This window comes from Herbaspirillum frisingense GSF30 (genome assembly GCF_000300975.2).
GTDB classification, from domain to species: Bacteria; Pseudomonadota; Gammaproteobacteria; order Burkholderiales; family Burkholderiaceae_D; genus Herbaspirillum; species Herbaspirillum frisingense.
This window is the reverse complement of sequence record NZ_AEEC02000011.1, coordinates 57,672-114,801: the sequence shown is the minus strand read 5'-3', so window position 1 is coordinate 114,801 and position 57,130 is coordinate 57,672. Positions and strand designations below refer to the sequence as shown.

Here is a 57,130-nt window from a genome sequence, read left to right as displayed (position 1 = left end):
GCACCGGCCGCTCGGCCGCGCTCTACATGGAAAGCTACGGCCCGCCGCAGGTGCGGGCGCTGACCTGCGCAAGTCGCGCTTTCTTCGACCATCCGCCCGAGGGCTTTGCCGAACATCCCTTGCTCACGCCGCGTGGTGCGCTGTTCTATGCCGGTGCGGCCCTGCAGGCCGAGCTGGATGAGCACGAAGCGCTGGTGCGCTCGGTATCGGACAAGGTACAGCGTCTGGATCGCGAGCAGACCCTGGCGATGGTGCCAGTGCTGCGCGGGGAAGACCTGATCGGCGCGGTCTATGAGGAAGACGCGAGCGACATCGACGTGCATGCCCTGCACCAGGGTTTCCTGCGTGGTGCGCGCGCGGCCGGCGCCAGGCTGCTGTGCCATGCCGAGGTGCAGGCCATTGTGCGCGACGAGACTGCACAGGAGTGGCAGGTCGGCACCTCCCAGGGGCCGTTGCGCGCCGGGGTGGTCATCAATGCCGCCGGTGCCTGGGCCGACCAGATCGGCAGCCTGGCCGGAGCCGCCGGCATCGGTCTGCAACCCTGCCGTCGTTCTGCCTTTACTTTTGCGGCGCCACCTGACAGCGCCCACTGGCCGATGTTCATGCCGGTGGACCACGCGTTCTACATCAAGCCCGACGCCGGCCTGCTGCTGGGGTCCCCGGCCAATGCCGATCCGGTGCCACCGCAGGACGTGCAGGCCGAAGAACTGGATATCGCCATTGCCATCGACCATATCCAGAACGGCACCACCCTGGAAATCCGCCGGCCTGCGCATGTCTGGGCCGGTCTGCGTTCCTTTGTGGCTGATGGCAGCTTCGTCGGTGGCTACGATGCACAACTGCCGGGCTTCTTCTGGGCGGCCGGGCAGGGCGGCTATGGCATCCAGTCCGCCCCTGCGGCTGGCGAGGCCTATGCGGCACTGGTGCGCGGCCAGTCGATACCGGAGCATATCGCCCGCTTCGGCGTGCAGGCCGACGCCTTGAGTCCGGCCCGGATCGGCTGAGACCGCGGCCTTTGCTGATGCCTGTGCCGGTCGCCTTGCCATCGACGTCAGGCGTCAGGCCGAGGCATCCCCGGACCGCTCGTCCTGCCTGTCCTTGCCACTGACCACCGTGTGAGGCGGCTGGTAATCCGCAACGCGGTCGCGTCCGTCGTCCTTGGCCCGATACAGCGCGCGGTCGGCGCCGGCGAAGATGTCCTCGATGCGGGTCTCCGGACGCGGCACGCAGGTGTACACACCCGCACTGATGGTGACCACGCCATGGGCGTTGCCTTCATGCGGGATCGCCAGCGCCCTGACAGCGTCCACCACCTTCTGCGCAATCCGGTGCGCTCCGGCAAGGTCGGTATCGGGCAGCAGGATGGCAAATTCCTCTCCCCCATAACGGGCCGCCAGGTCGCCTTGCCGGCGCTGCGCAGTCTGCAGTGTGCGTGCGATGTCCTGCAGGCAGTAGTCGCCCTGGATGTGGCCATAGAGGTCGTTGTACTTCTTGAAGTAATCCACATCCAGCATCACCAGTGACAGCGCGCTCTTGCTGCGGCTGGCATTGCGCATCACCAGTTGCAGCTGTTCATCCAGGTAGCGCCGGTTGGGAATGCCGGTCATGCCATCCAGCATGGCCTGGGCGCGCAGGTTTTCGGTGAGCAGCTTGAGGGACAGGTTCTTCTTTTCGATTTCGTCCTCGGCGCGATCGCGCATGCGGACCACGCGCAGCAGGTAGGCGGTCAGCAGACCGATGATCAGGGCAGCGGCGACGATCACCAGCAGTTGTGAAGCCTGGGCGGCGTGCCAGTCGGCCAGCATCTCGTCGTGGGCCAGGGCGGCGCTGACGAAGAGCGGATAGTCCGGCACCCCCGTGACATAGTGCAGCCGTCGTATGCCGTCCTGCATCGAATTGATGTCGGCCCAGCCGGAGGAGCGTTGGCGTACGTGATCCCGGTAGAGCGGCAGCTCGACCATGTTCTTGCCGAGGAACTGTTCGCCATAGGGACGGCGCAGCAGCATCACGCCGTCGCGGCTACCCAGCAGCAGCGAGCCTTGCGCCCCGATATTCACCTCGTCGAAGAGACGCTGGAAATGCTCCAGACTGACGCCCAGCCGGAATTCTCCGGCAGGCTTGCCCTGACGCATGCGCGTGCGGGCCAGCGGGATCACCCAGTGACCGGTGACGCGGCTGATCATCGGCGCGCCGATCTTCAATCCGCCTTCCGAGATCGATGCCGGCCCGTCGGGACTGGCTGAGAGGGCTGTGGCGGACATATTGTCGCCAGCCGGCCAGCGTTGCAGGATGCGGCCCTGCTCGTCGATGACCAGCAGGGTGTCCATCTCGGGAAAGAGCCGGCTCTGTCGATTGAGCAATTCCTCCACCAGCTTGCGCATGTCACGCCGATCCAGCGGATTGTTGTTGTCCAGTGCGGCGATTTCCTGCAGCAGCAGGTCGGCGGCGCGAACACTGAGATTGACCTGGGTGGCAAGACCGGTGGCGATATTCATGGTGGCCGTCTGCCCCGACTTGAGCGCCGCCTGGCGTCCGGCCAGGCTGCCGTTGAGCAAGGCATAGCCGAACATGGCACTGCCCAGGATGGCCAGCACGATGGACGTGATCCTGACCTTGTTGTTGAGACGTTTGAGGGGCATGGCGTTTCTCCGCGGTGACAACGGGTCAATCATGTCAACTTGAAATCAAATTAATCAAATTAACCAATTGTATTTTAGCGCATCCGTGCTTTTATTTCCTTTGTTGCAATGCTTTGTGCGCGGGAAAGACGGGCGCATTTGATGTGCATTAAATGCTTTGTTGTTTTGTTGGCGCGAATGCTTATCGCTTAGATAGCGGGTTTGCGGCTTGTTGTGGCGGGTTTTGGCGAGAAAAGATCGTCGTTCCTCGCAGCATCGATGTCATCTTTTCATGACATGAGAGTCGCGCGAGATCAAAAACCAACGCTCTTGCTGTATTTATCGAATTTATTAAATAAATCGTTTATAGTTGGGAAATTCCGGATCCGAGAGGGAGCCCGGATAAGCGGATTCAGGGTGGTTTGGGAGCTGAAGTATTCATACAAGGGGGAGTCAACATGAAAATCACGGATATCAGGATCAGCGTTCGGCTCGGCGCCTGCTTTGCGGCGCTGATCGTGGTGATGTGTGTCATCGCCGGGGTGGGCATCAAGAACCTGTGGACGGTGAGTGCCGCCACGGCGGAGATCGTCAACGACCGCTACGTCAAGGTCGCCATCGGCGCCCAGATGAGCGACAAGATCAATACCGCCGCACGCAGCCTGCGCAATGCCATCCTGGCGCGCAACCCGGAGGAGGCCAGGAAATACCTCGACCGCGTCGACACCAATACGGCTGAAGTCGGCCAGCACATGGCGCAGATGGACAAGCTGATCAACACGCCGCGTGGGCGCGAATTGATGGATGCGCTCAAGCAGTCGCGCGACGATTACACGCGCGAGCGCAAGAAGGTCGTCGAGCTGATCCTGCAACAGAAGAGGGATGAGGCTACCACCCAGCTGTTCGATCAGACCATTCCGGTGCAGGACAAGTATTTCGCTGCGCTCAAGGCCATGACGGTATTCCAGGCCGGGCTCATGGACAAGAGCGTGGAGCGTGCCAATGCCGCCTCCGCCATGGCGGTCAACATCATGCTGCTGCTGTCGGTGGCCGCCGTCATCCTGTCGGTGCTGTGTGCGGTGCTGATCACGCGTTCCATCACGCGGCCGCTCAATCAGGCTGTGGAAGTGGCCACCGCCGTGGCGGCCGGCGACCTGACGGTGCAGATCCATGCCACCTCCCGCGATGAGACCGGGGCGCTGCTGGCGTCACTGAAGGCCATGAATGACAACCTGCATCGCATCGTCACCGAAGTGCGGCAGGGTAGCGACACCATCAATACCGCTTCGGCCGAGATTGCCACTGGCAACTTCGATCTGTCCTCGCGCACTGAGCAGCAGGCCGGCGCACTGGAGGAGACGGCCTCGGCCATGGAGGAACTGACTTCCACCGTCAGGCAGAACGCCGACAATGCGCGCCAGGCCAATACGCTGGCGGAGAGCGCGTCGGCCGTGGCGATCCAGGGCGGCAGTGTGGTGGGCGAAGTGGTGCAGACCATGGGCGAGATCAACGATGCCTCGCGCAAGATCGTGGACATCATCAGCGTGATCGATGGCATTGCATTCCAGACCAATATCCTGGCCTTGAATGCGGCAGTGGAAGCGGCGCGGGCCGGTGAGCAGGGGCGCGGTTTTGCGGTGGTGGCTTCGGAAGTGCGCACGCTGGCCCAGCGCAGCGCGGCAGCGGCCAAGGAGATCAAGGGCCTCATCGACGCATCGGTGGAGCGCGTTGAGAGCGGCAGTCGCCTTGTGGAGCAGGCCGGTTCGACCATGAGCGAGGTGGTGGCCAGCGTCAAGCGGGTGACCGACGTGGTGGCCGAAATCACCGCCGCCAGCGGTGAGCAGAGCGATGGCATCGAACAGATCAATCAGGCCATCGTCCAGATGGATGAAACGACCCAGCAGAACGCGGCCCTGGTGGAGCAGGCGGCTGCGGCCGCGCAATCGCTGCAGGAGCAGTCCGGTCGTCTGTGCGAGACCGTCAGCATCTTCCGGCTGAGCAGCGGCGAAGTGGCACGCAGTCCAGCCGCTGGTGCGGTCAATGTGGCGCCGACGCGCAGCGTGGATATCTCGCCGCGTGCGCCGGCCTTGCCGCGCAAACCGCAGGCCAGGAGCAATCCGGCCGTGGCCAAGGCCTTGCCGGCGACGCCGGCACCGGCCAAGGGGGCGGCGGTTGCTGCAGCCGAAGGGGATTGGGAGCAGTTCTGATTTCCGAGCGCTTGGCTCCTTGCAGTTCCAACAGCGCGCCCATCGGGCGCGCTTTTTTTGCCGGGGCCAGTTCCTACGGCAGGGTGATGCCCTTCACCTGGGTCAGGCGTTGCAGGGCCTCTTCCAGTGGCAGACGGGCGCGTCCGGCCGCAATGCAGAGCGACCGGTGCAGCGCTGCTTCTTCGTCCGATTCATCTTCGCACTGGCGGCTGTAGCGCTCGAAACCGGCCAGAGCGGTCAACAGCTCGGCCAGGTGGCGCGGGCATTCGCACTGCATGCGGTCGGATGCTTCGGAGATATGGGCCAGGTCGCTCTCGCTGAAACGCGGTGGCGGTACGCTGGCTTCATCCTCGGGTGAGGTGGCCGTGGCCGGCAGTTCGATGCGCTGGATATGGTTGCCCAGCCAGTCGGCGTCAAGGCCATCCATGGGTTTGCGCAGCAGTCGATGACCGGCCTGTTCCAGGCGCGCCACCACCTCCGCCGAGCCGAAACGGTACAGGATCAGTACCGGTACCTGGGCCAGGGCGTGCCGCAGATCGTTCAGTCGCAGGTCCAGGTCGCTCTCCAGCACCGCGCTCTCCAGCACCAGCATGTCGCTCTCCCCGCCGCGCAGGTCCAGTTGATCCAGCGACTCGACGGCGACGGTGATCCTGAAATGCTGTCGCACCAGTGCCTCTCTGCCAGCCTTGGTGGAAATCCAGGGACCGACCACGGCCAGTCGCTTCGATGCCGGCATTGCTGCGCCCAGGTCGCTGGCGTGTGTCTCCCTGCCCGGCAAGCTCTGGGTCAGCGACTCCAGCTCCTGTGGTGACAGGGCGGCCAGTTTGCCGATCCGGTGCCCGGCGTCGACCAGCCGCTTGATCCAGCCCAGTCGTTGCAGGTCGTCCTGCGAATAGAGGCGCTGACCACCGCCGCTGTGCTGTGAGGAAGTAATGCCGTAGCGATGCTCCCAGGCGCGCAGGGTCTCCACTGACATGCCCAGTTGCCGCGCCACGGCACCGGGCCGTAGCAGGGGGAGATCGGTCAGGTCGTCGGGTTGAGGGGTGACATGATCCATTGTGTTTTTGGCAATCAAAAATAATTTGAAGAAACAGGGATATTTTTCCGGGTTATCCGTTCAAATCCGTTGCATTTTGAATTTATGTGCAAATGCACCGAAAAGATGCGTGTTTGTTTTGGTGATTTTTATCAGTATGTCACGCATTTGCAGGATTGTGAACGTGAAAAATAAAAAAGCAAGCGGCGCCGGCCTTCTGCAGGGCGCCGTCTCTTCAGGAACCTTGTCTGTCTCAACGGAAAAATGAACATGAAACTCTCTGACCTGAAAATCGGCACGCGCCTGTATATCGGTTTTGGCATGGTGGCCGCCATCCTGGTGATCCTGGTCAGTGTGGCCTACGCCAACTTCGCCCGCCTGGGGACGGCCAATGAATGGAACGTGCATACCTACGATGTGCGCGACCAGGTACAAGGCATGATGGAAAGCCTGATCAACATCGAGACCGGCCAGCGTGGCTTTTCCCTGACCGGTAACGACGCTTCGCTGGAGCCCTACCAGCTCGGCAACGCCAGTTTCAAGCAGTATCTGGCCAAGGCCCGTGAGCTGACCGCCGACAATGCGGCCCAGCAGCAGCGTCTGCAGCAGATCAGTGAGGCCGAAGGGCGCTGGCTGGCGTCGGCCATCGACCCGGCCATCGCACTGCGGCGCGCGGTGCGTGACGGCCGTGAACAGATGGCCGCCGTGGTGAACTTTGAGCAGGCCGGCAAAGGCAAGACCGAGATGGATCGCATGCGCACCCTGCTGGGCGAGATGGACCGTTCCGAATCGTCCCTGCTGAGTGCCCGTGCCGAGGAAGCCGCCAGCCTGAAGTCGGTGACCGGCAACACCCTCATCGGTGGCGGTGTCATTTCGGTGGTGCTGGCGATGCTGCTGGCCTGGTGGTTGTCCAACAACATCACCCGCCCGCTGGCCACGGCGGTGCGCCTGGCACGTCAGGTGGCCGGTGGCGATCTGACGGCGCGTATCCAGGTGAGCTCGCGGGATGAAACCGGCGAACTGCTGGCCGCCCTCAAGGAGATGAACGCCAGTCTGGTGGGCATCGTCTCCGGCGTGCGCCGGGGGACCGACATGATCGCCACTGCATCCTCGCAGATCGCCAGTGGCAACCTGGACCTGTCCTCGCGCACCGAGCAGCAGGCCAGCTCGCTGGAGGAGACCGCTTCCTCGATGGAAGAGCTGACCTCCACGGTGCAGCAGAACACGGCCAATGCCCGCGAGGCCAACCGCATGGCACAGGCCGCCTCGGATATCGCCAGCAGCGGCGGTGGCGTGGTCAACCGGGTGGTGGAGACGATGGAAGACATCAATGCCTCCTCGCGCAAGATTGTCGACATCATCAGCGTGATCGACGGGATCGCCTTCCAGACCAATATCCTGGCGTTGAATGCGGCCGTGGAAGCGGCGCGGGCCGGCGAGCAGGGGCGCGGCTTTGCCGTGGTGGCCACCGAGGTGCGCAGCCTGGCGCAGCGTTCGGCCGCAGCGGCCAAGGAGATCAAGGCCCTCATCAGTGATTCGGTAGCCAAGGTCGAATCGGGCAGCGTACTGGTCAACGAGGCCGGTGACACCATGCGCGAGATCGTCCAGAGCGTCCAGCGGGTGAGCAACATGATCAGCGAGATCAGTGCCGCCGGTGAGGAGCAACGCTCCGGCATCGAGCAGGTCAGCCAGGCGGTGGGCCAGATGGACCAGGTGACGCAGCAGAATGCTGCGCTGGTGGAAGAAGCGGCGGCAGCCTCGCAATCGCTGCAACAGCAGGCCCAGGAGCTGGCCCAGGCGGTGAGTGTGTTCCGTATCGATGCCGCCCAGGTGCAGGAAGAGGCAGCGCCGTTGCTGGCCAAGGATACGCTGGCGGCCCCGCGCAGCGTGGGCAGCACTGCAGCGCGCACTGCCAGCCACACTGTGCCGCGCACCCCGCGTGAACCGCGCCTGAGCACACCGCTGCCCGCCCGCCAGCTGGCTGGCGGCACCGATGAATGGGTCACCTTCTAAGCCTGCGATGCATGCCGATATCCTGAGACTGGACGGCGCACTGTGCGTGCCGTCCGAAAAAGAACAGCGGCGCCTGGCCGTGCTGGACAGCTACTGCCTGCTCGACAGCCAGCCCGATGCACTGTGCGACCTGGTCACCGACCTGGCCGCCAGGCTGTTCCAGACCGAGATCTCACTGGTCTCGCTGGTGGCGGAGAACCGTCAGTGGTTCAAGTCCCGGCACGGGCTGCAGGCGCAGTCCACGCCGCGTTCGCAATCCTTCTGCAGCCACGTCATCGAGCAGGACCAGGTGATGGTGGTACTGGATGCCTGCCATGACCCACGCTTTGCAGACAATCCGCTGGTCACCGGCGAGCCGGGCATCCGCTTCTATGCGGGCGCTTCGCTGCGGACCAGGGACGGCCTGTACCTGGGAACCCTGTGCGTGATCGGCAAGTCGCCGCGCCAGCAGTTCAGCGACGAGGAAGCGGCCACCCTGCAGCGACTGGCGGCCATCGTGATGGCGCGGCTTGAAATCCTGCGCGACGCCAGCTATGTCGACAGCCTGACATCGCTGCCCAATCGCAGCCGCCTGGTAGGCGACCTGCAGACCTTGCGCAGCGTCGACGGCCCGCTCGACAAGCTCACGGCGGTGGCGGTGGAGGTGTGCGAGCACGTCTATCTGGCCGACATGATCAAGGCGCTCGGTTGGGATTACGTGGAAGGCTTCCTGATCGAAGCCAAGGAACGCCTGCGCCAGGCGCTGGGGGGCATCGCGCTCTATCGCATCGGCACCACCAGCTTTGCCTATCTGGAGCGGCGTGACGTCTGGCAGGCCCAGGCCGAGCAGATCAAGGAAGCCTTCGCCGCGACCGTGGCGCATCAGGGGATTCCGCATCATCTGGACATCTCGGTGGGGATCGTGCCGATGTCGCAGTGCGCGGACGACAATGAACTGGTACCGTCGCTGCTGACCGCCATCGACGTGGCGCGGGAATGCGGCAGCCTGCAGTGTCACTACGAACAGCCGCTGGGGCGCATGCAGAAGCATTCCTTCGAATTGCTGTCGGCCATCCCGGGGGCGCTGTTGGCCACCGATGAACTGTGGCTGGAGTTCCAGCCCAAGGTGGCGCTGATGTCAGGCCAGTGCGCCGGGGTGGAGGCGCTGCTGCGCTGGCGCCATCCGGTGCATGGGCCGATCTCGCCGGGCCTGTTCATCCCGCTGGCGGAAAAGACTGCCCTGATCCGCCAGGTCACGCTGTGGGTCCTGCAGCGCGGCATTGAGCAGGCTGCTGCCTGGATGCGCCAGGGCCGCGCCATTGCAGTGGCCATCAACGTGTCGGCACGCGACTTCGACAACGACGATCTGGTACATGCGCTGGCCACGCAATTGCAGCGGCACCGTCTGCCGGCCGGGCTGATCGAGATCGAGTTCACGGAGAGCGCGATGAGCAAGAATCCGGAAAAGCTCTACGGCAAGATCCAGGAAATCAAGCGGCTGGGGGTGAAGGTCGCCATCGACGATTTCGGCGCCGGCTTCAGCAACCTGAGCTATCTCAAGAACATCCCCGCCGACTATCTCAAGATCGACCAGTCCTTCATCCGCACCATGGAGAGCAACTACTCCGACCAGCAGATCGTGCCGTCGATGATCCATCTGGGCCAGAAGCTGGGATTTGCGGTCGTGGCCGAAGGCCTGGAGACGGAGAAATGCCGGCGCATCCTGCAGCACCTGGGCTGCGAATATGGGCAGGGGTACGGTATCGCCCGTCCCATGGCGGCCGCCGATACCTGGGACTGGATCGCGGCCCGGGGTTGAAGCAAACAGCTGGTCTCTTACGGCCGCGCTTGCGATGAGGATTGGTGAGGAGTATATTGCCGGGCAGAAATATAACGATGGAGACCATCCACATGCCCCGTCCTGCCCCCCTCCTGCTACTTCTCCTGAGTGCCTCGGTATTGACGCTGGGGGCCTGCAGCCGCTCGCCCAAGGAACAACTGGCCTATGAACACGCCGAGCAGCAGTATCAGATCAATGTGCGCAATGCCGAACAGGCGCGTAGCGGCGACCGGCCTGCCATGCCGGTGGAGGCCGGCAGCGCGGGTGGCGGCGAATGAGCGGCCCTGCGTAAGCGCATCCGGCGAGGACTCAAGACACATCCTCATTCCCCGGCCCGCACTGCTTCGAGCGCTGTATTGACCAGGGCTTCCACGGCGAACAGGTCACCCTCACGCAGCAATTGACCCACCCTGGACTGGAACCCGGCACACTGTGGATGCTGCTGCAGTAGCGCATCGCCCCAGTCCAGCAAATCCGAGACCGCACCACTGTCGATCAACACACGTGCCTGCTGCAGGCTTTCCTGCGGCGGCAGTGGGTCCTGTCCGGCAGTGTCCCCGGTCGTCTCGCTGGTTGCTGCAACGGCTGCGACGGTCCCGACCGCTGCAACCGTTCCTGCCAGCGCCGAGCCCAGCTGCGGCAGCGGCAGGCCCAGCAGGCGTGCCAGGGTTTCCTGCAATTCCATGAAGTTGACCGGCTTGAGCAGGCAGGCATCGAATGCCAGGTCATCGGGGCGGTCTGTTGGCGGCCGCAGGGTTGCCGACAGCAACAGCACCGGCACGCCCGGCAGATGCTGGCGGGTGGCCCGCAGGACCTCGCCTCCTTTTGCAGCGGGTAGCAGGTAGTCGGTCAGCACCAGCGCCGGGGCGGGTTTGTCGGTCTGCATGATGCGTGCGACGGCGCTTTCGCCGTCTGCATACAGTTCCACCTCGAAGGCCAGCATTTCCAGTTGCTCTACCAGCAGGTCGGCGATGTCGGGACTGTCCTCCACCACCAGCAGCCGGCGACCAGTTCCATCGATGAGGGGATGCGTGTTGCTGTCTTCGCGGCAGTCGTCACGGGCAATGTCCTGTTCGTCCGCCAGGGCGACCGGCAACTGCAAGGTCAGGACAGTGCCTTGACCGGGCTGGCTTTGCAGGGCGATCTGCCCGTCCATCTGCTGTATCCACTGACGTACCAGGGCCAGCCCCATGCCGAGGCCGGGTTGCGAGCGGTCGGCTCCGGCCCGTTCGAAAGGCTCGAACACGCTTGCGTGGTAGTGTAGGGGAATGCCGCTCCCTGTATCGCTGACCCGCATTTCCATCACGCCCGTTCCGGAGCGCACGGCCGCCGCCTGCCAGCCGACTTCCAGCCTGATACTGCCCTCGCGGGTGTACTTGGCGGCATTGTCGAGCAAGTTGCCCAGGAGGCGGCGCAGCCGGGGGGCGTCGATCCTGAGCACCGGTGGCAGCGCCGGTGAGACGTCAAGGCTGAAAGCATTGTGCTGCCGTCGGGCCAGGGCCGCGCCTTCCTGGCCGATGGTCTGCAGCAACCCATGCACGTACAGGGGCCTGGGTTGCGACAGGTCCATGCGGTCGCCGTGGGCGTAGTCGATGAGGTCATTGATCATGGAGAGCATGTGGCGAGCGCTGCGCACGATGATGCGTCCATACCGCCCTTGTTCGCCGCCGGCGGCCTGCAGCATGTCGGCAAAGCCGAGGATGGAGGTCAGCGGGGTGCGCAGATCATGGCTGATGCTGGTGAAGAAGCCATTCTTGGAATGACGGGCATGATCGGCGACCTCCAGGGCCGCGCGCAGTTCACTGGTGCGATGGTTGACCGCCTGTTCCAGCTTGAACTGTTCGCGCATGCGCAGGGAGAGCACCGACCACTGCATCTGCTCGAACTTGTGATGCAGTTGCAGCGCACGCCCGACCACCATCGTAGAGGCCACGCCGAGCAGGCCGAGCTGGAACAGGGTGGAGAACTGCCAGTCCGGCAGGATGCCGTGTACAATCAGGCCGTTGAGCTCCAGCATCTTCAGCCACATCGCCGACCAGGCCAGGCCAAAGGAGATGGCCAGCAAGCGCGCATTGTCCAGCCCGTGGCGCCAGCCATGCAGCATCGATGCGGCCCACATCAGATAGCAGGTGGCGGCGATGGCATTGGCCACTGGAGCAGTGGCGCGGAAGTCGCCTGCTGCGATCCATATGGTCACCACGATGAGCGCCGCGCTCATGACGTCGTAGATCCGCTTCCAGCGCCGTTCCCAGCGCGGCAGCTGATCCAGACTGACCAGCAGATAGCTCATCCTGAGATGCAGCAGGGTGGTCAGGCAGCCCAGCGTGATGGGGACGCGTACCAGCCACATGCCACCCCTGGGGAGCAGGTAGAGGTAGAGATAGCCCTGGAAGCTGAGGATGAAGAGCAGCGCCGAGCAGATCCACACCGCCATCAGCACGGAACCGCGATCGCGCCATTCCACGCCCTGGATCAACGCGTACGTCACCAGCACCAGGGCGATGCCGATGACGAAGGCCTGGATGGCCAGCTCGCGACCTTCTTCCTCCCGGAACACGGCGGGATCCCACAGCGCCACACCCAGTTCGATCACGGAGCTGCCGGCCACCCGCAGCACCATCGTGCGTTGCTCGCCCGGTGCCAGCGTCAGCGCAAACAGGGCCGTGCGGCCCTGCACCTCGCGTTGCGCAGAGGCGTACTTCGTGCCGGCGACCTGTGGCGGCTGCCAGCGTAGTCCGGCCCCGGGGACGCCCGCCGTGAGCGGTTCCGAGAGATGCAGTTGCACATCCTGCAGGCGCGCCGATCCCATGGCCAGCCAGCGCGTGACGGGGACGGGACTGTCGTTGCGCAGTTGCCCACGCAACCAGAAGGCCCCTTCGCGATAGCCCTCCTGCAGGACAGAGACGTTGATGTTCTCCCACTCCGGACTTTGCATGGCGGAGGACAACTGCTCCGTGGCCCCTTCATCCCGCAGCAATTGCAGATACTGGGTGACGGACTCCCCGTACTGCCACCGGGACAGATCGATGGCCTGTGCCGAGCAGGCCGCTGTGGGCCACACCAACGCAGCCCACAGGACAGGCAACAAGCACCAGCGTGACGCCCACATCATCGCAGTGGCTAGCGGCGGAACTGGCTGGGTGGCATGCCGAAGCGATCCCGGAATGCCGTGGAGAAGTTGGCGGTGTTGCTGTAGCCGATCGCCAGCGCAATGGCACCGATGTCCAGCGTACTTTCGGAGAGCAGTCGCCTGGCCTCCTTCATGCGCTCTTCGCGCAGGTAGTCGAAGACCGTCACGCCGCAGCAATGCTTGAAGGCGACGGAGAGGCGACGCGCATTGCTCCCCACAGCGGCGGCCAGGACATGCAGACCCATCGGCTGGTCGAGTTTTTCCAGTATCAATCGGCGCGCCGCCTCGAACAGCACGACGTCGAAAGTGCTGTTGTTGACGGAAGTCCCCACCGTTGCCGGCGAGACGTCTGCGGCGCTGCTGCCGGCCATGTTTGGCAGGGGCGCCAGCTCCTCGTGCACCGGTGAGCGCAGATGTACGCACAGACGCAGTCGCACTTCCTCGAAATCGAATGGTTTGGTCACGTAATCCACCGCACCTGCCCGTAGACCCGAGATCTTTTCTTCACTGGCATCGGCTGCCGAAAGGAAGATCAGCGGGATATTGCGAGTGACCGCATTGGCCTTGAGCAGGCGGCAGCTCGTGAGCCCATCATAGACCGGCATGCGAATGTCCATCAGGATCAGGTCAGGCCGCACAGTCTGCGCCTTGTGGTAGCCGTCCTGCCCGTCCCGTGCGACATACAGTCGCGCCCCGTAGCGCAGCAGGAAACCGGAGAGCAGCATGCGGTCCTCCTCGGCGTCATCGACAAGCAGGATGCGCTGTCCGGCCAACAGGCCGGTGTGTGCGGTATGTGTGGTACGTGTGTTCAGATTGGTTCTGTGGCTCATGTTCACCTCGTGACGAAAGTTCGGAAGTTACGGCGGGAAGTTACCCCGAAATGGAGGCGAAGCGACGCAAAAATGCCGTTTGGGAACATATTTTTCCCGCCATCAAAACATTGGGATTGGCTGGCAAAAATGTGACGATCTCAGTCCGGATTTTTTTCGGTCGGCCGGTGCCGCGATCACGTTGCAGGGTGCGATGGCGCCTTAGCATATTGCGCCAATAACTTCCATGATCGGCCCGCTAGAATCGTTGGAAAAAGCTCAGTAGAAAATATTTTTCCTTCGTGAACAATCATCCGTGCAGATCGCAAAAGTGGATGCGTGAAAATCCAGGTTTCCTTCGATAAATTCCTTAAACGCCAAATCCGTCGCCTTGATCTGAAGGGGCAAGGGAGCGTTGGCAGATCCGGTCCGCTCGGATTTCCTTGGTTTTATTTCCGATCGGGTCGTTCAAGGATGCGTTTGAGTAAGAAGGAGAAGCCGCAATGGCCAATATTTTATTGATCGAAGAAATTCTGACGTCCGGGCAGCGCCAAGGCAGTCACGCCGTGCGCAAGCTGATGGAGCAACAGGGACACAAGGTGCTGAGCGTGATGGCCGATGGCGAAAAGCTGTTGATGCCGACGCAGGATTGCGACATCGCCGTCGTTGACGTCGGACAGGCCAGCGGGACCGGCTACACGGTGACCGAACAACTCCGCGCCGCGCATGGCAGTATGGGCATCCTGCTGCTGGCGGGGCAGGAAGAGACCGCAGCCCAGCGGGTGGTCGGGCTGCAACGTGGCGCAGACTTCTGCGAAGCCAGACCGGAGCAGACGGATCTGCTCAATGCCTATATCGATGTGCTGCTGCGTCGGGTCGCGTCAGAAGTCTGGCGGCTCGATACCAAGGCACGCACCTTGCGGGCACCCCGACATGATGCTGTGGAGATCAACGTGCGCGAGGTCGCATTGCTGCGCGCGCTGGCCGATAGCGCACGCAATGCCGTGGACCGCCCGACCATCGCCCACGCCTTTGGTGCCGACTGGATCAGCTTTGACGAGCGCGTGCTGGAAAAGACCGTCAGCCGGCTTCGCCGCAAATGGCGTGAGAGAACCCTGGGCGACTTGCCCCTGCGCACTCTGCATGGCGTGGGTTATTGCTTCACCGAAGCGCTACAGGTGCATTGAGAGGACAGCTGGCCGGGCTTCTAGCGCGGCCGCTGTGACTGCGGTCGGTTCAGTTCTTGCGCGCGACCCAGTAGGTCGCGCCGGCATCGCCGTAACGTTCGCTATGAGGCGTGCCGGGCAGCACCTGGAAGCGGTCGCCCGCGACCAGGCGGCGCTCTGCTGCGCCATCAAGCGTCAGAAACATCTCGCCTTGGACGACCAGGGCGTTGGCTTCGAAGGGGTGGGTGTGGGTTTCGAGGACGGTGCCTCCGTCCCAATGTCGTTCCACGACTTCGTCATAGCCTCGTGCCAGCATGGTGTCGCGAAACTGGTCGAGTGTGATGTCAAGGATGGGGGTGTCAAGGGTGGCGGTTGGCTGGTTCATGGTGGTTTCCGGATGGCTGGCGACGGTTGAAGGAACGGCGTGTCGTCACACTATAGCGCTGCCCGGAAAGCCTTGCTGGGCGTGGCCCGGGTGTCAGCCATCCGTCAGAAACCCGTCAGAGATTCGTCAGGATGACGACGGGACGCCTCATGAAAGACGTCACCCAGGCCCGCCGCTGCACTCAGTCCAGTTTGGCCTGGCGCTGGTTGCCGGCCACCACGAACTTGCCGGCGCCGAGGTGGTGCAGGGTATGCAGATCGGCATTGGCGTCAGTGAAGGACCAATGACCGTTCTCGAAGATGCGGGCATCGGCCGCCGCAGCGACCACTTCGCCAAAGAAGGTGTCATAGGCCTGCTCGGTATGGCTCTCCTTGATCCAGCGACACTCCAGCCACGCAGCGCAGCCTTGTTCCAGCACTGGCATGCCCAGGACCGGGCCGGTGCCAGCCTCGATATGGTGGCGTTTGAATTTGTCGATATCGCGACCGCTTTCGCTGCCCACGGCATAGGTCAGGTCCATCTGCGCGGCACCGGGGACGATGATGCCGAAGCTGCCCGATTGCATGATCAGCTCGCGGGTATGGGTGCTCTTGTCGATCACCACCGCGATGCGCGGCGGCGTGAACTCCACCGGCATGGACCAGGCGGCGGCCATGATGTTGCGCTGCCCGCCATGGGCGGCCGTAATGAGTACCGTGGGGCCGTGGTTGACCAGGCGACTGGCGTGTTCCAGGGCGACGGGGCGGAAATGACTGGGATGGGACAAGATCGACTCCTTGGGCAATGGGGAAGACAGGCGGCAAGGATGACACAGAATGCGTGGGCAGGTGGCTTGCGCGGCTGGCCTGACCGCTGATGCAAAAACGGGAGCCTTAGCCCCCGTTTCAGTCATGTCCTGCAGGCGAGCTTGTCGCTCACTTGCCCCAGTTCAGCACCACCGGGTCCAGGCGACGGGCCACGCGCAGCAGGCCTTCGCGCACCTTGGGGTGCATCGGTGCCTGCGGATGGCGCAGCATGTCGGACTTGATCACGCCGCCTTCGAGCATCAGTGCCTTGCAGGCGGCCAGGCCGCACTGGCGGTTTTCATAGTTGATCAGCGGCAGCCAGTGCATGTAGAGCTCGGCGGCCTTTTCGGTGTCGCCGGCCATGTAGGCGTCGACGATCTTGCGGATACCATCCGGGTAGCCGCCGCCGGTCATGGCGCCGGTGGCACCGGCGTCGAGGTCGGGGATCAGGGTGATGGCTTCTTCGCCGTCCCACGGGCCGACTACGGCGTCACCGCCCAGTTCGATCAGATCGCGCAGCTTGGAGGCGGCGCCGGCGGTTTCGATCTTGAAATAGGAGACGTTTTCGATCTCCTTGGCCATGCGTGCCAGGAAGGGCGCCGACAGCGGGGTGCCGGCCACCGGTGCGTCCTGGATCATGATGGGGATGTCGATGGCTTCGGACACGCGTGCATAGAACTCGTAGATCTGCTTTTCGGACACGCGGAAGGTGGCGCCGTGGTAGGGCGGCATCACCATCACCATGGCGGCGCCCGCATCCTGCGCGGCGCGGCTGCGCTCGGCGCAGATCTGGCTGCCGAAGTGGGTGGTGGTGACGATCACCGGCACGCGTCCGGCGACGTGTTCCAGCACGGTGTTCTGCACCTGCACGCGCTCTTCGTCGGAGAGCACGAACTGTTCCGAAAAGTTGGCCAGGATGCACAGGCCGTTGGAGCCGGCATCGATCATGAAGTCGATGGCGCGCTTCTGGCCTTCCAGGTCGAGCTGGCCGTGTTCGTCGAAGATGGTGGGGGCGACCGGGAATACGCCGCGGTAGATGGGGGTGCTCATGGAGTCTCCGTCATGGTTGTCGTGGGCCATCGGTGGATGGCGGCTTGCAATGGCGATCAATATACGTGCGCCCACCGGGGCTGTATAGTGAAGACTTTCCATCATGTGATCGCTTTTTGGAATCACCCATGAAACCCACACCCAGCCTGCAAAGTCTCCAGAGTCTGCTGTCCCGCCTGCGCATGAAGCAGCTGCAGCTGCTGATCGCCCTGGACGAGCACAAATCCCTGCACAAGGCCGCCAGTGCCCTGGCCATGACGCAATCCGCTGCCAGCAAGTCGCTGGCCGAGCTGGAATCGATGCTGGATGCGCAATTGTTTGAACGCACCAAGTCCGGGCTGATCCCCAACCAGTTCGGCCATTGCGTGATCCGCTATGCACGCCTGATGGCTACCGACCTGGGCTCCTTGTGCGAGGAAATGGCGCAATTGCGCTCCGGGCGCGGTGGCCGGTTGGCCATCGGGGCGGTCATGGGGGCGGTACCGGAGATGGTGGTGCCGGCGGTGGATGCGCTGCAACGGCGCCATCCCGAGCTCAGCATCGAGATCGTGGAAGATACCAGCGTGCAGTTGCTGGGCTTGCTGGACGAGGGGCATCTCGACCTGCTGGTGGCGCGCGCCAGCGTGTCGGACCATCCTGGCAAGTATCACTACCAGGCCCTGTCGGAGGAACCGCTGTCGGTGGTGGTATCGGCCGAGCACCCGCGCCCGCGTAGTCGGCAGCTGCAACTGGCGGCGCTGGCCGGCTATCGCTGGGTGACCTATCCCAGCCACATGCCGCTGCACGCGGTGCTGGAGCGCGAGATGGACCTGGCCGGGGTGACCATGCCGGGCAATGCCATTTCCACGGCATCGACCTTCGTGACCGTGGCGCTGCTGCAGCAGGGGACGGACATGGTGTCCATCCTGCCCACAGCGGTGGCGGAGATGTTCGTCCGGCGCGGGATGCTGCGCATCCTGCCGGTGAAGCTGCGCTCGATGTCGCAGACCATCGGCATCGTCACGCGCAAAGGGGGCCAGTTGTCGGGCGCGGGGGAGGCGCTGGTGCGGCTGTTGAGGGAGCGCTCGGCGCTCTGACCTCCATCGACCCTGCTCGCCATGGCAGGGGCTCTTCTTCCAGGTGGGGCTCCTCCCGCCTGATCTTTCCCGCTTGCATTATTTCCGGCATGAAGCGCGGGAGGCGCCTTGTCGCCCATGCAGCCCATGCAGCCTTTCCTACGCTCGCATGCGAGACATTCATCTCATCCATGCAAAAAATTTGAGCATCTTTGCAACTGGCGTAATGGTATAGTGATCATACCAGTTGGTGCGACCCGTCTTTTTCGTCTGCCGCCGCCGCTGGCGATATCAAGAAAACATCAAAGAAACAAAACAAGCAAAGGCAGCCAGGCGACCGCAAGGCGCACAGCCCCCGCAGTCCCTGGCGAAACCCGGAGAGGTTGTCGTTGAACAGGCACAGCCTCTCAACCCGACAGGAGACAAGACAAAAATGGAGACCACCCAGAGTGCCGTCGAAAGATCGGCCATCCGCAAGGTCGCGATGAGGCTGGTGCCTTTCGTAGGCCTGATGTTTTTCATCAACTTTCTGGATCGCACTGCGATCTCGTTTGCCGGCCCCAATGGCATGAGCCGTGACCTGGCGCTCACCGCCGCCCAGTTCGGCTTTGCCGCCGGGGTCTTTTTCATCGGCTACGTGCTGCTGGAAATCCCCAGCAACCTGGCCCTGCACAAGTACGGCGCGCGCCGCTGGCTAGCGCGCATCATGGTGACCTGGGGCATCGTGGCGCTGCTCTTTACCTGGGTCAGCAGCGTGGAGGGGTTGTATGTGTTGCGCTTCCTGCTGGGCGTGGCCGAGGCCGGTTTCTTCCCCGGTGCCATCCTTTACCTGAGCCTGTGGGTGCCGGCCCGGCATCGCAGCCACATCCTGGCGCTGTTCTACCTGGCCCAGCCGCTGACCATCGTCATCGGCGCGCCGGTGGCGGCCCTGCTGATCGAGGCGCATGGTCTGTTCGGCCTGGAAGGCTGGCGCATCATGTTCGCCGGGGTGGCGCTGCCGGCCATCGTGGTCGGGGTGATCGCCTGGTTCTACCTGGCCGACAAGCCGGGTGAAGCCAAATGGCTCAACGAGGCCGAACGCAAGTGGCTCACCGGCGCCCTGCAGGCCGAGCAGAACGGCAAGCGCGTGGAGCATGTGGCCCACGCCGGTGCGGCGCTGAAGAATCCGCGGGTGTGGATGCTCTCGCTGGTCTATTTCGGACTGATCTACGGGCTTTACGCGCTGGCCTTCTTCCTGCCGACCATCATCGGCGGCTTCGAGACCCAGTTCGGCACCAAATTCAATGTCTTCCAGAAGGGCCTGATCACCGCCATTCCCTACCTGCCGGCGGCCATCGCGCTGTTCCTGTGGAGCCGTGACGCCACCCGGCGCGGCGTGCGCAGCTGGCATGTGGGCCTGCCGGCGCTGCTGGGCGCCATCAGCATCCCGGCCGCGCTGTACATGCAGAGCCCGGCAGCCACCGTGATGGCCATCACGGTCACGGCCTGCGCCATCTTCTCGGCGCTGCCGACCTTCTGGTCGATCCCGGCGCGCTTCCTCTCCGGTGCGGCGGCCGCTGCCGGCATCGCCCTCATCAATACGGTGGGCAATGCGGCGGGCTTCATGGCGCCCTTCATCACCGGTGCGATCAAGGACGCCACCGGTTCCTACCAGGCACCGATGTTCGTGGTGGGCGCATTGATGGCGGTGTCGGCGCTGGTGATCTTCGCCATCGGCGCAGGATCGCGGGAAGAGGCGGCCGAGTTGCAGGGCCGCGTGATCGCCGAATAAATCCACCGGTCGGCCAGCAGCCAGTTGGCCTGGCCGACCGGAACTTTGCAGAACTCAAATGACGATAGGAGAAGAAATATGAAGGAAAAGATCGCACTCTTCGGCGCAGGCGGCAAGATGGGCGTGCGCCTGGCGAAGAATCTGAAGAAATCGGATTACCAGGTTTCTCATGTGGAAGTCAGCGAAGTGGGTCAGCAGCGCCTGCGGGACGAGGTCGGCGTGGACTGTGTGAGCATCGACGCGGCGCTGGACAACGTGGATGTGGTCATCCTGGCCGTGCCCGATACCCTGATCGGCAAGATAGCCGCCGAGATCTCGCCCAAGCTGCGCGCCGGCGTGATGGTGATGACGCTGGACGCGGCCGCGCCCTTCGCCGGCCATCTGCCGGAGCGGCCGGACCTGGTCTATTTCGTGGCCCACCCTTGCCACCCGCCCATCTTCAACGACGAGACCACGCCGGAAGGCCGTCGCGATTTCTTCGGTGGCGGCGCCGCCAAGCAATCCATCACCAGCGCCCTGATGCAGGGTCCGGAGTCGGCCTTCGACCTGGGCGAGGATGTGGCCAAGGTGATCTACCAGCCCATCCTGCGCAGCTATCGCCTGACGGTGGAACAGATGGCAATCCTGGAGCCGGGCCTGTCCGAGACCGTCTGTGCCACGCTGCTCTATGCGATGAAGCAGGCCATGGACGAGACCGTGCGTCGCGGCGTGCCGGAAGAAGCGGCCCGCGATTTCCTGCTGGGGCATATGAACATCCTGGGCGCGGTGATCTTCAAGGAAATTCCCGGTGCCTTCTCGGATGCCTGCAACAAGGCCATCCAGAACGGCCTGCCGCGCCTGCTGCGCGACGACTGGCTGAAGGTCTTCGAGCATGACGAGATCGCGGAGAGCATCCGCCGCATCACCTGAGGGAGTGGGCATGGAACGCATCTACGCCAGCTACTGGCTGGAAACCGGGGATGACCCGGCGCGCGCGGCCGAGGTCATCGCCGGGGAGCAATCCAGCGGGACCTTCGTGGCCTTGGCCACCGAGACGCCGGAACTGAAGGCGCGCTCCGGCGCCCGTGTCGAAAAGCTGGAGATCCTCGGTCACAGCAACACGCCCAGCCTGCCCGGCGGCATGACGTCGCAGCGCTATACGCAATGCCGGCTGGAGCTGTCCTGGCCGCTGGAGAACACCGGTGCCTCGCTGCCCAACCTGATGTCCACCGTGGCGGGCAACCTGTTCGAGCTGCGCCAGGTCTCGGGTCTGCGCCTGACCGGCCTGCAACTGCCCAAGGCTTTCGTGGACGCCTATCCGGGACCGGCCTTCGGCATCGAAGGCACGCGCCGCCTGACCGGCGTGACGCATGGCCCGCTGATCGGCACCATCATCAAGCCCAGCATCGGCCTGTCGGTGGAGGAAACGGTGCAGCAGGTGCGTGAACTGGTGGCTGGTGGCATCGATTTCATCAAGGACGACGAACTGCAGGCCGATGGTGGCCGTTGTCCCTTCGACGAGCGGGTGCGGGCGGTGATGCGGGTGGTCAACGACCACGCCGATCGCACCGGCAAGAAAGTCATGGTGGCCTTCAACCTCACCGGCGACCTGGACCAGATGCGACGTCGTCATGACCTGGTGCTGGCCGAGGGCGGAAGCTGTGTCATGGCGGTCCTCAATTCCATCGGTCTGGTCGGCCTGCAGGAGTTGCGCCGTCATGCCCAATTGCCGATCCATGCGCATCGCGCCGGCTGGGGCTATCTCACGCGCAGCCCGCAACTGGGCTGGGACTATGCGCCCTGGCAGCAGCTGTGGCGTCTGGCGGGGGCTGACCATATGCACGTCAACGGCTTGGGCAACAAGTTCAGCGAGCCGGATGACAGCGTCATCACGGCGGCGCGTTCGGTCCTGCAGCCGGTGGTGGCCGGCGCCGACATGGTCAGCACGATGCCGGTGTTCAGCTCCGGGCAGACCGGCTTGCAGGCGGCCGATACCTATGCCGCCATCGGCTGCGCCGACCTGATCCATACCGCCGGTGGCGGCATCTTCGGCCATCCGCAGGGAGTGGCGGCGGGCGTGGAAGCGCTGCGTGAGGCATGGGTGGCCGCCATCGAAGGCGTCCCCCTGGCCCAGCATGCGTGCAACAACAAGGCGCTGCAGGCGGCGCTGGGGTTCTGGAAATGAGCCTGCTGCCTGAGAGCGCACAGCTGCCGCAGGGGCTGCTGCTGTCCTATTACGGCGACGACTTTACCGGCTCCACCGATGCCATGGAGGTGATGAGCGCCGCCGGTCTGCCGACCGTGCTGTTCCTGCGTACGCCCGATGCGGCGATGCTGGCGCGCTTTCCCGAGGTGCGCTGCATCGGCATCGCCGGGTCCTCGCGTGGACGTTCCCCGCAATGGATGGAGGAACATTTGCCGCAGGCCTTCACTGCGCTGGCGGCGCTGGGCGCACCGGTGATGCAGTACAAGGTGTGCTCGACCTTCGATTCCTCGCCCGAGACCGGTTCCATCGGACGCGCCATCGACGTCGGCACGCGCCACCTGCGCGGCGACTGGTCGCCCATGGTGGTGGGCGCGCCCCGGCTGAAGCGCTACCAGCTATTCGGCAACCTGTTTGCCGCAGTGGACGGGCAGGGCTACCGGCTGGACCGGCATCCGACCATGTCGCGCCATCCGGTCACGCCCATGGACGAGGCCGACCTGCGCCGACATCTGCGCCGGCAGACCGCGCGCCGCCTGGAACTGGTGGACATGCAGCAACTGCGCGACGGGGCCGGGCAGGCGCAGGCGCGCCTTGAGGCATTACGCGGTGGCGATGCCCCGGTAGTGCTCATCGACGTGCTCGACGACGAGACCCAGCGCCAGGCCGGGCGGCTGGTGTGGGAGGGTAGGGGGGCGGGTGTCTTCAGCGCATCGTCCTCGGGTTTGCAATACGCGCTCACCGCCTACTGGCGTGAACGCGGCTGGATCGCGGCGCAGCCATCCCTGCCCAAGGCCAGCCCGGTGCCGGTGATTGCGGCGGTCAGCGGCAGCTGTTCGCCGGTCACGGCCGGGCAGATCGCCTGGGCGCGCGAGCACGGGTTTGCCTGCCTGCGCATGGATTTGTCGGCCGTGCTGCGGCCCGAGTGGCGTACTGCCGAACTGGCGCGCCTGGTGGCGGCGGCCGCTGCGGCCATCGCCAGCGGGCGCAGTCCGTTGGTGTTTTCGGCCGAGGGGCCGGATGATCCTGCCGTCACCGGTTTCGATGACATTGCCACCCAAGCCGGGCTGGCGCGGGGCGAGGCGGCGCGCCAGGTCGGCATTGCCCTGGCCGAGACCCTGCGTGCCATCCTCGATGGAGATTCCGGGCAGTCGTTGCAGCGCATTGCCATTGCTGGCGGCGACAGCTCGGGCGAGGTCGCCAGTGCCCTGGACATCACGGCCCTGTCGGTCTGCGCCGGATTGGCCCCGGGCGCGCCGCTGTGCCGGGCATGGTCGGACAATAGCCGCCGCGACGGTCTGGAACTGGTGCTCAAAGGGGGACAGGTGGGCGCGCGCAGCTTCTTCGGGGATGTGCTGGAGGGCGCCGCCAGCTAGGCGCATTGCATGGCGCAATCGCAGGCCGGGCCTGCGATTGCGGTAGATATGGTAGAGTGCGCGTCCAACGAAACCTATACTTTGAGACAGCGCAGCCATGCCGGAACCGATACAGCGACGCAAGTTATACCAGGAAGTGCTGGAGCGCCTGATGGATCGCATCCATCAGGGTGAATTCCCGCCCGGGTCACAATTGCCTTCCGAACGCGACCTGATGGAGCAATACGGTGTGGGCCGCCCGGCGGTACGCGAGGCGATGCAGGCGATGGAGCGTTCCGGTTTCGTGGAGATCGCCCATGGCGAGCGTGCCCGCGTGGTCGACCCCACGGCCGACCGGCTGATCGCCCAGATCGCGGCCGGTGCGCAGCATCTCCTGCGTACCAAGCCGGACATGTTGAAGCACATGAAGGAAGCCCGCGTCTTCCTGGAAACCAGCACCGCCCGCATGGCCGCCGAGCGCGCCAGCGAGGAGCAGGTAGCGCGGTTGCGCCAGGCCATCGCCGAGCATCGCGCCTCGATGGTCAACCTGGAAGAGTTCATCGAACGCGACATGGCCTTCCATCGCGAGATCGCCGACATCAGCGGCAACCCGATTTTCCCGTCCATCGTCGAGTCGATGTTCCGCTGGGCCAGCGAGTTCTATACCACCCTGGTGCGCGCACCAGGAGCGGAAGAACTGACCTTGCTGGAACACCAGCGCATCGTCGATGCCATTGCCGCCCACGATGGCGAAGCCGCCGCCGAAGCCATGCGCGCGCACCTGATGCGCGCCAATGAGTTGTATCGGGAGTTGGGGCAGCAGTAGATATGCCTGCACGCGGGGAGCACAGCCGTGGATGCTCTGGATGATTGCAACCGGTCTTCCCCAGGGTGACAAAAATAGCTCGGTGCGGCCCCGTGTTTTTCCTGCTTCGCTATTCGGCGAAGACTTCTTGCAACGCTTCCAATGTTGCCGTGAGCGTCTTGTCCGTTACGCGCCCGAGTTTCCTGATCAAACGCTCCTTGTCCAGCGTGCGCATCTGATCCAGGACAATCAATCCTTTTTTCTTGTCGAACGTGATCGGTACGCGATACGGGGCGGGCTTACTGCCTGTTGTCATCGGAGCCACAATCACGGTGCGCAGATAATCGTGCATCTCTGCCGGCGAAACGACGACGCATGGACGGAATTTATTGATTTCGCTACCCACAGTGGGGTCGAGCGCGGCTAACCAGATTTCGCCGCGCATCACCATGTCAATTCCTTGTCACCATCGTTTCCAAATTCGGGCCAGACCAGGCCGTCATCCTGTGCGGCCGCAATTTTCTGGCTGGCTTCGGCCCATCCTTCACGGGGCCGTTTTTCCAGTTTGCGAATCACGATCTTGTCGTCTTCGATGTCGATGTCGATATCTTCATCGACCAACATCCCCATCTTGGCCAGAAATGGCTTCGGAATCAGTACGCCTTGCGAGTTACCCATTTTGCGGATGGATGTCTTCATTTTTTTCACCTGGTAAATACAATGTTGTTACATCAGAATTCTCGTGTAAAAACAATGTTATTACAATTTTCCTGAAATGCCTATCGCTGGCCAAGATCGTGATTCAACGCAACATGCCATGCCAGGTAGGCTGCTTTTCCTCATGGTAATAAGGCCGGGTCAGCGGCGCCGACATCACCTGCTCATCCGCCAGCACGGTCACCGTGGCCAGGCCGGGCGGGCCGTCGTAGCGACGGCAGGCCTGGGCCGAATTGCGGTTGTTGTGCATGTCCACCACCAGCAGGCGTTTCTGGGCCTCGCTCATGCCCGGGGTGGGTGGCGGCGCCATGCGCTTGGGTGGGATCACCAGGGCGTCGCCCGGTTCCACCCACAGGTCGGCCAGGCTGATTTCATTGACGTAGGGGCGCCAGCGCGCCACCGTGATCACCAGCGGTTCGGGACCCTGCGAGAAGAAGATGTGGGCGAAGTCGTGGTACTCCAGGTCGGTGGCGTTCCAGGTCAACAGTTCGCGGCTGCGGCCGTCGCCGAGATAGGGGGATTCATAGCCGGCCCATTTGCCGTAGGTGTACTGGGCCATCACCAATCCCTGATAGGTGAAGCTGAGGCACTGGCCGTTGCGCAGCAGCGTGGCGCCGAAGGCCTGGGCATTTTCCGGGGTGGCGGGCAGGGGTTCGTAGCGGACCTCGGGAACGCGGAAGTCGAACTCGGTGATCTCGTAGGCCGGCCAGTCCTTGGGCGTGATCTTGCGCGGCCAGTGGGCAATATCGCGGTAGGTGGCACCGCGTTCCAGTTCCGGTGCTTCCTGGGCCAGGGTGATGAGTTCGCCGACCACGGTCTGGCTCTGCAGGCCATGGCCGTTCTGGTTGCACATGTAGGGGTACTGGTTCGGGTCGAGCAGGGCTTGCGAGGGACCGTCGGCGATGAACAGGACCGGGTCGAAATCACTTTGATCTGGTGGCATGGCTTCCCCTTTTGAATAAGCGTGGCGGTGGCAGGTCGCCGGCCGGCATCCCCCGATGCGGCGCGGCGCCGGGGATGTTCGCACAGATCGGGGGCGTTCAGCGCAGTTTGTTGGCGCCGGGGGACTTTCGCCGGACTCAGCCAGCGGCGATGCGACGGATGCGATAGACGCAGCGTCGTGCTCCGGCCGGCAGGTGCTCTTCGCGGGTGATCTCGGCCTCGCCCCCGAGCACTTCGCCAAAGAGCTGGAGCTCCGAACGGCAGAAGCCCTGGCAGGTCATTGCGGCGGCGCAGATGGGGCAGTGGTCTTCGATCAGCAGCCAGTCCTTGCCCTCCTTCTCCACCCTGGCCATGTAGCCTTCGGCACTGCGGATGTCGGCCAGTTTTTCCAGCTTCTTCGGGAGGGTCGGCAGGTCGGCGCAGAGGCGCAGGTATTGCGACCGCATCTCGGTTTCGCGCTGGCCGATCAGCTTGTCCAGTCCGGGTTCGCCGAACAGCTGGCGGATCGACCCCAGCAGTTGCACCGTCAGTTGCGCATGCGTGTCGGGGAAGCGGGCATGGCCGCTTGCGGTCAGCTCCCATTCCTGGCGCGGCCGCCCGGCGCGCGCCACGGCTGCGGCCTGGCGGCTGGCGATCAGGCCTTCGGCGGCCAGCTTCTGGATCTGTTGGCGTGCCGCTTCGGCGGTCATCTCCAGCTCCCCGGCCAGTTCGCTGGCGGCGGCGGGACCGCGGGTCTTCAGGCGTAGGAGGATGCGTTCGGCGGTGCTGGGGCCTGCCTGAGGAGGGGACTGGTTCGAGGTGAGCGGCTGCATATTTTCCAAGTGTTGGCTTGTTAAATTGTGGACTTCGTTTTACGATACGCTTAATTAAGCAAGAATATTCTTGGATAATAAACCGGCGCAGGGTGTAAGTCGATCAGTCATTGATGCGGCATGTTGCTGCGTGTTGCTACTTGTTGCTACTTGTTGCGGACCTGCCTCCGCCCGCCGCCCTTCATGAAGGATATGCCATGACAACTTCCTCTTCCGCACCTTCCATCGCGACTGCGTCCGAGCCCGCCAGCGTGGCCAGCTGGGGCGACCTGCTGGGGCGTCGCCACGGCTGGTGCGCGGTGGCGCTGACCGGTGGCGTGGCGCTGCATGCGATCAATGTGCACATCGTCACCACCATCCTGCCTTCGGTGGTGGGCGATATCGGCGGCCTCGCTTATTACGCCTGGAACGTGACCCTGTTCGTGGTCACCTCCATCATTGGCTCGACCCTGACTGGCAAGCTGCTCTCGCGACTGGGCGCGCGTAGCGCCTACCTGCTCTCATTGGCGGTATTCGGGGCGGGCGCGATGTTGTGCGCGGGCGCCACCAGCATGGGCTGGATGCTGGCTGGGCGGGCGGTGCAGGGGATCGGCGGCGGGCTGCTGGCTTCGCTGGGGTACGCGCTGATTCCGTTGGTGTTCGAGCAGCGGTTATGGTCGCGGGCCATCGCACTGGTCTCGGGCATGTGGGGTATTTCGACCCTGCTGGGGCCGGCGGTGGGTGGGCTGTTCGCAGCCGGCGGCCACTGGCGACTGGCCTTCTTCGCCTTGCTGCCCTTGTTGCTGCTGCAGGCTGCACTGGTGGTGGGGCAACTGGGGCCGCGCCGGGTGCGTGCCCAGTCCGATGTACATCAGGCCATGCCGTTGGGGCGCATCCTGCTGCTGGCGCTGTCGGTCTTGCTGGTGGCGCTGGCGGCGCAAACTGAGCAGACCTGGGCGGCGGCGGCCTGCGTGCTGGGTGGGGCCGTGCTGGGACTGTGGGTGGCGCGCATCGATCTGCGTTCACGCATCAGCCTGCTGCCGCGTGATGGTTACCGGCTTTCTAGGGTGATGGGGTGCGCCTTTGCCTGCATCTCGCTGCTGGTGCTGGCCAGCTGCGTAGAAATCTTCGTGCCATATTTCCTCCAGACCCTGCATGGCTTTGCGCCGCTGGGGGCGGGCTATGCGACGGCTGCCATGGCTGGTGGCTGGAGCGTGGGTTCACTGGCCGGTTCCGGGCGCAGTGCATCGGCGGCGGCCCGCATGATCCGCCTGGGGCCGTGGCTGATGCTGCTGGGGCTGGTGGCGCTGGCATTGCTGTTGCCGAGTCTGTTGCCCACGCGGCTGCTGGCCAGTGCTGCGCTGGTGGATGTGCTGATGGTGCTGGCGCTGGCGGTGACCGGCCTGGGCATAGGCATAGGCTGGCCGCACCTGGTGGCGCGGGCTATGCAGGCGGCGCGACCGGGCGAGGAAAACCTGACCTCGGCGGCCATCACCACTGTGCAGTTGTATGCGATGGCCATTGGTGCGGCGCTGGCCGGTCTGATTGCCAACCAGGCCGGGCTGGGCCTGTCGGGCGGGCAGGAAGAGGAGGGCGCACGTCAGGCCGCCTGGGTGCTGTTTGCGGCGTTTGCGCTGGCACCGGCGATGGCGACCGTGTTGACGCGGAGGTTGGTGGCGCATGGGGAGTGATGAGATGCCTGTGCCTGCGGAGGCTGCCGCGCTCGGGTTCACGCCCGCGCCCATCAGCGAGATCGACTACCACCTGCTGGTGGCGGAGTTCGACATGCTGTGGTCGCGCCGTCCGGACGTGGGTCTGCGCGAGCGGATGGATCAGATGATGCGCTTGATCTCGGCGTTCGAGGAGAGTCGGCGGATCGCTTCTTCGGCCTGAGCCAGGGCGGCCTCGGGCAGGCGCAGGTGGAGGTGGGCCAGGGTGTCGTGGCGGCTGTCCAGCAGTTGGTACTTTTGCTGCGCCAGCCAGTGCCGCAGTTGCGGTTCGGCCGAATAGACCACCCCGATCTCGATCTCGGCCTGGGCCACGCGTTCGGTGCGTTCGCTGGTCTTGAGGGCAGTGGCGATGGCGTCGGTATAGGCACGCACCAGCCCACCTGCGCCCAGTTTGACGCCACCGTAGTAGCGCACCACCATGGCCAGTACGCCATCCAGTTCGTGGTGACGCAAGACCTCCAGCATGGGGCGGCCGGCGGTGCCGGAGGGTTCGCCGTCGTCGGACATGCCGGACTGGCCGCCGGCCATCAGCGCCCAGCAGACGTGGGTGGCACTGCGATGGGCCTCGCGCATGCGGGCGATTTCCTGCATGGCGGCCTCGCGCCCCGCGACCGGCTGGACGATGCCGATGAAGCGGCTCTTGCGGATTTCCAGTTCGATCTCGGCCCGCTGGGCGATGGTGAAGGTGGCCATGGTGACTTGCCCGTGCGCCTGGGCCTCAGGCCTGCTGGTCGCTGCCGGCCTTGAGCAGGGCCAGTTCGGCACGCAGGCCCTGGTTTTCTTCGGACAGGCGCGAGACCCGGTTCTGCAGTGCGGCGATCTCGCGGCGCAGGGTGGCGGTGAGTTCGTTTTCCTGGCCTTCCACCAAGGGGATGGCGCTGCTGCTGCCGGTGGCGCCGTCGTCGCTGGCGGGGGCGCGCGGGGTGCGGGTGGCGGCTTTCTGTTCGCGCACTTTCTTGGCGGCTTCGCGCAGTTCCTTCTTGCCTCCGGCCACGGCGCTGACCTGCGCCTCGCTGGGCAGGGTCGCCACGGCAGCGGCGGCATTGATGGAGATGGTGCCGGTGCGCACGGCCTCTACCAGTTCCGGGGCGGCGGTCTTGCGGATGCGGTCGATCTGGCCGATGGTGGCGCTGCTGATGCCGGCGGCGCGGGCGATGTCTTCGCGCGTCTTGATGCGACCGGTGTCGTCGTCGGCGTGCCAGGGGGCATCGCCGGACGCGGCGTCCTCGTTGTTCGTGGCGGGGTCGGCGGTGCTGCCGTCGTCGCTGGCGGCCGATTTGGCCGGCGTGGCTTCGGCCTTGGTGCGGGCGGCGATGATGTCGCGCTTGCGCAGGGCCAGCATGCCGCGCTGGAAGTCGGAGACGCTGCGGCGGCCGAGCTGGTTATCGATCATCCACAGCAGCACGTCTTCCAGCGACTTGAAGCTATCGTTGTGGACCGTCTTGAAGGGCAGGTCGTACTTGCGGCAGATTTCGTAACGGTTGTGACCATCGATGAGCACCTCGCCCCACAGCACCAGCGCATCGCGGCAGCCTTCGGCCAGCAGGCTGCGTTCCAGGGCGGCGTATTCGTTGGGGGTGAGGGGATCGATGTACTTCTGGAGTTCTTCGTTGATGACGATATTCATGGGGCGAAGCCTTGCCTAACAGATCGTGAGCCGGGGCCGCATTCTACACCACCGCCCCTGGCGGCCGGCCGCCTGAGGTCGGGTCGGGGGCTTGCAGTACAATGACGGGCTTCGATATTGCCCCGTGGTGTCATGCGCTTCTCCTTCCGCCTGACGGCTGTTGCCGTCGCTTCCACTTTCCTGCTGTCGGCCTGCGGTACCCCTTCCTGGGTGCCGGGCAACGCGTCGCCAGCGTCTGTCGAATCTACCGCCGGTAGCCCTGCAACCCCCGCTGTCACGACAGTCACCCCGGTGCCGGTGGCGCCACGCAAGATCAGGATCGGCCTGGCCCTGGGCGGCGGCGCTGCGCGCGGGTTTGCGCACATCGGCGTGATCAAGGCGCTGGAGGCGCAGGGCATCACGGTAGACGTGGTGGCCGGTACCAGCGCGGGCAGCCTGGTGGGGGCGCTCTATGCCGCCGGCAACGATGGCTTTGCCTTGCAGAAGCTGGCGATGTCCATGGATGAAGCCTCCATCTCGGACTGGTCGGTGCCCTTGTTCGCCAAGGTCAGCGGGGTGATCAAGGGGGAGGGCGTGCAGAACTACGTGAACAAGGCGGTGCACAACGTTCCCATCGAAAAATTCAAGATTCCCTTCGGCGCGGTCGCCACCGACCTGCGCAGCGGCCAGCCCATCCTGTTCCAGCGCGGCAATGCGGGCGTCGCGGTGCGGGCTTCGTCGGCGGTGCCGGGGGTGTTCCAGTCGGTGAAGATCGGCGACCATACCTATGTCGATGGCGGACTGGTGTCGCCGGTGCCGGTGCGCTATGCGCGGCAGATGGGGGCGGACTTCGTGATCGCGGTCAACATCTCGGCCAATCCGGAGGCGCAGGCGGCTTCCAGCAGTTCCATCGACGTGCTGCTGCAGACCTTTGCGATCATGGGGCAGACCATCAACCAGTATGAGCTGAAGAATGCCGATATCGTGCTGCAGCCGAGTCTGGGGGCGATGAAGGGCAGCGACTTCGCCAGCCGCAACGTGGCCATCCTGGCGGGCGAGCAAGCGGCTACGGCGGCCATGCCGGAGATCAAGCGCAAGCTCAGGTTGATGGCGACGGGGAACTGATTTTCAGGTTTTCCTGACGGAAATAAAAATGGCCGCTGGATTTTCCAGCGGCCATTTTGTTTGTATCGTTTGTATCGTTTATAGCGTTTGCGCTTGCACCGTTGCGGTGCCTATTTCTGCTCTTCTTCGCCCGCCATGATGCGTCTTGCACCATTGAAGCGCTTCTTCCAGTAGGACTCGTCCATGCTCTCGATGCGCACCTGGCCACCGGCCGAGGGTGAGTGGATGAACTTGCCGTCGCCCAGGTAGATGCCCACGTGCGAGAAGCCGCGGCGCAGGGTGTTGTAGAACACCAGGTCGCCAGGCTGCAGATTGTCGCGGCCGATCTTTTCGCCCACGCGGCTGATTTCCAGCGAAGTGCGCGGCAGGTCGGTGCCCCATGCTTCCTTGAAGACGTAGCGCACCAGGCCGCTGCAGTCCAGGCCGGTATCGGGCGAATTGCCGCCGTAGCGGTAATTGATGCCCAACATGGCCAGGGCCTGGGTGGCCAGTTCGGATGCGCGGTTGGTGATGTCTTGCAGGCGGGCGATCGCAAGATTGGTCTTGCTGATCAACTGCTGGGCTTGCGGGGAGGTTGCTTGAGGAGGAGGAAGATCCTGCGCTGCCAGGGAAAGGTCAGCGGAATAGGCCGATGCACTGATCCAAAGGCCGGCTGCGAGCGCGCACGCACGAGCGGTTTGTCGTCGGATTCGGTCAGATCGGCGTAGGGTCATCGGGATCCTCTCAAAATAGGATTGCGGGACTGTAAGGTAAATCTTACGGCTTGTCAAAAGCTGGATTCGTGCCAGCTTGGCAAAATGGAATGATTTGCGGGGCAAAAAGGGGGTATTTAGCGTCATCTCCCAGTAAGTGTTTTTCCTACAGGGCCCTAGGAAAATTTTTCTGTAAATGATTTGCGGATGAGTCGGGGTGCAGTTCTTGTGTTCTCGGGATGTGGGAATTTAGGGGAGGCGTGATTGGGATGGCGAAGTGCTGAAAATGATTCATGCAAGTCGCATGGATGAGTTTGCTGGCATGGGATGTCAAAACGACTTTATGGCCGTACAATCAGCGTTCGATTTTTTATGCCTATCGGAGCAAACATGCAAACCAAACCGTTTCTGTCGCTGGACGACGTGAAGAAGATCGCCGCCGGTGCTGAAGCCGAAGCCCGCGCCAACAACTGGAACGTGGCCATCTCCGTGGTCGATGACGGCGGCCACCTGCTGTGGCTGCAGCGCATGGACGGCACCGCCCCGATTTCCTCGCAGATCGCACCGGCCAAGGCGCGCACCGCCGCCCTGGGTCGCCGCGAAAGCAAGATCTATGAAGACATGATCAACAACGGTCGCGTCTCCTTCCTGAGCGCCCCCGGCCTGGACGGCCTGCTCGAAGGCGGCGTGCCGGTCGTGGTCGAGGGTCACTACGTGGGCGCCGTGGGCGTTTCCGGCGTGAAGTCTTCCGAAGACGTGCAGATCGCCAAGGCCGGTATCGCCGCCCTGGGCCTGTAATACGCCGCGTTGCGCCGGCAGCGCTGTCTGCCGGCGTTCCCTCCTTCGGCACCCCATTTCGGTGCTTCCAGAAGCAAGTTCGGCCATCCGTGATTTGCCGGAGGGAGCCTCTTGCGCTATAATTGAGCGGTTTAGCCAATTTTATCCGCCGTAGCGCATAGCCATTCCTCTTCCTCGTTCCTAACAGGCCCAGCCACGCTCCCGTACCGAATGAGTCGGGGTGTTCGCGCCGGTCGGTTTTGGCGCGCAAAGGTCTTCCGGTCATCCAGCCGCGGCGGTAACAATCTCAGGAGTTACCCTTGCTGCCTCTTCTTTCCGGTCCCGCGATTCCGGCCATCCTCGCGCTCGCAGACGGGTCTGTCTTCCAAGGTTTTTCCATCGGCGCCGCAGGCAACACCACCGGTGAGGTGGTGTTCAATACCGCGATGACCGGCTACCAGGAAATCCTGACCGACCCCAGCTACAGCCGCCAGATCGTCACCCTTACCTATCCGCACATCGGCAACACGGGCGTGAACCGTGAAGACGTGGAAGCCTCGCAGATCCACGCCGCCGGCCTGATCATCAAGGACCTGCCGCGCCTGCTGTCGAACTTCCGCAGCCAGCAATCCCTGTCGGACTACCTGAAGGAAAGCAACATCGTTTCCATCGCCGGCATCGATACCCGCAAGCTGACCCGCATCCTGCGCGAGAAGGGTGCCCAGAACGGCGCCATCGTGGCCGGTGAAGCGGACATCGAGGTCGCTACCGCCAAGGCGCTGGAACTGGCACGTGCCTTCCCGGGCCTGGCCGGCATGGACCTGGCCAAGGTGGTCTCCACCCAGAAGGCCTACAACTGGACCGAGACCGAATGGCGCCTGGGCCGCGGCTATGGTCAGCAGATCACCCCGAAATTCCACGTGGTCGCCTTCGACTACGGCGTCAAGTTCAACATCCTGCGCATGCTGGCCGAGCGCGGCTGCAAGGTCACCGTGCTGCCCGCGCAAGCCACCGCCGCCGAGGCGCTGGCCCTGAACCCGGACGGCATCTTCCTCTCCAACGGTCCTGGCGATCCGGAACCCTGTGATTACGCCATCGCCGCTTCCAAGGAGCTGATCGAACGCGGCATCCCGACCTTCGGCATCTGCCTGGGTCACCAGATCATGGCCCTGGCCTCGGGCGCCAAGACCCTGAAGATGAAGTTCGGCCACCACGGCGCCAACCACCCGGTGCAGGACCTGGATTCCAAGCAGGTGATGATCACCTCGCAGAACCACGGTTTCGCCGTGGATCAGGCGACCCTGCCGGCCAACTGCCGCGTCACCCACATCTCGCTGTTCGACGGTTCGCTGCAAGGTTTCGAGCGCACCGACAAGCCTGCTTTCTGCTTCCAGGGCCACCCCGAAGCATCCCCTGGACCGCATGACATCGCTCCCCTGTTCGACAAGTTCGTGGCGATGATGGAGAAGAAACAAAATGCCTAAGCGTACTGACATCAAAAGCATCCTGATCATTGGCGCTGGCCCGATCATCATCGGCCAGGCCTGCGAATTCGACTATTCCGGCGCCCAGGCCTGCAAGGCCCTGCGCGAAGAAGGTTTCAAGGTCATCCTGGTCAACAGCAACCCGGCCACCATCATGACCGACCCGGAAATGGCCGACGCCACCTACATCGAGCCGATCACCTGGCAAGCGGTGGAACGCATCATCGCCAAGGAAAAGCCGGACGCCATCCTGCCGACCATGGGCGGCCAGACTGCGCTGAACTGTGCGCTGGACCTGCATCGCCATGGCGTGCTGGACAAGTACAAGGTCGAACTGATCGGCGCCACCCCGGAAGCCATCGACAAGGCCGAGGACCGCTCCAAGTTCAAGCAGGCCATGACCAAGATCGGCCTGGGTTCGGCCCGTTCGGGCGTGTCGCACACGATGGAAGAATCGTGGGCAGTGCAGAAGACCATCGGCTTCCCGGTCATCATTCGCCCGTCCTTCACCATGGGCGGCACCGGCGGCGGCATCGCCTACAACGCCGAAGAATTCGAAACCATCTGCAAGCGCGGCCTGGAAGCTTCGCCGACCTCCGAACTGCTGATCGAGGAATCCCTGATCGGCTGGAAGGAATACGAAATGGAAGTGGTCCGCGACAAGGCGGACAACTGCATCATCGTCTGCTCGATTGAAAACCTGGACCCCATGGGCGTGCACACCGGTGACTCCATCACCGTGGCACCGGCGCAGACGCTGACCGACAAGGAATACCAGATCATGCGTAACGCCTCGCTGGCGGTGCTGCGTGAGATCGGTGTGGATACCGGTGGCTCCAACGTGCAGTTCTCGGTCAACCCGGCCGACGGCCGCATGATCGTCATCGAGATGAACCCGCGCGTGTCGCGTTCGTCGGCGCTGGCCTCCAAGGCCACCGGCTTCCCGATCGCCAAGATCGCCGCCAAGCTGGCCGTGGGCTTTACCCTGGATGAACTGCGCAACGAGATCACCGGCGGTGCCACCCCGGCGTCCTTCGAGCCGTCCATCGACTATGTCGTGACCAAGATCCCGCGCTTCACCTTCGAGAAATTCCCGCAGGCCGACAAGCACCTGACCACCCAGATGAAGTCGGTGGGCGAAGTGATGGCCATCGGCCGCACCTTCCAGGAATCCTTCCAGAAGGCCCTGCGCGGCCTGGAAGTCGGCGTGGACGGCATGAACGAGAAGACCACCGACCGCGAACTGATCGAGAAGGAACTGGGCGAGCCTGGTCCGGACCGCATCTGGTACGTGGGCGACGCCTTCGCACAAGGCTTCTCGCTGGAAGAAGTGCATGGCCTGACCCATATCGACCCGTGGTTCCTGTCGCAGATCAAGGAGATCGTCGACATCGAACTGTGGCTGGAAAAGGAAGCTTCCCTGGAGTCGCTCGACAAGGCCACCCTGTTCCAGCTGAAGCAGAAGGGCTTCTCGGACCGCCGCCTGGCCAAGCTGCTGAAGACCACCGACACCGCCGTGCGCGAACAGCGCAAGAAGCTGAACGTGCGTCCGGTCTTCAAGCGCGTCGATACCTGCGCGGGCGAGTTCGCCACCGATACCGCCTACATGTATTCGACCTACGACGAAGAGTGCGAATCCAACCCGACCGACAAGAAGAAGATCATGGTGCTGGGCGGTGGCCCGAACCGTATCGGTCAGGGTATCGAGTTCGACTACTGCTGCGTGCATGCCGCGCTGGCCATGCGTGACGATGGTTACGAAACCATCATGGTCAACTGCAACCCGGAAACCGTCTCGACCGACTACGACACCTCCGATCGCCTCTACTTCGAGCCGGTGACGCTGGAAGACGTGCTGGAAATCGTCGACAAGGAAAAGCCGGTCGGCGTGATCGTCCAGTACGGCGGCCAGACCCCGCTGAAGCTGGCGCTGGATCTGGAAGCCAATGGCGTGCCCATCGTCGGCACCTCGCCGGACATGATCGACGCCGCCGAAGACCGCGAGCGTTTCCAGAAGCTGCTGCAGGACCTGGGCCTGCGTCAGCCGCCCAACCGTACCGCCCGTACCGAAGCCGACGCGCTGCAACTGGCGCAGGAAATCGGCTATCCGCTGGTGGTCCGCCCGTCCTACGTGCTGGGTGGCCGCGCCATGGAAATCGTCCACGAGCAGCGCGATCTGGAGCGCTACATGCGCGAAGCTGTCAAGGTTTCGCACGATTCGCCGGTGCTGCTGGACCGCTTCCTGAACGACGCCATCGAAGTCGACGTGGACTGCCTCTCTGACGGTGAACGCACCTTCATCGGCGGCGTGATGGAACACATCGAACAGGCCGGCGTGCACTCGGGCGACTCGGCCTGCTCGCTGCCGCCGTATTCGCTGTCCAAGGACACCATCGAAGAACTGAAGCGCCAGACCGCGCTGATGGCCAAGGGCCTGAACGTGGTGGGTCTGATGAACGTGCAGTTCGCCATCCAGCAAAGTGAAGTCGATGGCAAGACCGTCGATACCGTCTTCGTGCTGGAAGTGAACCCGCGTGCATCGCGTACCGTGCCCTTCGTTTCCAAGGCCACCGGCCTGCAACTGGCCAAGATCGCGGCACGTTGCATGGTCGGCCAATCGCTGGACAGTCAGGGCATCAAGAACGAAGTGGTGCCGCCGTACTACAGCGTGAAGGAAGCCGTCTTCCCGTTCGTGAAGTTCCCCGGCGTGGACACCATCCTCGGCCCCGAGATGAAGTCCACCGGCGAAGTCATGGGCGTGGGCAAGACCTTTGGCGAAGCCTTCGTGAAGTCGCAGATGGGTGCCGGCGTGAAGCTGCCGACCTCGGGCAAGGTCTTCCTGTCGGTGAAGAACAGCGACAAGCCGCGTGCCGTGCAGGTGGCGCGTGACCTGGTCGCACTGGGCTTCTCCATCGTCGCCACCAAGGGCACGGCGGCTGCCATCAGTGCTGCCGGTATCCCTGTTGCCACCGTCAACAAGGTGGTCGAAGGTCGTCCGCACATCGTGGACATGGTCAAGAACAACGAGATCGCCCTGGTGGTGAACACCGTTGAAGAAAAGCGCAACGCCATCGCCGACTCCGGAGCGATCCGTACCTCGGCCCTGGCAGCCCGCGTGACGACCTTCACCACCATCGCCGGTGCAGAGGCGGCAGTGGAAGGCATGCGCCATCTGGAATCGCTGGACGTCTACGATTTACAAGGCCTGCATAAAGCTATACACTAAACCCACAACACGTTACTTTGTCGGCAGCAGTTGACGCCGACAAGCTAAGAGGGCATCTGAGCAATCGATGCCCTCTCTGACTTTTGGACGACACCCTGCGGCCACAACATGTTCAATGTTGCAGGGCAGATCCGTCCAGGGGACGCTAAGGACATGACGCCGCCGTGCCACGTGATCGCGGACTTGCGCGTGGCGTCATGTCCTTAGCGGCTCTGGGTCAGAGCGCGTGTTGTTGAAGAGCTGACGGAATCCTGCAGCAACGGTCCGTTCACCAGCCAGACTGTTCCCGTAAAGACGACGCTTGTCCGCCAAGTTGGCGGCAATGGTGTGCTTTTGCGTGTTCATCGGCCGGCGGACCTTGGATGCGTCTTCCGTGTAACCCTAACCTTGAGCAAGAGACTTATGAGCACAGTTCCCCTTACCAAGCGTGGCGCCGAACTTCTGAAGGAAGAATTGCACCGTTTGAAAACCAAAGACCGTCCCGAAGTCATCAATGCGATCGCGGAAGCGCGCGCGCAGGGCGACTTGTCCGAAAACGCCGAGTATGAATCGGCCAAGGAGCGTCAGGCCTTCATCGAAGGTCGCATCGCCGACCTGGAAGGCAAGCTGGGCGCGGCCCAGATTGTCGACCCGGCTGATCTGAACGCTGAAGGCCGCGTGGTCTTCGCCTCCACCGTGGATCTGGAAAACCTGGATAGCGGCGAGAAGGTGACCTACCAGATCGTGGGTCTGGATGAAGCCGACATCAAGGAATCCAAGGTTTCCGTGACTTCGCCCATCGCCCGTGCCCTGATCGGCAAGAGCGCCGGTGACGTGGTGGCCGTGGAAGCCCCGTCGGGTCTGAAGGAATATGAAATCCTGGAAGTGCGCTACGTCTGACGTGGTGTGACGGCACCGGCCCCGTGATAGTGCGGGGCGGGTGTCATAGTAACCGGCTTGACCCGTCTGCGGGATCTGTCTTCCTGAGCTGCCTACCTGAGTTGCCTGCAAGTCCGACGAGCCGGAAATGAAAATGCCCGCATCAGCGGGCATTCTGTTTTGCGGGCCATCCCGAGATGGCCGGTCGGGCGGGATCAGCCCAGCGACTTCTTGGTGCTGCGCTGGCGCGGCTTGGCCTTCTTGACCAGGCCACCGGCGGTGACGCGTTCATTGCCCTTGAGCATGACCTTGTTCACCGAAGGACGCTTGGTCGCGTGCGACTTGACGATGGTCACTTCGCGCAGGCCACCCTTGGCGCCGGAGGCGGTTTTCTTGACATCGTCCTTCTGCGGGCGATACAGGGCCAGCAGCTTGCCGATGTGCTGTACCGGCGCGGCCTTGAGCTCGGCGCAGATGGTTTCGTAGATCGCGATGCGGGCTTCGCGGTCGTCGCCGAAGACGCGGACCTTGATGAGGCCGTGGGCGTTCAGGCTCTTGTCGATTTCCTTCATCACGGATTCGGACAGGCCGCTTTCGCCCACCATCACGACGGGGTTCAAGGCATGGGCCTGGGCGCGCAGTTCGCTGCGCTCGGCGGGAGTCAATGTCAACATGGGAATGCAGGTTCGGGACGAGGTCTCGGCGGCGCCAAGTTGTCCCTCAATGAGATAAAACCAGTATTCTACGCGAATGGCAAAGAACAAACTGAACAAAAACTGGTTGCACGACCATATCAACGATCCTTATGTGAAGCTTGCACAGAAGGAAGGTTATCGTGCGCGCGCCGCCTACAAGCTCAAGGAAATCGACGAGGAAGAGCGCCTGATCAAGCCTGGTCAGGTCATCGTCGACCTCGGATGTACCCCCGGCAGCTGGTGCCAGTACGTGCGCAACAAGCTGGCCGGCGCCGAAGGTGGTGGCATCCATGGCACCATCATCGGCCTGGACATCCTGCCGATGGATCCGATTGCCGACGTCCACTACATTCAGGGCGACTTCCGCGAAGATGAGCCGGTGCGCCAGCTGGAAGCGCTGCTGGACGGCCGCAAGGTCGACCTCGTGCTTTCGGACATGGCGCCCAACCTGTCGGGCGTGGCCATTGCTGACGCAGCGCGGGTGGAGTACCTGATCGACCTGGCCATCGAATTTGCCCAGTTGCACATGAAACCTGGCGGCTCCTTGCTGGTCAAGTGTTTCAACGGGACCGGCTATAACGAACTGGTGCACAAATTCCGGGCCGAGTTCAAGACGGTGATGTCCAAGAAGCCCAAGGCCAGCCGCGACAAGTCGTCGGAAATCTTCCTGTTGGGCAAGACATTGAAGAATCCCCGCGTTTGAATTCCGATAACATCGCTCAAACTTGATTCCGATGCGTTCGCTCGTTCAGGTGTTGAGTGCACAATGGACAGGATTTCGGCGCAAATACTGAAGTTTTCTGCCTTGTTTTGCCTGCTTTCAACCCTATATCGACATTTGGAAAACATCCGCTTGTCCCTTCCCGGGCGAGCAGCCTGCAGGTTTCGCCAGTTCAGGATGGTGGAAAAAGTGTTGGCTGGATGGTAACGAAGCAACTGTGGTGGCGCGTCTGCACGGCAATTGTGCGTTGCGCGACGGCACGGCAGGGCGGGGCGGACGGCGGTTTTCTATGTAACGGTGGTTGAATCCGGGTAAAATCGGACAATACAAAGGCAACGTGGCGCCCAGGCGTCGGAGGAGTTCCAGTGAACAATATGTTTTCCAAGGCTGCCATATGGGTGGTCATCGCGCTCGTGCTGTTTATGGTATTCAAACAGTTCGACAGCCGCAGCATGGCAACCAACGCCAAGCCTATCGCGTATTCGGACTTCATCTCCGAGGTCAAGGCGGGTCACATCAAGGATGCGACCATCGAGGATCGCAATATCATCGCCACCACCCAGGATGGCACCAAGGTCAAGACCGCGACCACCGTGCTGGACCGCGGCCTGGTCGGTGACCTGCTCAACAATGGCGTGAAGTTCGACGTGCGCCAGCCGGAAGAGCAGTCCTTCCTCTCGCAGATCTTCATTTCGTGGTTCCCGATGCTGTTGCTGATCGGCGTCTGGATCTTCTTCATGCGCCAGATGCAGGGCGGTGGCAAGGGCGGTGCCTTCTCCTTCGGCAAGTCCAAGGCCCGCATGCTGGATGAGAACAGCAACTCCGTCACCTTCGCCGACGTCGCCGGTTGCGACGAGGCCAAGGAAGAAGTGCAGGAGCTGGTCGAGTTCCTGCGTGATCCGACCAAGTTCCAGAAGCTGGGCGGCCGCATTCCGCACGGGGTGCTGATGGTCGGTCCCCCGGGTACCGGTAAGACCCTGCTGGCACGTGCCATCGCGGGTGAAGCCAAGGTGCCGTTCTTCACCATCTCGGGTTCCGACTTCGTTGAAATGTTCGTCGGCGTGGGTGCGTCCCGCGTGCGCGACATGTTCGAAAACGCCAAGAAGCATGCTCCCTGCATCATCTTCATCGATGAAATCGACGCCGTCGGTCGCCATCGCGGTGCCGGCATGGGCGGCGGTAACGACGAACGTGAACAGACCCTGAACCAGATGCTGGTGGAGATGGACGGCTTTGAAGCCAATTCCGGCGTCATCGTGATCGCCGCCACCAACCGTGCCGACGTGCTGGACAAGGCGCTGCTGCGTCCGGGTCGCTTCGACCGCCAAGTGATGGTCGGCCTGCCCGATATCCGTGGTCGCGAACAGATCCTGTACGTCCACATGCGCAAGGTGCCCATCGCTCCGGACGTCAAGGCCGACATCCTGGCCCGTGGTACCCCCGGCTTCTCCGGCGCCGACCTGGCCAACCTGGTCAACGAAGCTGCCCTGTTTGCGGCCCGTCGCAACAAGCGCCTGGTCGAGATGCAGGACTTCGAAGATGCCAAGGACAAGATCGTCATGGGTCCGGAACGCAAGTCGGCTGTGATGCGCGAAGAAGAACGTCGCAACACCGCCTACCACGAGTCCGGCCACGCCGTGGTCGCCAAGCTGCTGCCCAAGGCCGATCCGGTGCACAAGGTCACCATCATGCCGCGTGGTTACGCACTGGGCCTGACCTGGCAGCTGCCGGAACATGACCGCGTGAACATGTACAAAGACAAGATGCTGGAAGAGATCTCGATCCTGTTCGGTGGTCGTATCGCTGAAGAAATCTTCATGCACCAGATGTCCACCGGCGCTTCCAACGACTTCGAGCGTGCCACCAAGCTGGCCCGTGCGATGGTGACCCGTTACGGCATGTCCGTCACCCTGGGTACCATGGTGTATGAAGATTCGGAGCAGGACGCCTACTTCGGTCGCATGTCTTCCAAGACCGTGTCCGAAGCCACCCAGCAAAAGGTGGATGCGGAAATTCGCAGCATCCTGGACGAGCAATATGCGCTGGCCCGCCGCCTGCTGGAAGAGCATCGCGACAAGGTCGACGTCATGGCCAAGGCCCTGCTGGAATGGGAAACCCTGGACGCCGATCAGGTCAACGACATCATGAACGGTGACGAGCCGCGTCCGCCGCGCAACGGTGTGCCGGCCAAGAAGTCGTCTTCGGACAACAACCGCCCCGGCGACGTCACCCCCAACGCCACGGCACCTGCCTGAAGCGTGGTGGTATCGACGCAGCCAGGCAGTCTGCGGTAAGAGAAAAAGGTGAGGAGCGATCCTCGCCTTTTTTCATTTTGGCCTCCCCGACGCGTCGCCTGGCAGCCGCCAAGCCCTGGCAGGTGCCGGCGAAAGAAGCAGGCAGCCGGCATGCGGCGGTGTATCATGCTGCGCCACGCAGTGTTGCGCCGTTTGCGGCGAAAACTGAACACCTGTTCCACCCTGATAGAAGCAAGATGACGCAAGCATTCCTCAAATGCGGCAGGTTCCGCCTGCCGGTACAGCAAGGGCGCCGGCCGCTGGTCATGGGCATCCTCAACGTGACGCCGGATTCCTTCTCCGACGGCGGACGCCACCAGTCGCTGGAAATGGCCCTGACCCATGCCGAACAGATGATTGCCGATGGCGTGGACATCATCGATATCGGTGGAGAATCCACCCGTCCCGGTATCGCCCCGCTGTCACTGGAGCAGGAGCTCGAACGCGTCATGCCAGTGATCTACGCGTTGCGCGATTGTGGCAAGCCGCTCTCGCTGGATACCTACAAGCCCGCCGTCATGCGCGAAGCCCTGCTGGCGGAAGTGGACATGATCAACGACATCAACGGTTTTCGCGCCGAAGGCGCCATCGATGCCGTCAAGGACAGCGAGGCCGGCCTGTGCGTGATGCACATGCAGGGCCAGCCGCAGACCATGCAGCAAGCCCCGGTCTACGATGACGTGGTGGCGGAAGTTGCCCACTTTTTGCAAGGACAGGTGGACCTGATGCGGGCGGCCGGTATCGCGCGCGAACGCATCTGCATCGACCCCGGTTTTGGATTTGGCAAGACAGTGGAGCATAATCTTGCTTTGCTCAAAAATAGCCGCAGCCTGATCGATCAAATTGACCTGCCGCTCTTGGCGGGCATGTCGCGTAAATCCATGGTCGGCGCGGTCGTCGGCAAGCCGCTGGAACGGCGCATGGCCGGCAGTATCGGCGCGGCGCTGGCAGCAGCCCAGCAGGGCGCAATGATCATCCGCGTGCATGACGTGGCCGAAACCGTCGACGCGCTCACCATGTGGCAGGCCGGGCGCCCGGACCATTGACGCCCCGGCGCCGCATGGCCGCCTGTGACAGGCAGCTGCGGCAGTTTCAGGCAGAAATCGGGCGTTGCCCTATTCATGGCATCAAGGGAGACAGGTCGGCCGTTCGGCCGCCTGCAGGAAAGAGTTAGAGGAAACAACATGGCAGCAAAATATTTCGGCACCGACGGCGTGCGTGGTCGCGTCGGCGTGGCCCCCATCACCCCGGACTTCGTCATGCGTCTGGGCTATGCCGCAGGCAAAGTACTGACCAAGGCCAAGGAAGGCGCGGCCCGCCGCACGGTCCTCATCGGCAAGGACACCCGGATTTCCGGCTACATGCTGGAAGCCGCCCTGGAAGCCGGTTTTGCCGCAGCGGGCGTGGATGTCTGGCTGGCCGGACCGATCCCCACCCCGGCCGTGGCCTATTTGACCCGCGCCTTGCGGCTCTCGGCCGGCGTGGTGATATCCGCTTCGCATAATCCGTATCACGACAATGGCATCAAGTTCTTCTCCGCCAGCGGCAACAAGCTGCCGGACGCCGTCGAAGCCGATATCGAGGCGGCCCTGGAGCAGCCCATGGAATGCGTGCCCTCCGAGAAGCTGGGCAAGGCTCGTCGCCTCAACGATGCCGCCGGTCGCTACATCGAATTCTGCAAGAGCACCTTCCCCGGTGCCATGGACCTGCGCGGCATGCGCCTGGTGGTCGATTGCGCCCATGGCGCGGCCTACAACATCGCCCCTCACGTGTTCCATGAACTGGGTGCCGAGGTCATCACCATCGGTAACCAGCCCGATGGCCTGAACATCAACGAGGATTGTGGCGCCACCGCGCCCAAGACCCTGGTGGCGTCGGTGCGCGAATACCGTGCCGACCTGGGCATCGCGCTCGACGGCGATGCCGACCGCCTGATCATGGTCGACGACAGCGGCCGCATCTACAACGGCGACGAACTGCTCTACCTGATGGTCAAGGACAGGCTGGCCACCGGCGCGATCGATGGCGCGGTCGGCACGCTCATGACCAACATGGCTCTGGAGGTCGCCTTCAAGAAGATGGGCGTACCCTTCGCGCGTGCCAAGGTGGGTGACCGGTATGTGCTGGAAGTGCTGCAGGAAAAGGGCTGGCTGCTGGGTGGCGAGGGTTCCGGTCACCTGCTGGCGCTGGACAAGCACACCACCGGCGACGGCATCGTCTCGGCGCTGCAGGTGCTGTCGGCACTCAAGCGCGCAGGCCAGACCCTGGCGCAGATGACGGCGGATATCAGCATGTATCCACAGTCGCTGATCAACGTGAAGATCCCTGCCGGCTACGACTGGAAATCCAATACCGCCCTGCAGGCGGAAAAGGCGGCCGTGGAAGAGCAGCTCGGCGAGCGTGGACGCGTACTGCTGCGCCCCTCTGGTACCGAGCCCCTGATCCGCGTGATGGTGGAAGCCCAGGAGGCCGAGCTGGCGCGCAGCATGGCGCAGCGTATCGCCGCCAAGGTGCTCTGAGTTCTTCCTGTTTCGGACTGCGGACGATGTCAAAAGAGCTAGCCCAAATCCTCATGGTGGAAGACGAACCCAGCATCGCGGAGCTATTGCGCTTCACGATGCAGGGGGCTGGTTTCGCCACCACCATTGCCACCGATGTGGCCCAGGCCCGCAAGTTCATTGCCGAGGCGCTGCCCCACGTGATCCTGCTGGACTGGATGTTGCCGGACAGCTCGGGCCTGGTGTTGCTCAGCGAATTGCGCCGCGATCCGCGCACCGCCGCGCTGCCGGTCATCATGCTGACCGCCAAGGGCATGGAAGAAGACAAGGTCAAGGGCTTGAACGAGGGCGCCGATGACTACGTGACCAAGCCCTTTTCACCCAAGGAACTGGTGGCGCGGGTGCAGGCACTGTTACGCCGCAAGACCCCCGAGATCGGCAGCCAGGTGCTGCGGTATCGCGACATTGGCATCGACGTCGAGCGGCGCGAAGTCTCGGTCGGTGGCCGGCCGGTGACGCTGGACCAGGCCGAATTCAAGCTGCTGCGCTATCTGGTGGCCCACCCGGAACGCATCTTTTCGCGCGCCCAGTTGCTGGACAAGGTGTGGGGTGACCATACCTTCATCGAAGAACGCACGGTGGACGTGCATATCATGCGTCTGCGCAAATCGCTGGGTGATCTCGCGCATTACGTGCAGACGGTGCGTGGCATGGGCTACAAGTTCAGCGGCGAGCAATGATCGCCTCTCAGGTAGTCGGCGTGCGACGCTGAAGCCGCATCGTGAAGAAAGCGATCCTCGGATCGCTTTTTTCATGGCGGCTCCCTCTCGCCAGGCTCAGTCCAGCGGCACGCTGCGATAGCGGTTGACCTCCGAGGCCGACACCCATCCGCCCTGATTACCCCAGCTGTTGAGCACATAGGACAGTACCGCCGCCACCTCGGAATCGCTTAGTTGCGGCCCGAAGGGCGGCATGCCGAAGGGATAGGGATTGCCGGTCGTGGATGGCGGAAAGCCGCCATTGAGCACGGTGCGAATCGCATTGAGCGGTTGTGGCCCGGCGATGGCATGGTTGCCCGCCAGCGGCGGATAATCCGGCGCGCTACCCTGGCCCTTGCCGCCATGACAGTCCACGCACAGTGATCCGTAGAGCTTCTGGCCCTGCTTGAGGATGCGTTTGGCCTCCGCCGGCTCCGGGCGCGGTGCGCCGGAGCCGGCCGAACTTTCCGATGAGGGTGCCGGCAGCGTCTTGAGGTAGACGCTGATGGCCGAGATGTCGCTATCGGTCAGATATTGCAGGCTGCGGCCGACGATTTCCGACATGGGCCCCAGCGCCGTACCGCGAGGCGATACCCCGGTCTTGAGCAGGGCGGCAATATCGGCCTCGCTCCAGCTTCCCAATCCCTTTTCCCCGCCATGCAGTGGCGGCGCATACCACGCCAGCGCCGGTATCACGCCGCCCTCCAGTGCCAGCGGCGCCAGGCTCGCGCCGAGAGCGTTGCGTGCGCTATGGCAGGCGCTGCAATGGCCGGCGCCCTGGACCAGATAGGCACCACGGTTCCATTGCGCATCGCGTGCCGGGTCGGGCGTGAAGCTGCCCGGTTTGAAATACAAGGCACGCCACAGCGCCAGCAGCATGCGCTGGTTGTAGGGAAAGCGCAGTGCATGATCGCGATTGGGCTGATTGACCGGCGGCAGGCTCTGCAGATAGGCGAAGAGGGCATCGCTGTCGTCGCGGCTCATCCGGGTGTAGCTGGTATAGGGGAAGGCCGGATAGAGGAAGCGGCCATCGCGGCCACGCCCGTGATGCAGCGCGCGCCAGAAATCGTCGCGGCTCCAGTTGCCGATGCCGGTGGCTTTGTCCGGCGTGATGTTGCTGGTGTAGAGCGTGCCGAAGGGGCTGGCGATGGCGCGTCCGCCGGCATATCCCGCTCCGCCGCGCACGGTGTGGCAGGCCATGCAATTGCCGGCCTGCGCCAGGTATTGGCCCTTGAGCCGCTGCGCCTGTGGATCACCGACCGCGGAAGCCACGCCCGGGTCCTCGCTGGCCAGGCTCTGCCAGGCCACCACGCCAGCCAGGCCCACCAGCGTGCCGGCGGTGCTCAGCAGCAGCCACTTCAGGCCGGTTGTGCAGGGCCGCCTCATGGTATTGCTCCCATCGTGCCAGGCTTCGACACCGCCGGCCCCATGCTGCCGCACTGTGTGGGCAATGGCTTGGGCGGTGCAGCGGCCGGGCGGTAATCCGGTGGAACCGGCTGCGCCGCCAGCCAGCTGCTGGCGGCGTTGATGTCTTCCGGGCTCAGGGCGCGGGCGATCTCGCCCATGCAGTCGGGCGCCTTGGCCTTGCGCTCGCCGTTGCGCCAGGCGCCCAGCTGCGCGTTGATGTAATCCTTGGGCAGTCCCAGCAGACCGGGAATGCCAGGCGCCACCCCGCCCAGGCCATCACCATGGCAGGCGGCGCAGGCGGGCATGCGCTGCGCGGGCTGGCCGGTGGTGACCAGCTGGCGGCCGCGTTCCAGCACCGTTGCGCTGGCCTCGGTGGCGACTGGCGGCGGGTAGGGCGGGTGCTGGGCGGCGAAGAAGATCGCAATCTGCTGGAGATAGTCGTCCGAGAGATTGGCCAGCAGGTAATTCATCATCGGGTAACGGCGCTGGCCATCCCGGAAACTCTGCAATTGATGCAGCAGATAGCCTTCCGGCTTGCCGGCGATGCGCGGGTAATAGCCGTCGGCGGTGGCGCGCCCCTCCTTGCCATGGCAGACGGTGCAGGCCGCCATGCGTTCGGCCATGCCCGGAATCGCCCTGGCGTCAGGCGCGGTAGCGGGTGATTGGGCCATGGCCGGTCCACATGCAATCCAGGTCCCCAGTGCGATGGCAGCAGTTTTCTTCATATTTGTTATGAGCGGGCGCATCGACCTATTGTAGTGCAAGCCGCCGCAGTGCTTGCGGCTTTGCAAGCCCGGGCGCAGCGGATACAATAGCGGCCTTGCTGCCCCCGTAGCTCAGTGGATAGAGCGATCCCCTCCTAAAGACAATTGGGCAGCGGCTGCCGAAAGGCGCCGCGTGAATGGAGTCAAATTCGGTGAACCCTGACAGCGCCTGGTCGTGATGACTGCGCGGCTGCTGGCAATACCGAGCCAAGCCGGCTTCCGTGAGGACGCCGGAAGGTGTAGAGACTAGACGGCTCCGGTCTAAAGGCCAGTGCATCAACGGCACTGCCCACGATCAAGGTATAGTCCAGACCACAAACAGACTCTGGTGGCGAAAGCCATAGTGGTATGAAGGGATAGGTCACACGTTCGATCCGTGTCGGGGGCACCAGCATAAAAAAAGCGCAGAAGTCATCTTCTGCGCTTTTTCGTTTTCTGCCCCATCAGTGTTACATCACCGTGGGGCAGCCTCACTCCGATCCATCATCGGTCAATGGCCCTGGTTGGTACTGTCCAGGAAGCGGCGCGCATTGTCGCTCTGCGGGCGCGTTCCCGAAGGCGAGGGCGCAGCCCCCGGGCTGCCGAGGGCGCTGCCTGGCACGTTCGGCGCCGGCTGGGTTGTGCCCGGGGCGGCCGGGGTCTGGCTCGGGGTCCAGCCGAAGAAGTTCGAGATCGCATCCACCACCGTCACGCCCACATTGGTCACCAGACCGTTGTTGGGAGTGAAGTTGTCGTAGTAGGGCTCGCCATCGATGAAGCGGATGCCATCGGGGGCCGGCTGGTCGAACTGCGGCACGCCCTTCAGGGCCTTGGCCATGTAATCGACCCAGATCGGCAATGCCAGCTGGGCTCCGAATTCCATGCCACCCAGGCTCTTGGGCTGGTCATATCCCATCCACACCACGGTGGCCAGCGTGCGCTGGTAGCCGGCGAACCAGCCATCCACCGCATCGTTGGTGGTACCGGTCTTGCCGGCCAGGTCGGTACGGCCGATGCTGTTGCTGCGTGCGCCGGTGCCGCGCTGGGCCACGGACTTGAGCAGGTTGGTCATCATGTAGCTGTTGCGCTCGGCTACCACCCGTGGTGCGCCGTTGCCGACGATCAGCGGTTCCGCCTTGGACAGCACCTTGCCGCGGGCATCGGTGATCTGCGAGATCAGGTAGGGCTGGATCTTGTAGCCGCCATTGGCGAACACCGAGTAGGCCGCCGACAACTGCAGCGGATTGGTCTGGCCCGCACCCAGTGCCATGGGCAGATAGGGCGGGACCTTGTCGGCGTCGAAGCCGTAGGTGCCGGTGATGAAGTCCTTGGCGTAAGGCACGCCGATGTAGTCCAGCGTGCGGATGGCCACCAGGTTGACCGACTTCTGCAGGGCCGTGCGCACCGTGATCGGGCCGGCCGGGGTTTCGTCATCCTTGGGTTCCCAGTTCGGCTGGCCGGGGCCGGCAGGGTAGGACACCGGAGCATCATTGACGATGGAGGCGGGTGCAAAACCCTTCTCCAGCGCCGCCGAATAGATGAAGGGCTTGAACGTGGAGCCGGGCTGGCGCCAGGCTTGCGTCACGTGGTTGAAGTTGTTCTGGGTGAAGTCGAAACCGCCCACCAGCGCGCGGATGGCACCGTCCTGCGGTACCACCGACACCAGTGCCGCCTCCACCTGCGGCAACTGCACCACCTGCCAGTTCTGCTTGGCATCCTGCATCACGCGGATCAATGCGCCGGGGCCGATGCGCACGTCCTTCTTGGCCTTTTCCGACAGCGCCGATGCCACGAAACGCAGCGCCTCACCCTTGACGCTGATCTTGTCGCCGTTGCGCAGCACCGCGTCGATCTGCTTGGGGCTGGCAGCCACCACCACGGCGGCCAGGATGTCATCGTTGTCCGGGTGGTCGTCCATCACGTCGTCGATGGCGGAGGCCCGATCTTCCGCGTTCGAGGGCAGCTCGATGGTCTCTTCCGGACCACGGTAGCCATGGCGACGGTCATAGTCCATCACGCCCTTGCGCACGGCCAGGTAGGCGGCCTGCTGGTCGGCGGCATTGACGGTGGTGTAGACGTTGAAGCCCTGGGTATAGGTGTCTTCCTTGTACTGGGCGTACACCATCTGGCGCACCATTTCATTCACATATTCAGCATGCACCGTGTACTGGCTGCCCGGTGCACGCACCTTCAGTTCTTCCTTGGAAGCCTTGTCGTACTGCGCCTGGGTGATGAAGCCCACGTCCAGCATGCGCTGCAGGATGTACTGCTGGCGGATGTGGGCGCGCTTGGGGTTGACGATGGGGTTGTAGGCCGATGGTGCCTTGGGCAGGCCGGCCAGCATGGCGGCTTCGGCCAGGCTGACGTCCTTGAGGTCCTTGCCGAAATAGGTGCGGGCGGCGGCGGCAAAGCCGAAGGCGCGCTGGCCCAGGTAGATCTGGTTCATGTAGACCTCCAGGATCTGGTCCTTGGTCAGGGCATGTTCGATCTTGTTGGCCAGCAGCACTTCATAGAGCTTGCGGGAGAAGGTCTTTTCCTTGGTCAGGAAGACATTGCGCGCCACCTGCATGGTGATGGTGCTGGCCCCCTGCGAGGCGCTGCCGCGCAGCACGTCGGTCACCAGGGCGCGGGCGATGCCGATCCAGTCGATGCCACCATGTTCGTAGAAGCGATAGTCCTCGATGGCCAGCACGGCGTTCTTCATGTCGGCCGGGATGTCGTCCAGCTTGACCAGGCTGCGCTTTTCTTCACCGAATTCGCCCAGCAAGACCTTGTCTTCGGACCAGATGCGCAGCGGGACCTTGGGCCGGTAATCGGTGATCAGGTCCAGCGAGGGCAGGCGCGGGTTGATGAAGATCAGGGCGTAGACCACCAGCAGCGCGCCGGCGATGCCGAGACCCAGGATGGACAGACCGATGAACTTGGCGATATTGGGATTGAGGAAGCCGCGCTGGCGGCGCAGCGGGTCCGGCAAAGTTGGAAGAGGCATGGGATGAGTGTGAATCGGGATGCGCTATCTTACAGCATCGGGCCACCAGCCCGGCGGACCGGCCGCCGGCAATGCTTTACCAGTTGTAACATGGACCGTTTTCGACGTTGTAATTCGAGAGAATTTTGTTATTTTTCAGAAATACCGTTGCCGTAGTGACAATCGGGGCCGACTACCCGAGGGCCGCTGGCATTTGGTGGCGTCTTTGGGACAGCAGGACGGCGTCAGCGCGCTTAAATCAGCATTTCGCCGGCGCAGTCGGTACAATGCCGCTCTTTCGCCGCTCTTTCGCCGCTGGTTCTCCTTGGTTCTCTTTTTCAGGCGACTTCGCATCCATCCTGCGCGGCCCAGGCCGTCGCATTCACGCAGATCACGCTACTCACGCTATGGCAGTCATTTCCCTCTCAGACGCACAACTGGCCTTCGGCCACGTCGCGCTCCTCGATCACGCCGAATTCTCGCTGGAGACCGGCGAACGCATTGGCCTGATCGGCCGCAACGGCACCGGCAAGTCTTCGCTCCTGAAGATCATCGCCGGCCGCTCGAAGCTGGACGATGGTCTGCTGGTGATGCAGCAGAACCTGAAGATCGCCTATGTCGACCAGGAGCCGCATTTCCCGGAAGAGATGACGGTGTTCGATGCCGTGGCCTCTGGCCTGGGCGAGCTGCCGGCCCTGCTGGCCGAATATGAAGCCATCACCGGCCAGTTCGGCGGCGACAACGACGATGCCCTGCTGGAGCGTATGCACCAGATCCAGACCGTGCTGGATGCGGCTGACGCCTGGTCCATCGGCAACAAGGTCGAGACCACGCTGGACAAGCTGAACCTGAACCGCGAAGCACGCATCGGCGAACTCTCCGGCGGCATGAAGAAACGCGTGGCCCTGGCCTGCGGCCTGGTGGGCAATCCCGACGTGCTGCTGCTGGACGAGCCGACCAACCACCTGGACTTCGGCTCCATCCTGTGGCTGGAAGGCCTGTTGCGCGACTTCAAGGGCAGCATCCTCTTCATCACCCACGACCGTAGTTTCCTGGACAACGTCTCGACCCGCATCATCGAACTGGATCGCGGCAAGATCCTGTCCTTCCCCGGCAACTTCAGCACCTACCAGGGGCGCAAGGCCGAGCTGCTGGCCAACGAGGAGGTGGAAAACGCCAAGTTCGACAAGTTCCTGGCCCAGGAAGAGGTCTGGATCCGCAAGGGCGTGCAGGCCCGCCGTACCCGCGACGAAGGCCGTGTGCGACGACTGGAAGCGCTGCGCGTGCAGCGCAGCGAGCGGCGCGACCGGCAGGGGCAGGTCAAGCTGGAAGTGGGCACCGGCGAACGTTCAGGCAAGATCGTGGCGGAACTGGAAAACGTCAACAAGGCCTACGGTCCCAAGACCATCGTGCGCGATTTCAGCACCATCCTCATGCGTGGCGACAAGGTCGGCCTGATCGGCCAGAACGGCGCCGGCAAGACCACGCTGCTCAAGTTGATCCTGGGCGAGGAAGCGCCTGACAGCGGCACCGTCAAGCAGGGGACCAAGATGCAGGTCGCCTATTTCGATCAGATGCGCGCGCAACTGAATGAAGAAACCACGCTGGCTGACACGATTGCCCCGGGCAGCGACTGGGTCGAGGTCAACGGCCAGCGCAAGCACGTGATGACCTATCTGTCGGACTTCCTGTTCGCGCCGGAACGCGCCCGCTCGCCGGTGCGCACGCTCTCCGGCGGTGAACGCAACCGCCTGCTGCTGGCGCGCCTGTTCGCCAAGCCGGCCAACGTGCTGGTGCTGGACGAACCGACCAACGACCTCGACATCGATACCCTGGAACTGCTGGAAGAACTGCTGGAAGAATATCCGGGGACGGTGTTCCTGGTCAGCCACGACCGCATGTTCCTGGACAACGTCGTGACCCAGGTGATCGCCGCCGAGGGCAATGGCGTCTGGCGTGAATACGTGGGTGGCTATTCCGACTGGGAGCGTCAGCGTCCGACCACGCAGGCGGCCTCCAAGGCTGGCGGCAAGGCGGCCGACAAGGCCACCGACAGTGGCGAGGTCAAGGCCGAATCGACCATGGCGGCACCGGTGGCTGCGCCCGCGGCCAAGAAGAAGCTGAGCTACAAGGAGCAGCGTGAGCTGGAAGAGCTGCCCAAGCGCATCGCCGCTCTGGAAGCGGAGCAGAAGCAGATTTCCGAGAAGCTGGCCGACCCCGACCTCTACAAGAAGAGTGCCGATGACGCCGTCAAGCTGAATCAGCGTTTCGCCGAGATCGACGAAGAACTGCTGGTCAGCCTGGAACGCTGGGAAGAGATCGAAGGCAAGAAGTAAGCGCCCTCAGCCTGCGCAGGCCGCTCAGTTCGGCTTGCGCAAGGCTTCGCGCAGGTCGGGCAGCATCTCGCGCAGATTGGGCGCGTCCTCGGCATAGGGGCGCAGGGCCAGGTAGGCTTCCAGATCTTCCAGCGCGGCCTGGGCCATGCCCAGGTTGGCGAAGGCCAGTCCGCGGTCGCGCTTTTCGGTGACTTCTTCGGGCAGCAGGATCACCAGGCGTTCCTGCACGTCCAGCACCTGTTGCCAGCGCTGGCTTTCCATGAAGATGGCTTTCAGGTTGCGCAGCATGCGCGCCAGGATTTCGCGTGGATGAGCCGCCCGCAGATAGGCCGCCAGGGGCAGCTCGTCGCCGAACTCTTCTTCCGGCTGATGGGCCAGGAAGGGCTCCAGACGCTCTTCCAGTTCTTCCCGCGACAGGCTGGAACCGTTCATGGGGTCCAGCACGATTTCACCCGACTGTACCGATAACTTCATCAGGAAGTGGCCAGGGAATGAAACCCCCTTCATGTCCAGCCCGATCTGCTGGGCCAGTTCGATATAGACCACCGCCAGCGAGATCGGGATGCCGCGCCGGGTCGAGATCACCCGGTGGATGTAGCTGTTGTCGGGGTCATAGTAATTGTTGACGTTGCCGGCGAAGGCCATTTCCTGGAAGAAGAACTGGTTCAGCATGCGCAACTTCTGGATTTGCGACGCATCCGGAGGGAGTCGCTGCCTGAGCTTGAGCGCCAGGGTGTCGAGCGCCATTTCCTCTTCAGCGAAATCCATTTCGGGATAGAAATCCTGTCCCAACGTCAGGGCGGATTCGAACAAGGGAATCGAATCGTCCTGGCGCACCAGCGAAGCAAAATAGTCGAGGGAGGTGAGCGTCATGACACCCATGCTATCAAAATATTGCGCGCTGCGTCAGGTCTGCCTGGAGGGGAGTGAAATTTGTTGTTTCACTCCACCGTTTTCTTTTGCTGAAGCGACAGGAAGGCTGGTTTAGCGGCTCAGCGGCGCGCGATCCGCTTGAATTCGCGCAGCCGGAAACCCATCGCAAACAGGGGGCCGAAGTAGGCAGCTGCACAGACCACCAGTACCAGCATCAACGCGCCGATGCGCAGCAGCGGATGGGCGCGCAGGGCGACCCAGTCGAAGTGGCCGGCGATCCACAAGGCCACTCCGGCCATCACCAGCAAGGCCGCGCACAGACGCACCAGGAACAGGCCCCAGCCCGGTCGCGGCACGTAGATCTGGCGCCGGCGCAGGCCGATGAACAGGCACAGCGCGTTGAGACAGGCGCCCAGCCCGATCGACAGCGCCAGACCGGCATGGGCGAAGATCGGGACGAACAGGCTGTTCATGGCCTGGGTGGCAATGAGCACGCCCACGGCGATGATCACCGGGGTGCGGATATCCTGCTTGGCATAGAAGCCCGGCGCCAGGATCTTGACCAGGATCAGGCCGATCAGGCCCACGCCATAGGCCACCAGTGCGTGGCCGACCATGGTGACGGAAAGTGCGTCGAAACGGCCGTAGTGGAACAGGGTAGCGGTCAGCGGTTCGGAGAGCGTGGCCAGTCCTACCGCGGCCGGCATGGCCAGCATGAAGGTCAGCCGCAGGCCCCAGTCCAGCAGGGCCGAGTATTCCTCCATGTCCTGCGCGGCGTGGGCGTTGGACAGGCTGGGCAGCAGGATGGTCCCCAGGGCGACGCCCAGCAGGGCGGTGGGAAATTCCATCAGGCGGTCGGCATAGGTCAACCAGGAGACGCTGCCGTGCTCCAGGCGCGAGGCGATGTTGGTATTGATCATCAGGCTGATCTGCGCGGCCGAGACGGCAAAGACGGCTGGCCCCATCTTCTTCAACACCCGTTTGACGCCCTCGTCGCGCAACCCGAGCATGGGATTCCAGTACAGGCGCGGCAGCATGCCGATCTTCACCAGTGCCGGCACCTGGATGGCCACCTGCAGCACGCCGCCCACCAGCACGGCGAAGGCCATGGCGTAGATGGGCTGCTCCATGAAGGGCGCCACGAACAGCGAGGCCACGATGAAGGCCACGTTGAGCAGCACCGAGGTCACGGCCGGGATCTTGAATTCCTTCCAGGTGTTGAGGATGCCCCCGGCCAGCGCCACGAAGGCCATGAAGCCGATGTAGGGAAACATGATGCGGGTCATCAGCACCGAGGCGTGGAAGGCGTCCGGGTTGTATTGCAGACCGGTGGCGATGAAATAGACCACGAAGGGAGTGGCCACGATGCCGGCCACGCAGGTGATGAGCATCACCCACATCAGGGCGGTGGCGACGTGGTCGATCAGGTGCCTGGTTTCTTCGATGCCGCGGCGGTTCTTGTATTCGGCCAGGATCGGTACGAAGGCCTGCGAGAACGCGCCTTCGGCGAACAGCCGGCGCAGCAGGTTGGGAATGCGGAAGGCGATGTTGAAGGCGTCGGTGTAGGCGGAGGCGCCGAAGGCACGGGCAAACAGGATTTCCCGGACCAGTCCGGTGATGCGCGAGAGCATCGTCATGCCGGAAATGGCGGCTAGCGTTTTATGCAAGTTCATGGAGCGGCATTATAGCGGGGGCCTTGCGGCGGCGGCCGCAATCGCGGCCCTGGTTCCGGTGCGTCTGCGGGTCTGGATCGGCGATGCGCAGCGGGTGGAGGTAGAGTCGCCGGGTGGATGGCAGGTTCGATGCTGGATGACAATTTCTTTGTGGCAATCCGGCCGTCGCTGAACCTGCATGCTGGCCGATGCAGGGCTGTTTACGGCAGTTCAGCGACAGAAGAGGACAAGTTGATTGCCTTGTCGAGTGAATCTGGTTATAATCCGATGCTTTACAGAATTTGGCATCGCGAGTCCTCGGGGTTTGCGGCGCAAACGACTCTCGATTTAGGATAATTTTCATGGCAAATACCGCACAGGCACGTAAGCGTGCTCGTCAAGCAGTCAAGCAAAACGCTCACAACTCGAGCCAGCGCTCGACCCTGCGCACCGCAATCAAGGCAGTTCGCAAGGCCATCGCCGCCGGCGACAAGGCTGCAGCAACCTCCGTGTTCCAATCTTCCGTGTCGACCATCGACAGCATCGCCGACAAGAAGATCATCCACAAGAACAAGGCTGCTCGCCACAAGAGCCGTCTGGCTGCTGCCCTGAAGGCCCTGGCTGCTTAATTGCTGCTTGGCTTGAGCTGAAGCGCGGTTCACCCGCTTCAGACTGCAGTGCAAGAAAACCGCTTGCTTGCAAGCGGTTTTTTGCGTTTGTCGCCCGTGTTTTACCCGTTTGCCGCGACTTGTTCCAGCCGGTTGTGGTCGCCGGCACGGCAGGCCACCCGCCTGCCGCTCCTGCTGACCACCTTGCTTACTGGGGCAGGCCTTCGATCTTGGTGCCGGGCTTGATGTTCTTTTGCTTGAACCAGCCCTTGTTCATCTCCAGCGCATAGACCGCTGCGCGTTTCGCACAATGCGAATCCAGGGTCTGTTCCTTCATTTCCTCGATGTTGATGATGACGCCTTTTTCATCCATGAAGGCCACCGATAGGGGAATCAGCGTATTTTTCATCCACATGCAGACTCCTGCCGGCTGACCGAACAGGAACAGCATGCCTTCGTTGTCCCCCATCTTGTCGCGGAACATCAGGCCTTGCTCGCGCTCGGCTTCGGACTGGGCCACTTCGGCCTTGATCAGGTGGATGCCGATGTTGAGCTGAGTGGTGGGGAACTTGCGGACCGGCGTCTGGGCGCTGGCAGCGGTACTGGCGAGGCAGCCGATGGCCAGTACGGCAGCGGCGGCGAGGCGCGAAAGGGTGGGGCGGAAAAGTGAAGATTGGCGCATGTTCAATATCTATCGTGGATCAGGTCGGACGAAGAGCAGGCAGCATAGCAGGTGCCGGGCCGGGTGCGACAGTGGATGAGCAGCCAGCCGGCAAAAGCGTGCGGGCATGAAAAAAGGCAGGACCAGCCTGCCTTTTCTTGATGCGGACGCTAATTACTTAGCTTCAGCTGCCTTCTTTGCCTTCTTGGCCTTTTTGGCCTTCTTGGCCTTCTTAGCCTTCGGAGCAGCGGCTTCAGCCTTCGGCGCTTCCGGAGCGGCCGGAGCTTGTGCGAAAGCAGCAGTGGCGAACAGACCAGCGATCAGAGCGGCGATCAATTTTTTCATTTTGCGTCCTTCAATTCAACATGTTAGGGATGTGAGGCAAACGATGATTCGTGCGAATCAATGCCAATAACGGCGGGCGCGGATGAAGGTTGACACTGATTTTGATCTTTTTTACGGGGATTGATGAAGAATCATGCACTCTGCCACAATAAAATGTTGTTAGAGTGACTAGTATTTTGGGGCCTGGCCTGTTCAGGATGGGGCGTCCAGTGCTGCCGGATCGACCTCGCGCCATTCGCCGGGCATCAGAGGATGGCTTGCCAGCGAGAACGGCCCGATCGCGATGCGCACCAGGCGCAGCGTCGGCAAGCCGACGGCAGCCGTCATCCGGCGCACCTGGCGGTTCTTGCCTTCGCTGATGGTCAGCGCGATCCAGCTGGTCGGCTGGTTCTGGCGCTGGCGGATCGGTGGTGTGCGCGGCCACAGCCAGGGCGGTT

48 protein-coding genes (2 of these 48 only partly in view) are annotated in these 57,130 nt (G+C 63.2%); 25 read left to right on the top strand and 23 right to left on the bottom strand.

The window, feature by feature from the left end; translation table 11 throughout:
- A protein-coding gene (locus HFRIS_RS10110) for an NAD(P)/FAD-dependent oxidoreductase (RefSeq protein WP_006463226.1) crosses the window boundary here: on the top strand, positions 1–1,004 show its 3' portion. The gene continues 130 nt to the left of window position 1, outside the view; 1,004 of the gene's 1,134 nt are visible here — the last part of the coding sequence; its start codon lies off the left edge, out of view; its stop codon occupies positions 1,002–1,004.
- A gap of 54 nt (positions 1,005–1,058) precedes the next feature.
- Here the strand turns inward: HFRIS_RS10110 and HFRIS_RS10105 are convergent, their stop codons facing one another.
- Complete coding sequence (locus HFRIS_RS10105; RefSeq protein WP_006463225.1) at positions 1,059–2,639, bottom strand: GGDEF domain-containing protein; 1,581 nt, start codon at positions 2,637–2,639, stop codon at positions 1,059–1,061.
- Between the two features lie 437 nt (positions 2,640–3,076).
- Here HFRIS_RS10105 and HFRIS_RS10100 point away from each other — a divergent pair, with 437 nt between their 5' ends.
- Positions 3,077–4,825, top strand: a complete 1,749-nt coding sequence (locus tag HFRIS_RS10100; protein WP_006463224.1) for a methyl-accepting chemotaxis protein — start codon at positions 3,077–3,079, stop codon at positions 4,823–4,825.
- A 73-nt stretch (positions 4,826–4,898) separates the two neighbouring features.
- On the opposite strand, the gene HFRIS_RS10095 is transcribed toward HFRIS_RS10100, so the two are convergent.
- The gene (locus HFRIS_RS10095; protein ID WP_006463223.1) at positions 4,899–5,882 is read right to left on the bottom strand and encodes a MerR family transcriptional regulator; all 984 of its coding nucleotides are present in this window, start codon (positions 5,880–5,882) and stop codon (positions 4,899–4,901) included.
- Between the two features lie 249 nt (positions 5,883–6,131).
- Here HFRIS_RS10095 and HFRIS_RS10090 point away from each other — a divergent pair, with 249 nt between their 5' ends.
- From HFRIS_RS10090 to HFRIS_RS10080, 3 genes are all read left to right on the top strand, one after another.
- Positions 6,132–7,874: a methyl-accepting chemotaxis protein gene (locus tag HFRIS_RS10090; RefSeq protein WP_006463222.1), complete on the top strand. Its 1,743-nt coding sequence runs from the start codon at positions 6,132–6,134 to the stop codon at positions 7,872–7,874.
- Positions 7,875–7,881: 7 nt separating this feature from the next.
- Positions 7,882–9,672 carry a sensor domain-containing phosphodiesterase gene (locus tag HFRIS_RS10085; protein WP_006463221.1) on the top strand — a complete coding sequence of 597 codons (1,791 nt, stop codon included), beginning with the start codon at positions 7,882–7,884 and terminating at the stop codon, positions 9,670–9,672.
- A gap of 92 nt (positions 9,673–9,764) precedes the next feature.
- The gene (locus HFRIS_RS10080) at positions 9,765–9,971 is read left to right on the top strand and encodes a hypothetical protein (protein WP_244436284.1); all 207 of its coding nucleotides are present in this window, start codon (positions 9,765–9,767) and stop codon (positions 9,969–9,971) included.
- Positions 9,972–10,015: 44 nt separating this feature from the next.
- On the opposite strand, the gene HFRIS_RS10075 is transcribed toward HFRIS_RS10080, so the two are convergent.
- Together HFRIS_RS10075 and HFRIS_RS10070 are read right to left on the bottom strand one after the other, a co-directional pair.
- Positions 10,016–12,754: a hybrid sensor histidine kinase/response regulator gene (locus HFRIS_RS10075; protein WP_244436283.1), complete on the bottom strand. Its 2,739-nt coding sequence runs from the start codon at positions 12,752–12,754 to the stop codon at positions 10,016–10,018.
- Between the two features lie 59 nt (positions 12,755–12,813).
- The gene (locus HFRIS_RS10070; RefSeq protein ID WP_006463218.1) at positions 12,814–13,653 is read right to left on the bottom strand and encodes a response regulator transcription factor; all 840 of its coding nucleotides are present in this window, start codon (positions 13,651–13,653) and stop codon (positions 12,814–12,816) included.
- A gap of 482 nt (positions 13,654–14,135) precedes the next feature.
- Between HFRIS_RS10070 and HFRIS_RS10065 the strand changes: the two genes are divergently transcribed.
- Entirely contained in the window at positions 14,136–14,819 is a 684-nt protein-coding gene (locus tag HFRIS_RS10065) for a response regulator transcription factor (RefSeq protein WP_006463217.1), read from the top strand.
- A gap of 49 nt (positions 14,820–14,868) precedes the next feature.
- Here HFRIS_RS10065 and HFRIS_RS10060 read toward each other — a convergent pair whose 3' ends face one another.
- From HFRIS_RS10060 to HFRIS_RS10050, 3 genes are all read right to left on the bottom strand, one after another.
- Positions 14,869–15,183 (bottom strand): cupin domain-containing protein, encoded by a 315-nt coding sequence (locus HFRIS_RS10060; protein WP_006463216.1) that lies wholly within the window; start codon positions 15,181–15,183, stop codon positions 14,869–14,871.
- Positions 15,184–15,364: 181 nt separating this feature from the next.
- Positions 15,365–15,949: a flavin reductase family protein gene (locus HFRIS_RS10055; RefSeq protein ID WP_006463215.1), complete on the bottom strand. Its 585-nt coding sequence runs from the start codon at positions 15,947–15,949 to the stop codon at positions 15,365–15,367.
- Between the two features lie 148 nt (positions 15,950–16,097).
- Positions 16,098–17,018, bottom strand: a complete 921-nt coding sequence (locus HFRIS_RS10050; protein ID WP_006463214.1) for a dihydrodipicolinate synthase family protein — start codon at positions 17,016–17,018, stop codon at positions 16,098–16,100.
- 128 nt (positions 17,019–17,146) lie between these two features.
- Between HFRIS_RS10050 and HFRIS_RS10045 the strand changes: the two genes are divergently transcribed.
- The 6 genes from HFRIS_RS10045 (at position 17,147) to HFRIS_RS10020 (ending at position 24,207) form a co-directional block, all read left to right on the top strand.
- Positions 17,147–18,094: a LysR family transcriptional regulator gene (locus tag HFRIS_RS10045; protein ID WP_006463213.1), complete on the top strand. Its 948-nt coding sequence runs from the start codon at positions 17,147–17,149 to the stop codon at positions 18,092–18,094.
- 412 nt (positions 18,095–18,506) lie between these two features.
- Positions 18,507–19,844 carry an MFS transporter gene (locus HFRIS_RS10040; RefSeq protein WP_006463212.1) on the top strand — a complete coding sequence of 446 codons (1,338 nt, stop codon included), beginning with the start codon at positions 18,507–18,509 and terminating at the stop codon, positions 19,842–19,844.
- Between the two features lie 78 nt (positions 19,845–19,922).
- The gene (locus tag HFRIS_RS10035; protein WP_006463211.1) at positions 19,923–20,753 is read left to right on the top strand and encodes a phosphogluconate dehydrogenase C-terminal domain-containing protein; all 831 of its coding nucleotides are present in this window, start codon (positions 19,923–19,925) and stop codon (positions 20,751–20,753) included.
- A 10-nt stretch (positions 20,754–20,763) separates the two neighbouring features.
- On the top strand, positions 20,764–22,008 hold the full coding sequence (locus tag HFRIS_RS10030) for a ribulose-bisphosphate carboxylase large subunit family protein (RefSeq protein WP_006463210.1): 1,245 nt from the start codon (positions 20,764–20,766) through the stop codon (positions 22,006–22,008).
- Entirely contained in the window at positions 22,005–23,402 is a 1,398-nt protein-coding gene (gene oiaK / locus HFRIS_RS10025; protein WP_006463209.1) for a 3-oxo-isoapionate kinase OiaK, read from the top strand. Before HFRIS_RS10030 ends, oiaK begins: the two co-directional genes overlap by 4 nt.
- A 97-nt stretch (positions 23,403–23,499) precedes the next feature.
- The gene (locus HFRIS_RS10020; protein ID WP_006463208.1) at positions 23,500–24,207 is read left to right on the top strand and encodes a transcriptional regulator NanR; all 708 of its coding nucleotides are present in this window, start codon (positions 23,500–23,502) and stop codon (positions 24,205–24,207) included.
- A 109-nt stretch (positions 24,208–24,316) separates the two neighbouring features.
- Here the strand turns inward: HFRIS_RS10020 and HFRIS_RS10015 are convergent, their stop codons facing one another.
- The 4 genes from HFRIS_RS10015 to HFRIS_RS10000 form a co-directional block, all read right to left on the bottom strand.
- Complete coding sequence (locus HFRIS_RS10015; RefSeq protein ID WP_006463207.1) at positions 24,317–24,637, bottom strand: type II toxin-antitoxin system PemK/MazF family toxin; 321 nt, start codon at positions 24,635–24,637, stop codon at positions 24,317–24,319.
- Positions 24,631–24,885: an AbrB/MazE/SpoVT family DNA-binding domain-containing protein gene (locus HFRIS_RS10010; protein ID WP_039875214.1), complete on the bottom strand. Its 255-nt coding sequence runs from the start codon at positions 24,883–24,885 to the stop codon at positions 24,631–24,633. Before HFRIS_RS10010 ends, HFRIS_RS10015 begins: the two co-directional genes overlap by 7 nt.
- Positions 24,886–24,988: 103 nt before the next feature.
- Positions 24,989–25,846 carry a hypothetical protein gene (locus HFRIS_RS10005; RefSeq protein ID WP_006463205.1) on the bottom strand — a complete coding sequence of 286 codons (858 nt, stop codon included), beginning with the start codon at positions 25,844–25,846 and terminating at the stop codon, positions 24,989–24,991.
- Between the two features lie 136 nt (positions 25,847–25,982).
- Entirely contained in the window at positions 25,983–26,657 is a 675-nt protein-coding gene (locus HFRIS_RS10000; protein WP_039875212.1) for a helix-turn-helix transcriptional regulator, read from the bottom strand.
- Positions 26,658–26,854: 197 nt separating this feature from the next.
- Here HFRIS_RS10000 and HFRIS_RS09995 point away from each other — a divergent pair, with 197 nt between their 5' ends.
- A complete protein-coding gene (locus tag HFRIS_RS09995; protein WP_006463203.1) occupies positions 26,855–28,327 on the top strand; it encodes an MFS transporter in 1,473 nt (490 codons plus the stop codon).
- A gap of 141 nt (positions 28,328–28,468) precedes the next feature.
- Here the strand turns inward: HFRIS_RS09995 and HFRIS_RS09990 are convergent, their stop codons facing one another.
- Positions 28,469–29,059: an IMPACT family protein gene (locus HFRIS_RS09990; RefSeq protein WP_006463201.1), complete on the bottom strand. Its 591-nt coding sequence runs from the start codon at positions 29,057–29,059 to the stop codon at positions 28,469–28,471.
- 25 nt (positions 29,060–29,084) lie between these two features.
- Positions 29,085–29,993, bottom strand: coding sequence for a hypothetical protein (locus HFRIS_RS09985; protein ID WP_006463200.1), 909 nt, complete (start codon positions 29,991–29,993; stop codon positions 29,085–29,087).
- A gap of 132 nt (positions 29,994–30,125) precedes the next feature.
- Between HFRIS_RS09985 and HFRIS_RS09980 the strand changes: the two genes are divergently transcribed.
- Entirely contained in the window at positions 30,126–31,097 is a 972-nt protein-coding gene (locus tag HFRIS_RS09980) for a patatin-like phospholipase family protein (protein WP_039875210.1), read from the top strand.
- 110 nt (positions 31,098–31,207) lie between these two features.
- Here the strand turns inward: HFRIS_RS09980 and HFRIS_RS09975 are convergent, their stop codons facing one another.
- Entirely contained in the window at positions 31,208–31,810 is a 603-nt protein-coding gene (locus tag HFRIS_RS09975; RefSeq protein ID WP_039875208.1) for a C40 family peptidase, read from the bottom strand.
- A 369-nt stretch (positions 31,811–32,179) separates the two neighbouring features.
- On the opposite strand from HFRIS_RS09975, the gene HFRIS_RS09970 reads away from it, so the two are divergent.
- From HFRIS_RS09970 to greA, 4 genes are all read left to right on the top strand, one after another.
- Positions 32,180–32,587: a GlcG/HbpS family heme-binding protein gene (locus HFRIS_RS09970; protein ID WP_006463197.1), complete on the top strand. Its 408-nt coding sequence runs from the start codon at positions 32,180–32,182 to the stop codon at positions 32,585–32,587.
- Between the two features lie 299 nt (positions 32,588–32,886).
- A complete protein-coding gene (carA, locus tag HFRIS_RS09965) occupies positions 32,887–34,050 on the top strand; it encodes a glutamine-hydrolyzing carbamoyl-phosphate synthase small subunit (RefSeq protein WP_006463196.1) in 1,164 nt (387 codons plus the stop codon).
- The gene (gene carB / locus HFRIS_RS09960; RefSeq protein WP_006463195.1) at positions 34,043–37,276 is read left to right on the top strand and encodes a carbamoyl-phosphate synthase large subunit; all 3,234 of its coding nucleotides are present in this window, start codon (positions 34,043–34,045) and stop codon (positions 37,274–37,276) included. Before carA ends, carB begins: the two co-directional genes overlap by 8 nt.
- A gap of 402 nt (positions 37,277–37,678) precedes the next feature.
- Positions 37,679–38,155, top strand: a complete 477-nt coding sequence (gene greA / locus HFRIS_RS09955) for a transcription elongation factor GreA (protein ID WP_006463194.1) — start codon at positions 37,679–37,681, stop codon at positions 38,153–38,155.
- Between the two features lie 194 nt (positions 38,156–38,349).
- Here the strand turns inward: greA and yhbY are convergent, their stop codons facing one another.
- The gene (gene yhbY / locus HFRIS_RS09950) at positions 38,350–38,808 is read right to left on the bottom strand and encodes a ribosome assembly RNA-binding protein YhbY (protein ID WP_006463187.1); all 459 of its coding nucleotides are present in this window, start codon (positions 38,806–38,808) and stop codon (positions 38,350–38,352) included.
- A 76-nt stretch (positions 38,809–38,884) separates the two neighbouring features.
- Between yhbY and HFRIS_RS09945 the strand changes: the two genes are divergently transcribed.
- The 5 genes from HFRIS_RS09945 (at position 38,885) to HFRIS_RS09925 (ending at position 45,082) form a co-directional block, all read left to right on the top strand.
- Positions 38,885–39,532, top strand: coding sequence for an RlmE family RNA methyltransferase (locus HFRIS_RS09945; protein ID WP_006463186.1), 648 nt, complete (start codon positions 38,885–38,887; stop codon positions 39,530–39,532).
- A 383-nt stretch (positions 39,533–39,915) separates the two neighbouring features.
- On the top strand, positions 39,916–41,805 hold the full coding sequence (gene ftsH / locus HFRIS_RS09940) for an ATP-dependent zinc metalloprotease FtsH (protein WP_039875206.1): 1,890 nt from the start codon (positions 39,916–39,918) through the stop codon (positions 41,803–41,805).
- Between the two features lie 236 nt (positions 41,806–42,041).
- The gene (gene folP / locus HFRIS_RS09935; protein WP_006463184.1) at positions 42,042–42,890 is read left to right on the top strand and encodes a dihydropteroate synthase; all 849 of its coding nucleotides are present in this window, start codon (positions 42,042–42,044) and stop codon (positions 42,888–42,890) included.
- A gap of 138 nt (positions 42,891–43,028) precedes the next feature.
- Positions 43,029–44,363, top strand: coding sequence for a phosphoglucosamine mutase (glmM, locus tag HFRIS_RS09930; protein WP_006463183.1), 1,335 nt, complete (start codon positions 43,029–43,031; stop codon positions 44,361–44,363).
- A 26-nt stretch (positions 44,364–44,389) separates the two neighbouring features.
- Positions 44,390–45,082, top strand: a complete 693-nt coding sequence (locus HFRIS_RS09925; RefSeq protein ID WP_039875204.1) for a winged helix-turn-helix domain-containing protein — start codon at positions 44,390–44,392, stop codon at positions 45,080–45,082.
- Positions 45,083–45,178: 96 nt separating this feature from the next.
- Here the strand turns inward: HFRIS_RS09925 and HFRIS_RS09920 are convergent, their stop codons facing one another.
- The 3 genes from HFRIS_RS09920 to HFRIS_RS09910 all read right to left on the bottom strand — a co-directional run bounded on the left by HFRIS_RS09920 (position 45,179) and on the right by HFRIS_RS09910 (position 50,239).
- Positions 45,179–46,486 (bottom strand): c-type cytochrome, encoded by a 1,308-nt coding sequence (locus HFRIS_RS09920; protein ID WP_006463181.1) that lies wholly within the window; start codon positions 46,484–46,486, stop codon positions 45,179–45,181.
- Positions 46,483–47,232: a c-type cytochrome gene (locus HFRIS_RS09915; protein ID WP_420865060.1), complete on the bottom strand. Its 750-nt coding sequence runs from the start codon at positions 47,230–47,232 to the stop codon at positions 46,483–46,485. Before HFRIS_RS09915 ends, HFRIS_RS09920 begins: the two co-directional genes overlap by 4 nt.
- A 529-nt stretch (positions 47,233–47,761) precedes the next feature.
- Positions 47,762–50,239: a penicillin-binding protein 1A gene (locus HFRIS_RS09910; protein WP_039875202.1), complete on the bottom strand. Its 2,478-nt coding sequence runs from the start codon at positions 50,237–50,239 to the stop codon at positions 47,762–47,764.
- 386 nt (positions 50,240–50,625) lie between these two features.
- Here HFRIS_RS09910 and HFRIS_RS09905 point away from each other — a divergent pair, with 386 nt between their 5' ends.
- Entirely contained in the window at positions 50,626–52,554 is a 1,929-nt protein-coding gene (locus HFRIS_RS09905) for an ATP-binding cassette domain-containing protein (protein WP_006463178.1), read from the top strand.
- 24 nt (positions 52,555–52,578) lie between these two features.
- On the opposite strand, the gene HFRIS_RS09900 is transcribed toward HFRIS_RS09905, so the two are convergent.
- Both HFRIS_RS09900 and murJ read right to left on the bottom strand, forming a co-directional pair.
- Positions 52,579–53,427, bottom strand: coding sequence for a SirB1 family protein (locus HFRIS_RS09900; RefSeq protein ID WP_006463177.1), 849 nt, complete (start codon positions 53,425–53,427; stop codon positions 52,579–52,581).
- A gap of 119 nt (positions 53,428–53,546) precedes the next feature.
- Positions 53,547–55,100, bottom strand: coding sequence for a murein biosynthesis integral membrane protein MurJ (gene murJ / locus HFRIS_RS09895; RefSeq protein WP_006463176.1), 1,554 nt, complete (start codon positions 55,098–55,100; stop codon positions 53,547–53,549).
- 341 nt (positions 55,101–55,441) lie between these two features.
- On the opposite strand from murJ, the gene rpsT reads away from it, so the two are divergent.
- Positions 55,442–55,708, top strand: a complete 267-nt coding sequence (rpsT, locus tag HFRIS_RS09890) for a 30S ribosomal protein S20 (protein WP_006463174.1) — start codon at positions 55,442–55,444, stop codon at positions 55,706–55,708.
- 187 nt (positions 55,709–55,895) lie between these two features.
- Here the strand turns inward: rpsT and HFRIS_RS09885 are convergent, their stop codons facing one another.
- From HFRIS_RS09885 to HFRIS_RS09875, 3 genes are all read right to left on the bottom strand, one after another.
- Complete coding sequence (locus HFRIS_RS09885; protein ID WP_006463173.1) at positions 55,896–56,369, bottom strand: DUF192 domain-containing protein; 474 nt, start codon at positions 56,367–56,369, stop codon at positions 55,896–55,898.
- 153 nt (positions 56,370–56,522) lie between these two features.
- Positions 56,523–56,693 (bottom strand): hypothetical protein, encoded by a 171-nt coding sequence (locus tag HFRIS_RS25550; RefSeq protein WP_006463172.1) that lies wholly within the window; start codon positions 56,691–56,693, stop codon positions 56,523–56,525.
- Between the two features lie 192 nt (positions 56,694–56,885).
- Positions 56,886–57,130: the end of a pseudouridine synthase gene (locus HFRIS_RS09875; RefSeq protein ID WP_006463171.1), read on the bottom strand. 322 nt of this gene lie beyond the right edge of the window; 245 of the gene's 567 nt are visible here — the last part of the coding sequence; its start codon lies off the right edge, out of view; the stop codon is at positions 56,886–56,888.

Coding starts and splice junctions, on each gene's coding strand:
- HFRIS_RS10105 (WP_006463225.1), bottom strand. CDS start 2,639: ATGCCCCTCAAACGTCTCAACAACAAGGTCAGGATCACGTCCATCGTG.
- HFRIS_RS10100 (WP_006463224.1), top strand. CDS start 3,077: ATGAAAATCACGGATATCAGGATCAGCGTTCGGCTCGGCGCCTGCTTT.
- HFRIS_RS10095 (WP_006463223.1), bottom strand. CDS start 5,882: ATGGATCATGTCACCCCTCAACCCGACGACCTGACCGATCTCCCCCTG.
- HFRIS_RS10090 (WP_006463222.1), top strand. CDS start 6,132: ATGAAACTCTCTGACCTGAAAATCGGCACGCGCCTGTATATCGGTTTT.
- HFRIS_RS10085 (WP_006463221.1), top strand. CDS start 7,882: ATGCATGCCGATATCCTGAGACTGGACGGCGCACTGTGCGTGCCGTCC.
- HFRIS_RS10080 (WP_244436284.1), top strand. CDS start 9,765: ATGCCCCGTCCTGCCCCCCTCCTGCTACTTCTCCTGAGTGCCTCGGTA.
- HFRIS_RS10070 (WP_006463218.1), bottom strand. CDS start 13,653: ATGAGCCACAGAACCAATCTGAACACACGTACCACACATACCGCACAC.
- HFRIS_RS10065 (WP_006463217.1), top strand. CDS start 14,136: ATGGCCAATATTTTATTGATCGAAGAAATTCTGACGTCCGGGCAGCGC.
- HFRIS_RS10060 (WP_006463216.1), bottom strand. CDS start 15,183: ATGAACCAGCCAACCGCCACCCTTGACACCCCCATCCTTGACATCACA.
- HFRIS_RS10050 (WP_006463214.1), bottom strand. CDS start 17,018: ATGAGCACCCCCATCTACCGCGGCGTATTCCCGGTCGCCCCCACCATC.
- HFRIS_RS10045 (WP_006463213.1), top strand. CDS start 17,147: ATGAAACCCACACCCAGCCTGCAAAGTCTCCAGAGTCTGCTGTCCCGC.
- HFRIS_RS10040 (WP_006463212.1), top strand. CDS start 18,507: ATGGAGACCACCCAGAGTGCCGTCGAAAGATCGGCCATCCGCAAGGTC.
- HFRIS_RS10035 (WP_006463211.1), top strand. CDS start 19,923: ATGAAGGAAAAGATCGCACTCTTCGGCGCAGGCGGCAAGATGGGCGTG.
- HFRIS_RS10030 (WP_006463210.1), top strand. CDS start 20,764: ATGGAACGCATCTACGCCAGCTACTGGCTGGAAACCGGGGATGACCCG.
- oiaK (WP_006463209.1), top strand. CDS start 22,005: ATGAGCCTGCTGCCTGAGAGCGCACAGCTGCCGCAGGGGCTGCTGCTG.
- HFRIS_RS10020 (WP_006463208.1), top strand. CDS start 23,500: ATGCCGGAACCGATACAGCGACGCAAGTTATACCAGGAAGTGCTGGAG.
- HFRIS_RS10015 (WP_006463207.1), bottom strand. CDS start 24,637: ATGGTGATGCGCGGCGAAATCTGGTTAGCCGCGCTCGACCCCACTGTG.
- HFRIS_RS10010 (WP_039875214.1), bottom strand. CDS start 24,885: ATGAAGACATCCATCCGCAAAATGGGTAACTCGCAAGGCGTACTGATT.
- HFRIS_RS10005 (WP_006463205.1), bottom strand. CDS start 25,846: ATGCCACCAGATCAAAGTGATTTCGACCCGGTCCTGTTCATCGCCGAC.
- HFRIS_RS10000 (WP_039875212.1), bottom strand. CDS start 26,657: ATGCAGCCGCTCACCTCGAACCAGTCCCCTCCTCAGGCAGGCCCCAGC.
- HFRIS_RS09995 (WP_006463203.1), top strand. CDS start 26,855: ATGACAACTTCCTCTTCCGCACCTTCCATCGCGACTGCGTCCGAGCCC.
- HFRIS_RS09990 (WP_006463201.1), bottom strand. CDS start 29,059: ATGGCCACCTTCACCATCGCCCAGCGGGCCGAGATCGAACTGGAAATC.
- HFRIS_RS09985 (WP_006463200.1), bottom strand. CDS start 29,993: ATGAATATCGTCATCAACGAAGAACTCCAGAAGTACATCGATCCCCTC.
- HFRIS_RS09980 (WP_039875210.1), top strand. CDS start 30,126: ATGCGCTTCTCCTTCCGCCTGACGGCTGTTGCCGTCGCTTCCACTTTC.
- HFRIS_RS09975 (WP_039875208.1), bottom strand. CDS start 31,810: ATGACCCTACGCCGATCTGACCGAATCCGACGACAAACCGCTCGTGCG.
- HFRIS_RS09970 (WP_006463197.1), top strand. CDS start 32,180: ATGCAAACCAAACCGTTTCTGTCGCTGGACGACGTGAAGAAGATCGCC.
- carB (WP_006463195.1), top strand. CDS start 34,043: ATGCCTAAGCGTACTGACATCAAAAGCATCCTGATCATTGGCGCTGGC.
- greA (WP_006463194.1), top strand. CDS start 37,679: ATGAGCACAGTTCCCCTTACCAAGCGTGGCGCCGAACTTCTGAAGGAA.
- yhbY (WP_006463187.1), bottom strand. CDS start 38,808: ATGTTGACATTGACTCCCGCCGAGCGCAGCGAACTGCGCGCCCAGGCC.
- HFRIS_RS09945 (WP_006463186.1), top strand. CDS start 38,885: ATGGCAAAGAACAAACTGAACAAAAACTGGTTGCACGACCATATCAAC.
- folP (WP_006463184.1), top strand. CDS start 42,042: ATGACGCAAGCATTCCTCAAATGCGGCAGGTTCCGCCTGCCGGTACAG.
- glmM (WP_006463183.1), top strand. CDS start 43,029: ATGGCAGCAAAATATTTCGGCACCGACGGCGTGCGTGGTCGCGTCGGC.
- HFRIS_RS09925 (WP_039875204.1), top strand. CDS start 44,390: ATGTCAAAAGAGCTAGCCCAAATCCTCATGGTGGAAGACGAACCCAGC.
- HFRIS_RS09920 (WP_006463181.1), bottom strand. CDS start 46,486: ATGAGGCGGCCCTGCACAACCGGCCTGAAGTGGCTGCTGCTGAGCACC.
- HFRIS_RS09915 (WP_420865060.1), bottom strand. CDS start 47,232: ATGAAGAAAACTGCTGCCATCGCACTGGGGACCTGGATTGCATGTGGA.
- HFRIS_RS09910 (WP_039875202.1), bottom strand. CDS start 50,239: ATGCCTCTTCCAACTTTGCCGGACCCGCTGCGCCGCCAGCGCGGCTTC.
- HFRIS_RS09905 (WP_006463178.1), top strand. CDS start 50,626: ATGGCAGTCATTTCCCTCTCAGACGCACAACTGGCCTTCGGCCACGTC.
- HFRIS_RS09900 (WP_006463177.1), bottom strand. CDS start 53,427: ATGACGCTCACCTCCCTCGACTATTTTGCTTCGCTGGTGCGCCAGGAC.
- murJ (WP_006463176.1), bottom strand. CDS start 55,100: ATGAACTTGCATAAAACGCTAGCCGCCATTTCCGGCATGACGATGCTC.
- rpsT (WP_006463174.1), top strand. CDS start 55,442: ATGGCAAATACCGCACAGGCACGTAAGCGTGCTCGTCAAGCAGTCAAG.
- HFRIS_RS09885 (WP_006463173.1), bottom strand. CDS start 56,369: ATGCGCCAATCTTCACTTTTCCGCCCCACCCTTTCGCGCCTCGCCGCC.
- HFRIS_RS25550 (WP_006463172.1), bottom strand. CDS start 56,693: ATGAAAAAATTGATCGCCGCTCTGATCGCTGGTCTGTTCGCCACTGCT.